This window comes from Streptomyces sp. x-80, assembly GCF_046549095.1.
Lineage (GTDB): Bacteria > Actinomycetota > Actinomycetes > Streptomycetales > Streptomycetaceae > Streptomyces > Streptomyces celluloflavus.
Genome location: NZ_JAJPWM010000003.1, coordinates 55309 through 112313 on the forward strand (window position 1 = coordinate 55309; position 57005 = coordinate 112313).

50 protein-coding genes, 1 other RNA gene, 1 pseudogene and 1 riboswitch (2 of these 53 only partly in view) are annotated in these 57005 nt (G+C 72.7%); of the genes and pseudogenes, 30 read left to right on the forward strand and 22 right to left on the reverse strand.

Annotation, left to right across the window (positions count from 1 at the left end; genetic code table 11):
• The 6 genes and pseudogenes from ACLJWH_RS05805 to ACLJWH_RS05830 all read right to left on the reverse strand — a co-directional run.
• Positions 1-1361, reverse strand: partial view of an ABC transporter ATP-binding protein gene (locus ACLJWH_RS05805; RefSeq protein ID WP_411140490.1) — the 5' portion only. The gene continues 394 nt to the left of window position 1, outside the view; the window shows 1361 of its 1755 coding nt (coding positions 1-1361); its start codon is at positions 1359-1361; its stop codon lies beyond the left edge, outside the window.
• A 485-nt stretch (positions 1362-1846) separates the two neighbouring features.
• Positions 1847-2932: pseudogene (locus tag ACLJWH_RS05810) on the reverse strand (energy-coupling factor transporter transmembrane component T); the annotation flags it as partial.
• Complete coding sequence (locus ACLJWH_RS05815) at positions 2929-3654, reverse strand: SCO2322 family protein (RefSeq protein WP_411140491.1); 726 nt, start codon at positions 3652-3654, stop codon at positions 2929-2931. The gene ACLJWH_RS05815 and the pseudogene ACLJWH_RS05810, both read right to left, overlap by 4 nt.
• The gene (locus ACLJWH_RS05820; protein ID WP_411140492.1) at positions 3654-4940 is read right to left on the reverse strand and encodes a prenyltransferase/squalene oxidase repeat-containing protein; all 1287 of its coding nucleotides are present in this window, start codon (positions 4938-4940) and stop codon (positions 3654-3656) included. The genes ACLJWH_RS05815 and ACLJWH_RS05820 overlap by 1 nt, the downstream gene beginning before the upstream one ends.
• A gap of 177 nt (positions 4941-5117) precedes the next feature.
• Positions 5118-5269, reverse strand: a riboswitch (cobalamin riboswitch).
• 189 nt (positions 5270-5458) lie between these two features.
• On the reverse strand, positions 5459-6379 hold the full coding sequence (locus ACLJWH_RS05825) for an SAM-dependent methyltransferase (RefSeq protein ID WP_411140493.1): 921 nt from the start codon (positions 6377-6379) through the stop codon (positions 5459-5461).
• Positions 6380-6561: 182 nt separating this feature from the next.
• On the reverse strand, positions 6562-7641 hold the full coding sequence (locus ACLJWH_RS05830) for an MBL fold metallo-hydrolase (RefSeq protein WP_411140494.1): 1080 nt from the start codon (positions 7639-7641) through the stop codon (positions 6562-6564).
• Between the two features lie 382 nt (positions 7642-8023).
• On the opposite strand from ACLJWH_RS05830, the gene ACLJWH_RS05835 reads away from it, so the two are divergent.
• On the forward strand, positions 8024-9475 hold the full coding sequence (locus ACLJWH_RS05835; protein ID WP_411140495.1) for an aldehyde dehydrogenase: 1452 nt from the start codon (positions 8024-8026) through the stop codon (positions 9473-9475).
• Entirely contained in the window at positions 9475-9708 is a 234-nt protein-coding gene (locus ACLJWH_RS05840; RefSeq protein ID WP_411140496.1) for a ferredoxin, read from the forward strand. Before ACLJWH_RS05835 ends, ACLJWH_RS05840 begins: the two co-directional genes overlap by 1 nt.
• Positions 9709-9851: 143 nt before the next feature.
• Here the strand turns inward: ACLJWH_RS05840 and ACLJWH_RS05845 are convergent, their stop codons facing one another.
• The gene (locus ACLJWH_RS05845) at positions 9852-10577 is read right to left on the reverse strand and encodes a TetR family transcriptional regulator (RefSeq protein WP_411140497.1); all 726 of its coding nucleotides are present in this window, start codon (positions 10575-10577) and stop codon (positions 9852-9854) included.
• A 240-nt stretch (positions 10578-10817) separates the two neighbouring features.
• Here ACLJWH_RS05845 and ACLJWH_RS05850 point away from each other — a divergent pair, with 240 nt between their 5' ends.
• From ACLJWH_RS05850 to ACLJWH_RS05870, 5 genes are all read left to right on the forward strand, one after another.
• Entirely contained in the window at positions 10818-12230 is a 1413-nt protein-coding gene (locus ACLJWH_RS05850; RefSeq protein WP_411140498.1) for a glycosyltransferase family 4 protein, read from the forward strand.
• 136 nt (positions 12231-12366) lie between these two features.
• Entirely contained in the window at positions 12367-13206 is an 840-nt protein-coding gene (locus ACLJWH_RS05855) for a class I SAM-dependent methyltransferase (RefSeq protein ID WP_411140499.1), read from the forward strand.
• Positions 13203-14273, forward strand: coding sequence for a prenyltransferase (locus ACLJWH_RS05860; protein ID WP_411140500.1), 1071 nt, complete (start codon positions 13203-13205; stop codon positions 14271-14273). The genes ACLJWH_RS05855 and ACLJWH_RS05860 overlap by 4 nt, the downstream gene beginning before the upstream one ends.
• 273 nt (positions 14274-14546) lie before the next feature.
• Positions 14547-15062, forward strand: coding sequence for a hypothetical protein (locus tag ACLJWH_RS05865; RefSeq protein ID WP_411140877.1), 516 nt, complete (start codon positions 14547-14549; stop codon positions 15060-15062).
• A gap of 30 nt (positions 15063-15092) precedes the next feature.
• A complete protein-coding gene (locus ACLJWH_RS05870) occupies positions 15093-15884 on the forward strand; it encodes a maleylpyruvate isomerase family mycothiol-dependent enzyme (protein ID WP_411140501.1) in 792 nt (263 codons plus the stop codon).
• A 62-nt stretch (positions 15885-15946) separates the two neighbouring features.
• Here ACLJWH_RS05870 and ACLJWH_RS05875 read toward each other — a convergent pair whose 3' ends face one another.
• From ACLJWH_RS05875 to ACLJWH_RS05890, 4 genes are all read right to left on the reverse strand, one after another.
• Positions 15947-16957 carry an LLM class F420-dependent oxidoreductase gene (locus ACLJWH_RS05875; protein ID WP_411140502.1) on the reverse strand — a complete coding sequence of 337 codons (1011 nt, stop codon included), beginning with the start codon at positions 16955-16957 and terminating at the stop codon, positions 15947-15949.
• A 157-nt stretch (positions 16958-17114) separates the two neighbouring features.
• Positions 17115-17933, reverse strand: a complete 819-nt coding sequence (locus ACLJWH_RS05880) for a hypothetical protein (protein ID WP_411140503.1) — start codon at positions 17931-17933, stop codon at positions 17115-17117.
• A gap of 179 nt (positions 17934-18112) precedes the next feature.
• The gene (locus ACLJWH_RS05885; protein ID WP_411140504.1) at positions 18113-19030 is read right to left on the reverse strand and encodes an N-acetylmuramoyl-L-alanine amidase; all 918 of its coding nucleotides are present in this window, start codon (positions 19028-19030) and stop codon (positions 18113-18115) included.
• A 20-nt stretch (positions 19031-19050) separates the two neighbouring features.
• Positions 19051-19710 (reverse strand): class I SAM-dependent methyltransferase, encoded by a 660-nt coding sequence (locus tag ACLJWH_RS05890; RefSeq protein WP_411140505.1) that lies wholly within the window; start codon positions 19708-19710, stop codon positions 19051-19053.
• Positions 19711-20154: 444 nt separating this feature from the next.
• Here ACLJWH_RS05890 and ACLJWH_RS05895 point away from each other — a divergent pair, with 444 nt between their 5' ends.
• The 3 genes from ACLJWH_RS05895 to ACLJWH_RS05905 all read left to right on the forward strand — a co-directional run bounded on the left by ACLJWH_RS05895 (position 20155) and on the right by ACLJWH_RS05905 (position 25210).
• The gene (locus tag ACLJWH_RS05895; protein ID WP_411140506.1) at positions 20155-22335 is read left to right on the forward strand and encodes an acyl-CoA dehydrogenase; all 2181 of its coding nucleotides are present in this window, start codon (positions 20155-20157) and stop codon (positions 22333-22335) included.
• 45 nt (positions 22336-22380) lie between these two features.
• Positions 22381-23574, forward strand: coding sequence for a lipid-transfer protein (locus ACLJWH_RS05900; RefSeq protein ID WP_411140507.1), 1194 nt, complete (start codon positions 22381-22383; stop codon positions 23572-23574).
• A 190-nt stretch (positions 23575-23764) separates the two neighbouring features.
• The gene (locus ACLJWH_RS05905; RefSeq protein ID WP_411140508.1) at positions 23765-25210 is read left to right on the forward strand and encodes an MFS transporter; all 1446 of its coding nucleotides are present in this window, start codon (positions 23765-23767) and stop codon (positions 25208-25210) included.
• 197 nt (positions 25211-25407) lie between these two features.
• On the opposite strand, the gene ACLJWH_RS05910 is transcribed toward ACLJWH_RS05905, so the two are convergent.
• Genes ACLJWH_RS05910 through ACLJWH_RS05925 form a run of 4 tightly spaced genes read right to left on the reverse strand, consistent with a single transcriptional unit; the run spans position 25408 to position 29121 of the window.
• Positions 25408-26013: a response regulator gene (locus ACLJWH_RS05910; RefSeq protein ID WP_411140509.1), complete on the reverse strand. Its 606-nt coding sequence runs from the start codon at positions 26011-26013 to the stop codon at positions 25408-25410.
• Positions 26010-27377, reverse strand: a complete 1368-nt coding sequence (locus ACLJWH_RS05915; RefSeq protein ID WP_411140510.1) for a histidine kinase — start codon at positions 27375-27377, stop codon at positions 26010-26012. Before ACLJWH_RS05915 ends, ACLJWH_RS05910 begins: the two co-directional genes overlap by 4 nt.
• 29 nt (positions 27378-27406) lie before the next feature.
• On the reverse strand, positions 27407-28135 hold the full coding sequence (locus ACLJWH_RS05920) for an ABC transporter permease (protein WP_411140511.1): 729 nt from the start codon (positions 28133-28135) through the stop codon (positions 27407-27409).
• Entirely contained in the window at positions 28135-29121 is a 987-nt protein-coding gene (locus ACLJWH_RS05925; RefSeq protein ID WP_411140512.1) for an ATP-binding cassette domain-containing protein, read from the reverse strand. The genes ACLJWH_RS05920 and ACLJWH_RS05925 overlap by 1 nt, the downstream gene beginning before the upstream one ends.
• A 279-nt stretch (positions 29122-29400) precedes the next feature.
• Here ACLJWH_RS05925 and ACLJWH_RS05930 point away from each other — a divergent pair, with 279 nt between their 5' ends.
• The 3 genes from ACLJWH_RS05930 to ACLJWH_RS05940 all read left to right on the forward strand — a co-directional run bounded on the left by ACLJWH_RS05930 (position 29401) and on the right by ACLJWH_RS05940 (position 32485).
• Positions 29401-30297, forward strand: a complete 897-nt coding sequence (locus ACLJWH_RS05930; protein WP_411140513.1) for a MaoC/PaaZ C-terminal domain-containing protein — start codon at positions 29401-29403, stop codon at positions 30295-30297.
• 96 nt (positions 30298-30393) lie between these two features.
• Positions 30394-31470: a Zn-dependent alcohol dehydrogenase gene (locus ACLJWH_RS05935; RefSeq protein WP_411140514.1), complete on the forward strand. Its 1077-nt coding sequence runs from the start codon at positions 30394-30396 to the stop codon at positions 31468-31470.
• A 55-nt stretch (positions 31471-31525) separates the two neighbouring features.
• Positions 31526-32485, forward strand: coding sequence for a 3-oxoacyl-ACP reductase (locus tag ACLJWH_RS05940; protein ID WP_411140515.1), 960 nt, complete (start codon positions 31526-31528; stop codon positions 32483-32485).
• A gap of 160 nt (positions 32486-32645) precedes the next feature.
• Here the strand turns inward: ACLJWH_RS05940 and ACLJWH_RS05945 are convergent, their stop codons facing one another.
• Complete coding sequence (locus ACLJWH_RS05945) at positions 32646-32813, reverse strand: hypothetical protein (RefSeq protein WP_411140516.1); 168 nt, start codon at positions 32811-32813, stop codon at positions 32646-32648.
• Between the two features lie 129 nt (positions 32814-32942).
• Positions 32943-34343, reverse strand: a complete 1401-nt coding sequence (locus ACLJWH_RS05950) for a hypothetical protein (RefSeq protein WP_411140517.1) — start codon at positions 34341-34343, stop codon at positions 32943-32945.
• A 266-nt stretch (positions 34344-34609) separates the two neighbouring features.
• On the opposite strand from ACLJWH_RS05950, the gene ACLJWH_RS05955 reads away from it, so the two are divergent.
• From ACLJWH_RS05955 to ACLJWH_RS05970, 4 genes are all read left to right on the forward strand, one after another.
• Positions 34610-35641 (forward strand): ABC transporter substrate-binding protein, encoded by a 1032-nt coding sequence (locus tag ACLJWH_RS05955; RefSeq protein ID WP_411140518.1) that lies wholly within the window; start codon positions 34610-34612, stop codon positions 35639-35641.
• A 111-nt stretch (positions 35642-35752) separates the two neighbouring features.
• Positions 35753-36637 carry a Nif3-like dinuclear metal center hexameric protein gene (locus tag ACLJWH_RS05960; protein ID WP_411140519.1) on the forward strand — a complete coding sequence of 295 codons (885 nt, stop codon included), beginning with the start codon at positions 35753-35755 and terminating at the stop codon, positions 36635-36637.
• On the forward strand, positions 36634-37377 hold the full coding sequence (locus ACLJWH_RS05965) for a zinc ribbon domain-containing protein (RefSeq protein WP_411140878.1): 744 nt from the start codon (positions 36634-36636) through the stop codon (positions 37375-37377). Before ACLJWH_RS05960 ends, ACLJWH_RS05965 begins: the two co-directional genes overlap by 4 nt.
• A 3-nt stretch (positions 37378-37380) precedes the next feature.
• Positions 37381-38574, forward strand: a complete 1194-nt coding sequence (locus tag ACLJWH_RS05970; RefSeq protein WP_411140520.1) for a bifunctional RNase H/acid phosphatase — start codon at positions 37381-37383, stop codon at positions 38572-38574.
• A 168-nt stretch (positions 38575-38742) separates the two neighbouring features.
• On the opposite strand, the gene ACLJWH_RS05975 is transcribed toward ACLJWH_RS05970, so the two are convergent.
• Together ACLJWH_RS05975 and yaaA are read right to left on the reverse strand one after the other, a co-directional pair.
• Entirely contained in the window at positions 38743-39423 is a 681-nt protein-coding gene (locus ACLJWH_RS05975; protein ID WP_411140521.1) for a bifunctional 4-hydroxy-2-oxoglutarate aldolase/2-dehydro-3-deoxy-phosphogluconate aldolase, read from the reverse strand.
• Between the two features lie 158 nt (positions 39424-39581).
• On the reverse strand, positions 39582-40379 hold the full coding sequence (gene yaaA / locus ACLJWH_RS05980) for a peroxide stress protein YaaA (protein WP_411140522.1): 798 nt from the start codon (positions 40377-40379) through the stop codon (positions 39582-39584).
• 255 nt (positions 40380-40634) lie between these two features.
• On the opposite strand from yaaA, the gene ACLJWH_RS05985 reads away from it, so the two are divergent.
• Positions 40635-42119 carry an RNB domain-containing ribonuclease gene (locus ACLJWH_RS05985; protein WP_411140523.1) on the forward strand — a complete coding sequence of 495 codons (1485 nt, stop codon included), beginning with the start codon at positions 40635-40637 and terminating at the stop codon, positions 42117-42119.
• 296 nt (positions 42120-42415) lie between these two features.
• Here ACLJWH_RS05985 and ACLJWH_RS05990 read toward each other — a convergent pair whose 3' ends face one another.
• Positions 42416-43114: a hypothetical protein gene (locus ACLJWH_RS05990; protein WP_411140524.1), complete on the reverse strand. Its 699-nt coding sequence runs from the start codon at positions 43112-43114 to the stop codon at positions 42416-42418.
• A 20-nt stretch (positions 43115-43134) separates the two neighbouring features.
• Complete coding sequence (locus ACLJWH_RS05995; protein WP_411140525.1) at positions 43135-44046, reverse strand: MerR family transcriptional regulator; 912 nt, start codon at positions 44044-44046, stop codon at positions 43135-43137.
• A gap of 165 nt (positions 44047-44211) precedes the next feature.
• On the opposite strand from ACLJWH_RS05995, the gene rnpB reads away from it, so the two are divergent.
• The 8 genes from rnpB to ACLJWH_RS06035 all read left to right on the forward strand — a co-directional run bounded on the left by rnpB (position 44212) and on the right by ACLJWH_RS06035 (position 51827).
• An RNA gene (gene rnpB, locus ACLJWH_RS06000) (RNase P RNA component class A) lies at positions 44212-44624 on the forward strand.
• A 305-nt stretch (positions 44625-44929) separates the two neighbouring features.
• The gene (locus ACLJWH_RS06005) at positions 44930-46306 is read left to right on the forward strand and encodes an AMP-binding protein (RefSeq protein ID WP_411140526.1); all 1377 of its coding nucleotides are present in this window, start codon (positions 44930-44932) and stop codon (positions 46304-46306) included.
• Position 46307: 1 nt separating this feature from the next.
• On the forward strand, positions 46308-46940 hold the full coding sequence (locus ACLJWH_RS06010; protein ID WP_411140527.1) for a TetR/AcrR family transcriptional regulator: 633 nt from the start codon (positions 46308-46310) through the stop codon (positions 46938-46940).
• 257 nt (positions 46941-47197) lie between these two features.
• Positions 47198-47590 carry a hypothetical protein gene (locus ACLJWH_RS06015; RefSeq protein WP_411140528.1) on the forward strand — a complete coding sequence of 131 codons (393 nt, stop codon included), beginning with the start codon at positions 47198-47200 and terminating at the stop codon, positions 47588-47590.
• Positions 47591-47699: 109 nt separating this feature from the next.
• Positions 47700-48896 (forward strand): acyl-CoA dehydrogenase family protein, encoded by a 1197-nt coding sequence (locus tag ACLJWH_RS06020; protein ID WP_411140879.1) that lies wholly within the window; start codon positions 47700-47702, stop codon positions 48894-48896.
• Positions 48896-49819 (forward strand): hypothetical protein, encoded by a 924-nt coding sequence (locus ACLJWH_RS06025; protein WP_411140529.1) that lies wholly within the window; start codon positions 48896-48898, stop codon positions 49817-49819. The genes ACLJWH_RS06020 and ACLJWH_RS06025 overlap by 1 nt, the downstream gene beginning before the upstream one ends.
• Entirely contained in the window at positions 49820-50752 is a 933-nt protein-coding gene (locus ACLJWH_RS06030; RefSeq protein ID WP_411140530.1) for a HesA/MoeB/ThiF family protein, read from the forward strand.
• 43 nt (positions 50753-50795) lie between these two features.
• Entirely contained in the window at positions 50796-51827 is a 1032-nt protein-coding gene (locus ACLJWH_RS06035) for a TauD/TfdA family dioxygenase (protein WP_411140531.1), read from the forward strand.
• A gap of 48 nt (positions 51828-51875) precedes the next feature.
• Here the strand turns inward: ACLJWH_RS06035 and ACLJWH_RS06040 are convergent, their stop codons facing one another.
• Complete coding sequence (locus tag ACLJWH_RS06040; RefSeq protein WP_411140532.1) at positions 51876-52340, reverse strand: MarR family winged helix-turn-helix transcriptional regulator; 465 nt, start codon at positions 52338-52340, stop codon at positions 51876-51878.
• 101 nt (positions 52341-52441) lie between these two features.
• Between ACLJWH_RS06040 and ACLJWH_RS06045 the strand changes: the two genes are divergently transcribed.
• The 4 genes from ACLJWH_RS06045 to ACLJWH_RS06060 all read left to right on the forward strand — a co-directional run.
• Positions 52442-53932 (forward strand): MFS transporter, encoded by a 1491-nt coding sequence (locus ACLJWH_RS06045; RefSeq protein ID WP_411140533.1) that lies wholly within the window; start codon positions 52442-52444, stop codon positions 53930-53932.
• Positions 53933-54351: 419 nt separating this feature from the next.
• Positions 54352-55443, forward strand: coding sequence for a thiamine pyrophosphate-dependent dehydrogenase E1 component subunit alpha (locus tag ACLJWH_RS06050; RefSeq protein ID WP_411140534.1), 1092 nt, complete (start codon positions 54352-54354; stop codon positions 55441-55443).
• The gene (locus ACLJWH_RS06055; RefSeq protein ID WP_411140535.1) at positions 55440-56471 is read left to right on the forward strand and encodes an alpha-ketoacid dehydrogenase subunit beta; all 1032 of its coding nucleotides are present in this window, start codon (positions 55440-55442) and stop codon (positions 56469-56471) included. Before ACLJWH_RS06050 ends, ACLJWH_RS06055 begins: the two co-directional genes overlap by 4 nt.
• Positions 56455-57005, forward strand: the beginning of a protein-coding gene (locus ACLJWH_RS06060) for a dihydrolipoamide acetyltransferase family protein (protein ID WP_411140536.1). The gene runs 718 nt beyond the window's last position; 551 of the gene's 1269 nt are visible here — the first part of the coding sequence; it begins with the start codon at positions 56455-56457; its stop codon lies off the right edge, out of view. Before ACLJWH_RS06055 ends, ACLJWH_RS06060 begins: the two co-directional genes overlap by 17 nt.

The window sequence follows — 57005 nt, forward strand, 5'->3', positions numbered from 1 at the left end:
TCGGGCAGCAGCCGGGTGACCAGGGCACGGCAACTGCCGGCCGGTGCGCTCGCGTCGTGGTCGGCGGCGGTGCATTCGGCGGCGACGGTGTCCGCGTAGAGGAGGTCACGGGGCTCCTGGGGGACCAGGCCGACATGCCGCAGCAGGGTGCGGGGAGTGGTGCGGTGCGGGGTGGCGTCACCGACGCGGACCGTCCCTGACGACGGCTCGTGCATGCCGACGAGGGTGGTGAGGAGGGTGGACTTGCCCGCACCGTTGCGGCCCATCAGGGCGATGGTCTCGCCGGGACGGACGGTGAGGTTCACACGGTGCAGGGCGTCGATACGGCCCCGGTGGACGGTGAGCCCCGAGACGACAGCGGCAGGAGAAGTGGGGGAGACGGGGGAAGCGGCAGGAACGGCGAGGGAGGAAGCGGGGGAGGTGGGCGGGGTGGGGACGAGCGGAGAGGGAGCCGTGGCGGTGCTTGTGGCGTTGCTCGTGGTGGTGATCGTGGCGGTGGCCGCGACAGCCGGGATCGTCTGCGCCCCTGGCGCCGGTGGGGTGAGCGCGCTCAGGCGGTCGCGGAGGCGGCCGGCCTTGCGGCGGGCGTCGCGTACCGAGAGAGGGAGAGGGGACCAGCCGGCGAGGCGGCCGAGAGCGACGACCGGGGGGTGGACGGGGGAGACGGCCATGATTTCGGCGGGGTCGCCCAGGAGCGGGGCAGCGCCGGGTGCGGGCAGCAGGATCACCTGGTCCGCGTACTGGACGACGCGCTCCAGACGGTGTTCGGCCAGCAGGACCGTCGTCCCCAGGTCGTGCACGAGGCGCTGGAGCACGGCCAGCACCTCCTCGGCGGCGGCCGGGTCCAGCGCCGAGGTGGGCTCGTCCAGGACCAGGACCTTGGGGTGGGTGGTCAGGACCGAGCCGATGGCCACCCGCTGCTGCTGGCCGCCGGAGAGCGTGGTGATGGCGCGGTCCCGCAGGTCGGCCAGGCCCAGGAGGTCCAGGGTTTCCTCGACGCGGCGGCGCATCACGTCCGGGGCGAGGCCGAGCGACTCCATGCCGTAGGCGAGCTCGTCCTCGACGGTGTCGGTGACGAAATGCGACAGCGGGTCCTGCCCCACGGTGCCTACGACATCGGCCAGTTCGCGCGGTTTGTGGGTACGGGTGTCGCGGCCGTCGACGGTGACCCGGCCGTGCAGGGTGCCCCCGGTGAAGTGCGGTACGAGCCCGCAGACGGCGTTCAGCACGGTGGACTTGCCGACGCCGGACGGGCCGACGAGGAGACACAGCTCCCCCTCGGGAACGGTCAGGTCGATGCCCTGGACGGCGGGTGCCGAGGCGTCCCCGTAGGTGACCGAGACCTGCTCGAACCGGATCACTGAGTGCGCTCCTTCGTGAGCGGGTCGGGGGGAGGGGGAACGGAGGCAGGAGCGGGCGCCGCGGCGGGAGCGGGCACTGCGGCGGCAGGAGGCGGCGGGGCGGGCGGGAGGGGAGGGGGAGGGAAGGGAGACGGGGACGACGGAGATACCGAGCCATCAGCGGCGCCGGAACCACCACCACCGACAACCGATGAGACCCCCCGCCCACCGGCATTCCCGGTGCCCGCGCCTTGCCCACCGGCGTTCCCGGTGTCCGCGCCTTGCCCACCGACATCCGACGAGGTCCCTTGCTCACCGGCGTTCCCCGTGTCCGCGCCTTGCCCACCGGCGTTCCCAGTGCCCGCGTCCGGCCCACCGGCCTGATCGGCCCCCGCGCAGGCCCTGGCGCTCCGACCACCTGTCCTACCGACACCTCCCCCCGGTCGTTCACCAGCCCTGTCGGCGCCCGCGCCTCGTTCACCGGCCTTGTCGGCTCCAGCCCCCCGCCCCGGCGTCGGCGGGACGGGTGCGACGAAGGCCGGGAGCAGGCCGAGGAGCAGGGATGCGGCCGGCCAGAGGGGGAGGTCCGGCGTGGTGAGGGGGATCGCGTGCGGGTGGAGGGCGGCGGGGGCGTAGCTGTTCGCCCAGATCATCAGGGCGGCGACGGCGATGCCGGAACCCGCGACGAGCCATGCGCGGGCGCCCCACCGTTCGGGCCGGTAACGGGTGCGTACGGAGCGACGGCCACCGAGCCACAGCCCGGCGAGCGCGGCGGCGAGTCCGGCGAGCAGCAGCGGCAGCCCGTAGCCGGCGCCGGCCTCGGCCAGCAGTCCGTAGGTGCCGGCGCAGACGCCCAGCAGGCCGCCGAGGGTGAGTACCGAGGTGGTGTGCCGTACGGCGTGCGGGACACGGGCGGTGCGGCCGTAGCCACGTGCGTCCATCGCCGCGGCCAGGGCGACCGAGCGTTCCAGCGCGCCCTCCAGGACCGGCACACCGACCTGGAGGAGGGCCTTGAACCCGCGGTCGGGGCGGCCGCGCAGCCGGCGGGCGGCGCGCAGCCGCTGCACATCGGCGACCAGGTTCGGCGCGAAGGTCATCGCCACGACGACCGCGACGCCCGCCTCGTAGAGCGCGCCGGGCAGGGACTTGAGGAGCCGGGCGGGGTTGGCGAGTGCGTTGGCGGCGCCCACGCAGATCAGCAGGGTGGCCAGTTTCAGGCCGTCGTAGAGCGCGAAGACCATGCCCTCCGCGGTGACCCGGCCGCCGATCCGCACCCCCTTCGCCCAGTCGGGGAGCGGTACTTCGGGGAGCGTGACGAGGGTGTGCGTACCGGGGACCGGCGAGCCGAGGACGAAGGCGAAGACGAGCCGGATGCCGATCACCAGCAGGCCGAGCTTGACGAAGGCGCCGTAGGAGCGGGCCCACGGCGCGTCGGTACGGCGGGCCGCGACGACGTAGCCCGCGACACCGATCAGCAGTCCGAGCAGCAGCGGATTGGTGGTGCGCGAGGCCGCGGTCGCCAGGCCGAGAGCCCACAGCCACCACGCGCCCGCGTGCAGCGCGGTGGTACGGGTGGCCGGCGGGGCGCTCATCCGCGCCGGCGGCGGGCCTGCCACACGGCGGCCGCACCCAGTACGACGACGGCCGCGATACCGCCGAGCAGCCCGGCGGACGGACCGCCGTCGGCCCCGCCACCACCGTCGGCCGCCGTCCCGGAACCGGACGACGCCGCCGGGGCGGAGGACGCCGAGGACGACGAGGCCGAGGCCCCCGACCCGCCGGACCCGGACCCGCTCACCTGGTCCGCGCACCCCGACTTCGGATAGCCGGCGATGGCGCACAGCAGCGCGTTGGAGTCGTAGCGCAGCGGCCGGGCGACCGCGGCCAGCGCATCGCCCGCCGAGGCGTCCTTCGGTATCCGGGCGCACTCCGTTCTGGCCTGGGGCGGTGTCTCGCCGCCGGACGCGTCCGCCGCGGTGCCGAAGTCGATGACGACGCCGATCCGCTTGTCGCCGTCCTTGGCGGGGGTCCGGGCGCAGATCGCGTCGAAGTCGGCGGCCGCGCGCGGTGTACCGGCCGCGGCGGAGTCGGCGCTGACGGTGAACCGGAAGCCCGCGACGGCGCCGTCGGCCGGCCGCAGGGTGGCCGGCCCTTCCGTCGCGTACGCCCACGAGCCGCCCTTGCCGTCCCAGAACGACCAGTAGCGGTACTCCTGCGCCTGCGCGGGCGCGGCGCCCAGGCCGGTGACCGCACCGGCCAGCAGCAGGGTGCCGAGGATCCGGGCGCGCCGCGAGAGGGTCCGGGTGCGCCGCATCAGAGCTGGTTCTTCTTCCGGCGGCCGCTCAGCAGGAAGCCGATACCGGCACCGATGGCGAGCCCGACGAGGACGAACCACCACATGCCGGAGCCTTCGTCGTTGTCGGTCGCGTCCTTCTCGGGGGCGGTGGACGGCGCCGCGCTGCCGGCCGGCTTGGGGCCGGTGTCGTTGAGCGCGGTCACCAGGTCCTTGCCGCCGAAGGCGCGGGGGTCGGCGCCGGTGGCGTGGGCGGCCAGCACCAACTGGGCGTACGCGGCCGGGCCCTGCTGCGCGGCCCAGTCCGCCGAGTTCTTCTCCAGCCACTTCAGCGGCTGCTGCGCGGCCGCGCCGTGCGATCCGGCGGCCAGGGCGACGACCGCGGTGGCGGTGTTGGCGACGTCCGGTTGGCTCTCGGCGCCCGGCATCGCGGACAGCAGGTGCTGGCCGTTCTTGTCCAGCTGCGCGACCAGATAGGCGTCCGCGCCCGAAGCGGCCTGCTCCGGATCGGCCGTGGCCTGCTTGGTGCCCCCGCCCTCGCAGGTCAGCGGCTTGACCGGCTCGGTCACGTCCTTGCCCGCGGGGTCGACGACGAAGCCCTTGCCCAGGGCGCCCAGCGCGGCGGCCGAGGTGGCGTAGGCGTTCGGGGCCAGCGCGCCGTCCTTGGGCTGGAAGGCGAACGCGCCGCGCTCCCCCTCCTTCGCGTCGCAGCCCAGCTGGAGGGCCAGCAGCGCGTCGTAGGGGGTCTTGTTCCCCTTCTTCGACGTCACCGACGCCGGCTTCTCACCCGCCGCGGCGAGCGCGCCGATGACCACCGACGTGGAGTTGGCGTCGCTGGGCGCACCGGCCATCGAGCTCCAGCCGCCGTCGTCGTTCTGCACGGACTTCAGCCAGGTCATGGCCTTCTGCACCACGTCGCTGCGGCCGCCGAGCGCGGCCAGCGCCTGCACCGCGGCACCCGTCTGGTTGGTGTCCCGCATCGTCTTGGCGTCGCACGCCTTGGCCGGGTCGGCACGGAAGGCGGTGAACGAGCCGTCGGCGCACTGCTGCCCGGCGAGCCAGTCGACGGCCGATGTCGCGGGCCGCACGCCCACCGTGTGCTGGGCGAGCAGCGCCAGCGACTGCCGCCAGACGCCGTCGTACTGCGGGTCCTTGGTGCCGTACAGCCCGGCGGGCAGCTCGGGGGACTCGGCGGCGGGCGCGGCGGAGTCGGCGAACGCGGCGGGGGCAGCGGTGGCGCCCAGTACGGCGGCGGTGGCCAGTGCCGTGGCGGCACGGCGTGCCTGGACGGCGAAGGGAAGGGCCATGGGGGCCATCGGGTCGGTGCCTCTCGGGTCGGTTCGCAGCGGTGGGTACGCAGCCGCGCTCGGCCCCCACCCGCGCGCCGATCTCCCGATCGGGCGCGGTGGCACCGGGCTCAGCTCCGTATACCTCGACGGTGCCGCGCACCGGCCGTCCGCATGAGCGGGCGGTTCCGGCGGCGGGAGCCTTGACCGTGCCCCACCGGGTGCTCCGGCTCGTACGGCCCCGGTGCCGCGGTGTGCGGCCGGGCCGTCCTCACGGTTGCGGGTCAGCGCCGGATTTCCACCGGCTTCCCCCGATCGGGCACGGATGAAGTTGTCCGGCCCACTTTAACCGCCGCCCGGCCCGGGACCGCTCGCCCGTACGACCGCGGACCCGAGGGCTCGGCCCGCCACGCGCGGCGCCCTCCCCGGTCACCGCCGCACGGCAGGCGCCCGCCGCGCGGTACGAGGCGCCGGCCGCAACAGGACACGAGGCGCCTGCCGTACGGACGGCGCACGCCACACCGGAGGGGGCCCGGACCTCACCGAGGGTCGGCCGGCTCCCCGTCCGCCTCCCGGTCCGCCTCCCCGTCTCCGCGTACGGCCACGACGAATGCCCCGCTGCTGGCGGTGTGGCTGTGCGGGGGGACCCAGTCGGCGCGGCCGTAGGAGGCGGCGACGGTGGCGCGGGGGTGGGTGCGCGCATGCCAGCCGTGGCGGGCGAGCCAGGCGGGGGCGGCCTCGGACAGGCCGCCCTTCCAGAGAGCACTGATCTCGCGCATCGAGGGGATCGCGCGGCCGGCGGCCATCATCGGGCTGCCGCGGAAGTCACCGGCACCGGGGAAGGCGAGCCGGCTGCCGGGAGCGGACTGCTCGCCGACGGCGGTCAGCAGCCGCGCGGCCTCATCCGCCGAGAGATAGACCAGCAGGCCCTCGATGAGCCACGCGGTCGGCTCGTCCGGTACGAAGCCCGCGGCCCGGAGCGGGGCCGGCCAGTCCTTGCGCAGATCGGCGGCGAGGGCGGTGCGCGCACAGCGCGGCCGGGCCCGCTGCTCGGCGAGGACGCGGTGCTTGAAGGCGAGCACGTCCGGCAGGTCGATCTCGAAGAGGCGTACGCCACCGGGCCAGGCCAGCCGGAACGCACGGGTGTCCAGCCCCGTGGCGAGGATCACCACCTGGCGGATGCCGTGTTCCTCGGTCGCGGCCATGAGGTAGTCGTCGAAGAAACGGGTGCGCAGCACGACGTGCCGCGAGAGCCCGCGGTAGAACGCGTCGTACCGGGCCGCGGGCACCTCGGAGCCGTCGGAACGGGGCGGGGCGGCGGGTGGCTCCGGGGCCGCGGCCGCGGACACGAACGCGGCGGCGTAGGGATCGTCGAACAGCCGGTCATCGCGGGCGCTTTCGGCCGCCCGGATACGGGCCACGCCGAGGGCCGTCGCGGCCACACCCCGCAATGCGCCCATGAGGACCTCCGAGGGGAGAACGATCACTGATTGCCCAGGGCGCCCATTTTAGCCCCGGTGGGCCGGGGACGGCGGGCCCTCCGGCCGCACGATCCGGCCGATACGGCGTGCGGCGCGCCGACCGGGTACGGCCTGCTGGGCGCGGTCTTCCGGTGGCTCGGCACGGGCCGTCCGATACGGCGCTACACGGCCTGGTACGTCGTGGGGTCGGAGCCCGGCACCGGTTCCGCGTGGCCGAGTTTCACCAGGTGGCGCAGATGGGCCTCGGCCTCGGAGACGGCGATGTTCCGGGAGCCGTAGGGGATCTGCGCCCAGGGACGGTTCCACTCCATGGCCACGGCGAGCTGCCACGGGGTGAGCGGGTCGCGGAGCAGCGTCCGCAGCCCGGCCAGCCGCTCTTCGTGGTGGGCGAGGAGATCGCGTACGCGTCCGCCCGCGTCGGTGAAGGCGTGCTGATGGGCGGGCAGCACCTCGGCGGGGGCGAGCCGGCCGATCCGTTCCAGGGAGCCGAGGTAGTCGCCCAGCGGGTCGGTGACCGTCGCGTCGTCCGGGTCCTCGTACAGCCCGACGTGCGGGGTGATGCCGGGCAGCAGGTGGTCACCGGAGAAGAGCCGGCCGAAGCGGGCGCCCGGACCGCTCGCCGCCGCTGGACCACCACCCGCCGCCGTGCCCCGCCCCGGATGCTCCTCCTCCAGATGCAGGCAGACGTGCCCCGGCGTATGTCCGGGCGTCCAGATGGCGCGCAGCCGGCGGCCCGGCAGGTCGAGCAGGGCGCCGGGGCTGATCTCACGGTCCGGCAGCGCGGGCGGGCGGCCGGACCGCGCTGCCCCGTGCCTCTTGGCGCGCGCCTCCCGCAGGGGTGCCAGATGGTCCTCCGGTGCGCCGACCGTCGTGAGCTTGGCGGTCAGGAAGTCGAGCCAGCTGCCCGGTTCGGCCTCGCGGGTGCGGCGGACCATGGCGGTGTCCGCGGCGTGCATGGCGATCCAGGCGCCGGATGCCTCCCGCACCGCGGCCGACAGGCCGTGATGGTCGGGGTGGTGGTGGGTGATCAGTACGCCGTGCAGGTCGGTGACGGCGAATCCGCAGGCCGCGACGCCGGCGACGAGGGTGTCCCAGGAGTCCGGGTCGTCCCAGCCGGTGTCGATGAGCACCGGTCCGCGGTCGGTCTCCAGGAGGTGGACGAGGGTGTGGCCGAGCGGATTGTCGGGGATGGGGACGGCGATGCTCCACACCCCGCCCCGGTGGTCGATCACCTGTGTCATCCCGGCCCCCTCTCGGCGTGACCTGCTCGCCGGCCACTATAGCTAGAACGGGTTCCAGCGAGGTGTCCGGTGCTGTCTGAAGTGGCCCTTCGGAAGCGTGAGTTGGGGGTGAGGAGGGGAGGCGGAAGGGTGGACGCCTCGAACGGGAACTGGTATCAGTTCCTGAGGAGGAGATTCCTGATGGGCAGTCAGAAATCTTCGGGAACCGCCACGGAGGACACGCCGCGGGGAGCACCCCGTAGGGGGACCACCGCTGAGGCCCCCCTCAGCCACCCCGAGCGCCCTCAGCCCCAGGAGTCCCCCTCCGGAGTTCACCCCGGACCATCGAGAGACGGAAACCCCTTACCGGACACCGGCGGCCAACCCGCAGGAGGCGGCAGCGATGAGCGACCTCGTCGAGCACGGAAAGCTCTATATAGGCGGTGAGTTGGTCGATCCGGCCGGCAGCGACACGATCGAGGTCGTCTCGCCGCACACCGAACAGGTCATCGGCCGCGTCCCGCACGCCTCGCGGGCCGATGTGGACCGGGCGGTGGCCGCGGCCCGTACGTCCTTCGCGTCCGGGGTCTGGGCCAACGCCCCGCTGGCGGACCGGATCGCGGTGGTGACCCGGATCAAGGACGCGTTCGCGGCGCGCAGCGAGGAGTTCGCCAAGGTCATCAGCGCCGAGAACGGCACCCCGGTCACCTCCGGTGTCATGGTGCAGTCGCTGGCCGCGATGCTGGTGTGGGACGCGGCACTCACCGTCGCCCGGGACTTCCCCTTCGAGGAACGGCGGGCCGGGATCCTGGGGCCGCTGCTGGTGCGGCGCGAGCCGGTCGGGGTGGTGGCGGCCGTGGTGCCGTGGAACGTCCCGCAGTTCACCGCCGCCGCCAAGCTCGCGCCGGCGCTGCTGGCCGGCTGCTCGGTGGTCCTGAAGGTGTCGCCGGAGACCCCGCTGGACGCGTACCTCCTCGCCGAGATCGCGACCGAGGCCGGACTGCCGGCCGGGGTGCTGTCGATTCTGCCCGCGGACCGGGCGGTGAGTGAGTACCTGGTCGGGCATCCGGACGTCGACAAGGTGTCGTTCACCGGCTCGGTGGCGGCGGGCAAGCGGGTCATGGAGGTCGCCGCCCGCAACCTCAGCCGCGTCACGCTGGAACTCGGCGGCAAGTCCGCGGCGGTGATCCTGCCGGACGCGGATCTCGACGCGGCGGTGGCCGGCATCGTCCCGTTCGCCTGGATGATCAACGGCCAGGCGTGCGTGGCCCAGACGCGCATCCTCGTCCCGCGCGCCCGCTACGGCGAGATCGCCGAACGGTTCGCCGCGGCGGCCGCCGCACTGACCGTGGGCGACCCGCTGGACCCGGCCACCGAGGTGGGCCCGCTGGTCGCACGGCGCCAGCAGCAGCGGTCGCTCGACTACATCGCGCTCGGCCGCCAGGAAGGCGCCGAGGTCCTGACCGGCGGCGGACAGCCGAAGGGGCAGCCGACGGGCTGGTACGTCGAGCCCACTCTCTTCGGCGAGGTCGACAACGCCATGCGGATCGCCCGCGAGGAGATCTTCGGCCCGGTCATCTGCCTGCTGCCGTACGAGGACGAGGCGGCGGCGGTACGGATCGCCAACGACTCGGAGTACGGGCTGTCGGGCTCGGTGTGGACGGCGGATACCGAGCACGGCATCGACATCGCGCGGCGGGTACGCACCGGCACGTACTCGGTGAACACCTTCAGCATCGACATGCTCGGCCCGTTCGGCGGCTACAAGAACTCCGGGATCGGGCGGGAGTTCGGGCCCGAGGGGTTCGGCGAGTACCTGGAGCACAAGATGATCCATCTGCCGGCCGGTGCGTGATGGGCGAGCGCTGGCGGGTGGCGGTGGACCGGAGCGTGTGCATCGGGTCCGGGATGTGCGTCGGCGCGGCACCGGACGGCTTCCGCCTCGGCCCGGCCCGGCGGTCGCACCCCGTGGCACCGGAGACGGACGCCGCCGAGAGCGTGCTGGCGGCGGCCGAGGGGTGCCCGGTCGAGGCGATCACCCTCACGGTCGCGGGCAGCGGTGCGGCGGTCTTCCCGCCGGAGGAGTGAGCGCGGTCCGGCCGCGCGGCCCGCCCGCCCGGTTCCGGGTACGTGCCCCTACGGGTGTCGTACGCCCGCGCGGGCCCGTCCCCGGAGCGTCCCCGTCGCCGTACGCATCCCGTACGTCCCCGTCCCGCCGCGCGGCAGCCGTCTCAGCGGTCGCGCGGCGTCGCCCCCGTACGCGCTCCCGGCTCCGCTGCCGACTCCGGTCCCGGCTCCGGTGTCGTGATGTCGATCAGTCGGCAGACCGTCTCGATGTCTATCTTCACCTGGGCGATCGAGGCACGTCCCGACAGCCAGGTGATCAGCGCCGAATGCCAGGTGTGCTCGATGACCCGGACCGCGGAGAGCTGCTCGGGGGTGGCGGACCGGGCGGGGTGCGGCAGCTCCTGCGCGGGGTGCTGGCGGCTGGGGGGCGGGGCCATCGCGTCCAGGATGATCGCGGTGGTCAGCCGGGAGACGGTGTCCACCTCCGGGCTGACCGAGCGGTCCGCGAAGGTCAGCGCGCGCACCATCGCGTCCGCGAGGTGCGGTTCGCGCTGGAGCGCGCGGAACGCCCGCATCAGGGTCTGCGCGACCCGCGCGCCCGGGTCCTGCTCCGACGGCGGCCGCTTGCGCAGCGTCTCGTGCATGTGCTGGAGCTGGTCCTGCATGGTCGCGACCAGCAGATGCACCTTGGAGGGGAAGTAGCGGTAGAGGGTGCCGAGTGCGACGCCCGAGGACTCGGCGACCTCGCGCATCTGCACGGCGTCGAAGCCGCCACGGCTGGCCAGCCGGGCGCTGGTGTGCAGGATGCGGCGGCGCCTGGCCTCCTGACGCTCGGTCAGGGGAGGACTCGGGGGAAGCGACGGTTTGGCCGCCTTGGATTCCGTAGTCATATTTCCCATTCCGTGGCATTCCGTCCGCGAGAGGGCGAGTGCCGGTGGTGTGATCGCCACAGCATGGCAGGGGGGCGGGTGGTGGCGCGAATCACCTGGTGTGGCTCTTTTCGCCTCCCTCTCGGCCGGTAGATTCGAAGCTCCGTTAACTGATCAGTAGCCAATCAGTTCTGAAACTTGTTCTAGATTACCGCCAGCGGTTACGCTCCGGCGGAAGTCCAGTGATGAAGGGGGCCGCGCGTGACCGCAGAGGCCGTCCAGGCAGCCACGCCCCGCCCCGCAACAGGCCCCGCGGGCGTCGCCCCGGCGCACGGCGACCGCCCTCTGCGTATCGCGATGCTCACGTATAAGGGGAACCCGTTCTGTGGCGGGCAGGGCGTCTACGTACGCCATCTCTCCCGCGAACTGGCCCGCCTCGGCCACACCGTCGAGGTGATCGGCGCGCAGCCCTACCCCGTCCTCGACGAGGGCGTGCCGCTGACCGAGCTGCCGAGCCTGGACCTCTACCGCCAGCCCGACCCGTTCCGCACGCCCCGGCGCGGTGAGTACCGCGACTGGATCGACGCCCTCGAAGTCGCCACGATGTGGACCGGCGGCTTCCCCGAACCGCTGACCTTCTCGCTGCGGGCCCGGCGCCATCTCGCCGCCCGGCGCGGTGAGTTCGACGTCGTGCACGACAACCAGACGCTCGGCTACGGCCTGCTCGGCGGCCCCCGCGCCCTGGGCGCCCCGCTGGTCACCACCGTCCACCACCCCATCACCGTCGACCGGCGGCTCGACCTGGCCGCCGCCGGCGACTGGCGCCGCCGCGCCTCCGTCCGCCGCTGGTACGGCTTCACCCGGATGCAGAAGCGGGTCGCCCGCCGGCTGCCCTCGGTGCTCACCGTCTCCGGCTCGTCCCGCCAGGAGATCGTGGACGACCTGGGTGTACGGGACGGCCGGATCCATGTCGTGCCCATCGGCGCCGACACCGACCTCTTCTCGCCTGATCCGTCCGTGGCCGAGGTGCCGGGCCGGATCGTGACGACCTCCAGCGCGGACGTACCGCTCAAGGGGCTGATCCACCTCGTGGAGGCGCTCGCCAAGGTCCGCACCGAACGCCCCGACGCGCATCTGGTGGTCGTCGGCAAGCGCGCCGACGACGGCCCGGTCGCCGCCGCCATCGAGCGGTACGGCCTGTCCGGCGCCATCGAGTTCGTTAAGGGCATCAGCGACGCCGAACTCGTCGACCTGGTGCGCGGCGCCCAGCTCGCCTGCGTCCCCTCCCTCTACGAGGGCTTCTCGCTGCCCGCCGCCGAGGCGATGGCCACCGGCACCCCGCTGCTGGCCACCACGGGCGGCGCCATCCCGGAGGTCGCCGGGCCCGACGGCGAGACCTGTCTGGCGGTGCCCCCGGGCGACGCCGGCGCGCTGGCCGCCGGGCTGCTGCGGCTGCTGGGCGATGACGCGCTGCGCCGCCGCCTCGGCGCGGCCGGCCGGGAGCGGGTGCTGGCCCGCTTCACCTGGCGGCAGGCGGCCATCGGCACCGCCGAGCGCTACCGCGAAGCCATCGCCCGCCAGGCCGGCCCGCCCGCCGCCCGCACCGTCCCCCGGACGCCGTCCGGGAGAACCTCCGATGCCGCGCCCGCACCGAGCGCCGCCGGACGCGGCTGATGTCCCTGGCGCCCCGCCCGGCACCCGCCCCGCCGGCGGCCGCGCACCCGGCCACCGTGCGCCCCCGCGCCTCCTCCGCCAGCCCTCCCCGCAGCAGCCACCACCGCCATGAACCGCCGGACGAAAGCAGAACGCCGTGCTGACCGTCGACTTTTCCCGCTTCCCGCTCGCCCCGGGCGACCGCGTACTCGACCTGGGCTGCGGCGCGGGCCGGCACGCCTTCGAGTGTTACCGGCGCGGCGCGCAGGTCGTCGCGCTCGACCGCAATGGCGAGGAGATCCGCGAGGTCGCCAAGTGGTTCGCCGCGATGAAGGAGGCGGGCGAGGCCCCGGCGGGCGCCACCGCCACCGCGATGGAGGGGGACGCGCTGGCCCTGCCGTTCCCCGACGACAGCTTCGATGTCGTGATCATCTCCGAGGTGATGGAGCACATCCCGGACGACAAGGGGGTGCTCGCCGAGATGGTGCGGGTGCTGCGCCCCGGCGGCCGGATCGCCGTCACCGTCCCCCGCTACGGCCCCGAGAAGGTCTGCTGGGCGCTCAGCGACGCCTACCACGAGGTCGAGGGCGGCCATATCCGTATCTACCGGGGCGACGAACTGCTCGGCAAGATGCGCGAGGCCGGACTGAAGCCGTACGGCACCCACCACGCGCACGGACTGCACAGCCCGTACTGGTGGCTCAAATGCGCGTTCGGCGTGGACAACGACACGGCGCTGCCGGTGCGGGCGTACCACAAGCTGCTGGTCTGGGACATCATGAAGAAGCCCCTGGCCACCCGGCTCGCCGAGCAGGCGCTCAACCCCGTCATCGGCAAGAGCTTCGTCGCCTACGCCACCAAGCCGCAGACCCCCGCACGGCACGACGCGGACCCGTGGGCGGAGGCCCCGGCCGCCGCCGGGACCGCCGCCGGGACGGGCGAGCCGGCCACGTCCGCCCCCCAGGCCGCCAAGTCCTCCGCCGGGGCCGCCAAGTGACCAGTCCCGGGCGTACCGAGCGGCTGGTCCTGCCGGGGGTGCTCACCGCCGAGCAGGCGGCCCGTACGGTCGCGGGCATCGTGGCGGCCCAGCGCACGGACGGCGCGATCCCGTGGTTCCGCGGCCACCACCTCGACCCGTGGGACCACACCGAGGCCGCCATGGCGCTGGACGCCGCCGGCGCACACGAGCGCGCCGAGGCCGCGTACGACTGGCTGCGCCGGCATCAGAACCCGGACGGCTCCTGGTACGCGGCGTACGCCGACGGGGACGCCGCGGCGCCGACCGACCGGGGCCGGGAGACCAACTTCTGCGCGTATGTCGCCGTCGGCGTCTGGCACCACTTCCTGTCCACCGGCGACGAGACCTTCCTCGACCGCATGTGGCCCGCCGTCTTCGCGGCGATCGAATTCGTCCTGGAACTCCAGCAGCCCGGCGGCGAGATCGGCTGGAAGCGCGAGGACGACGGCAGCCCCGTCACCGACGCGCTGCTCACCGGCTCCTCTTCCGTCTATCAGGCGCTGCGCTGCGCGCTCGCGCTCGCCGACCAGCGCGAGGAACCGCAGCCCGACTGGGAACTGGCCCTGGGCCGCCTCGGCCACGCGATACGCCGGCACCCCGAACGGTTTCTGGACAAGGCCCGCTACTCCATGGACTGGTACTACCCGGTCCTGGGCGGCGCGGTGCGCGGTGCGGCCGCCACCGCCCGGATCGACGCGGACTGGGAGCGCTTCGTGGTGCCCGGCCTCGGTGTGCGCTGCGTCCTGCCCAACCCCTGGGTGACCGGCGGCGAGAGCGCGGAGCTGGCCCTCACGCTGTGGGCGATGGGGGAGTCCGACCGCGCGGTACAGATTCTCGCCTGGATGCAGCATCTGCGCGCCGAGGACGGCATGTACTGGACCGGTTACGTCTTCGACGACGACGCCATCTGGCCGCGCGAACGCACCTCCTGGACGGCCGGATCGCTGCTGCTCGCGGTGGCCGCGCTGGGCGGTGACGAGGCCACCACCTCGGTCTTCGGCGGTGAACGGCTGCCGACCGGGCTCGACCCGGACTGCTGCCGGTAGGCGGTGGCCCCGGCCGCCGGGCGCGGGCGGCGGCCGGTGGCCGGTGGCCGGAACTCGCGTAGGGATGCGCCGAACGGGCGTTTGCGGGTGACGGGGTGAGGGCGGCCGGGTAAGGCTGCGGGGGTGTGGTCCGCGTAAGACAACGCCCGCCGGAGGCGCGCCGTGTCCCTGCCCTCGTCCCTCACCGACGCCCGCCCCGTCCGCCCGTCCGCCCGGTCGGCTCCCGACGCACCGCCGCGCCCCGGGGGGTCGGTCCGGCGGGGCGCCGTCGCGCTGCTGCTGGCCGGCAGTCTGCTGACCGGCGCCGTCGCCTGCGGCAAGAACAAGAACACGGGCGGCGACAACAGCGCGGCGGCGCCCAGCCCGAGCAGCTCTGTGGAGAAGCAGAAGTTCGCCAAGACCCGTTTCGTGGCCAACGCGGGCCTGGCGGCGGGCGCCACCTACCAGTGGATCGTGAAGCCGTTCAAGGCGGGCACGTTCAAAAAGGGCGCGGACGGCCGGACCTTCGCCCTGGTCAAGGCCGGTCTGGCCGGTGCCTTCACCTACAACAGGCTCAAGGCCGCGGTGGTCAACGCCAAGGGCGATCCGCTGCTCTCCAAGGCCCTCACCCCGCTCTCCAGCGGTATCGAGTCGCTCAAGAACCTGGGCGGCAAGCTCCGCAAGGGTGATGCGGGGGACGCCGATGTCGGCTCGTTCGAGAAGGTCATCAACAACGTCAAGGGCGCGGGCCGGAGCGCGGGTGCCGAGGTGACCGACAAGGTGCCGACCGCCGCACAATTGGGAGGCTGAGCCGGGCGGCCGCACCTTAGGGTGCGGCTCATGACTCTCCAAGGTTCGCTCACCCATGAGCGCTACTGCGCCGAACTCCTCGCCGAGACCGAGCGGTTCCGGTCCGCGCTGCGCGGCGCCGATCTCGCCGCGACCGTACCGACCTGCCCGGACTGGTCGCTCGCCGCGCTCGCCCGGCATGTGGGCGCCGCACACCGCTGGGTCGGGACGCTGGTCGCCACCCGCGCCACCGAGGACGTCGACGAGGCGGACATACCCGGTGTCGCGGGGCCCGCGGGGGACGATCCGGCGGCCCTGGACGCCTGGCTGGCGGAGGGCGCCGAGGGGACCGTGCGGGCCCTGCGCGAGGCCGGTCCGGACGCGGCCGTGTGGAGCTGGTCGCCGGTGCGGACCGCGGCGTTCTGGGCGCGGCGGATGACCCATGAGACGGTGATCCACCGGGCCGACGCGGCGCTCACCGCGGGCACCGCCTTCGACGTGCCGTCCGAGGTGGCCGCCGACTGCCTGGAGGAGTGGCTCCAGCTGTGCGCCCTGCCCGCGGCCGGGGAACGCGGCGCGCGGCTGCTCGGCCCCGGCCGCAGCATCCATCTGCACGCCACCGACACCCCGCCCGAGCTGACCGCCGAATGGTTCATCGACCTGACGGGCGGGACGCTCACCCACCGCCGCGCCCACGAGAAGGCCGCGGTCGCGCTGCGCGGCCCGCTCACCGACCTGCTGGCCGTCTTCTACCGCAGGCTGCCGGCCGACAGCGACCGGGTCGAGGTGCTGGGGGACCGTGCGCTGCTGGACGAGTGGCTGGCGCAGATGTCCTTCGAATGAGCCGCCGCGGGGGCGCGGCCGTACGGTCCGTGACGGGGCCGGGCACGGTGGCCCGGCCGCCGTCAGGTGGTCAGTTCGGCCAGCACCCGCAGCGTGTCCGGGTCGGGGGCGGTGACCAGCAGGTCGGTGACCGGGCCCGCGCGCCACAACTCCAGCCGCTCCGCGATCCGTTCGCGCGGCCCGACCAGTGAGATCTCATCGGCGAAGGCGTCCGGCACGGCGAGCACCGCCTCCTCCTTGCGGCCCTGGAGAAACAGCTCCTGCACCCGCCGGGCCGCCGTCTCGAAGCCCATACGGGCCATCAGATCGGCATGGAAATTGTGGGCCGCGTGCCCCATCCCGCCGATGTAGAAGCCGAGCATCGCCTTGACCGGCAGCAGCCCCTCGGCGATGTCGTCGCAGACCACCGCGCGGACCAGCGGGGCGATCAGGAAACCGGCCGGGGCGTCGGACAGGGACGCCCGGTGGATGCCGGTACGCATCGGCGACCAGTACAGCGGCAGCCAGCCGTCCGCGATCCGGGTCGTCTGGGCGATGTTCTTGGGGCCCTCGGCGCCCAGCAGGATGGGCAGTGCGGCGCGCAGCGGGTGGGTGATGGACCGGAGCGGTTTGCCCAGCCCGGTCCCGTCCGCTCCGCGGTAGGGGTGCGAGTGGAAGCGGCCGTCCGCCACCACCGGCCCCTCCCTGCGCAGGACCTGGCGGATCACGTCCACGTACTCGCGGGTCGCGGTCAGCGGGCTCCGGGGGAACGGCCGGCCGTACCACCCCTCGACGACCTGCGGACCGGACAGCCCCAGGCCCAGCAGCAGCCGGCCGCCGGAGAGATGGTCGAGGGTGAGCGCGTGCATCGCGGTGGCGGTGGGGGTGCGGGCGGCCATCTGCGCGATACCGGTCCCCAGTCTGATCCGGGAGGTGTGGGCGGCGATCCAGGTGAGTGCGGTGAACGCGTCCGAGCCCCACGCCTCCGCGGTCCACACCGAGTCGTAGCCCAGCCGCTCGGCCTCGCGGGCGAGTGCGAGATGCCGGGGATCGGGGCCGCGGCCCCAGTAGCCCAGTGCCAGCCCGAGTCGCATGCCCGCCCCTCTCCGCCGGTGCGCCGCCGCCGGCGACACAGCTGACGGTGCGTCAGGCGGGCGCGGTGCGGGAACTGTACGGCCCGGCCGCGGACAGCGCAACGGCCCCTCGCCCGCGGGGGCGAGGGGCCGGGAAAGGACCGCCGGGTGTCCGGTGTCAGCCGCGCTGGATGCCGGTGGTGTCCTGGAGCACGCCGCGCCGGCCGTCCTGGGTCTGCGCGATCAGGGCCGGGCCGCGCTGCTCCACGGCGAGGTACCAGGTGCCGGGCGCCAGCTCGGCGATCGGCGTCGGCGAACCGTCCTCGGGGTACAGCGGGCGCGCGACGGGCACCGCGAACCAGAACGGCGCGAACTCCACGGGTGCGGCCTGCTGACCGCCGGCCGTGGCACCGGCGGGCGCCTGCTGGCCGCCGTAGGCCGGCTGGCCGGGCTGGACCTGCTGGCCGCCCGGGTAGCCGTACCCGCCCTGCTGCGCGCCGGGGTAGCCGTAGCCCGTGGCCGGACCCGCGCCGTACGGGGACGGGGCCTGCGGCTTGGGCGCGCCGAGCAGGGGGACGCCGAGCGCGGGCACCAGCGGGGTGGCCACCGCCGCGCCCGCCAGGACGAGGGCGCCGATCAGACCGAGGATCAGGCCCCCGGACGCACCGCTGCTGTTGACGATCCACCAGAACGCGTTCCAGGCGACGAAGACGGCCAGTGTGGCGCCGACCTGGCCCAGCTCGAAACCGGCGACCTTGCGGGGCTGCGGCAGCGCGCGGGCGACGACGATCAGCGCGGCCGCGATCACGCCCGCCAGGTACACGCTCATCAGCAGGGGCAGGGCGTCCCAGGCGTTCGGGGCGGTGATCGACGGGCAGAGCTTGCCGGCGCACTCGGTGGAGCCGGTCGAGTAGAGGCCGAGGAACGAGGCGATGAACAGCACCACCGCTGCTCCGATCACCACGCCGTCGCCTCTAGTGAGGGAGCGGATGTTCACGTAAGGGTCCTTTGCCGGTTCGGGATTCGGGTCGTTGCTGTGGCTGTTGTTGACGCTGTGACTGATGTGCGTGGTAGGGGCACGGCGGCCCCCCATCGTAAAGGGGAACCCTTCGCCGAATCCGGCGGGCCGTCTTCCGGGTATCGACGCGCTATCGGCAGCGGTAACACCGGCCGAGGTCAGCGCGTCAAGAAGTCCGTAATGCCCTCGGTGATCCCGCGCGCCGCCTTTTGCCGCCACTGCGCGTCGGTCAATTGCGCGGCATCCTTCGGATCGCGCATATTGCCGCACTCGATGAACACCTTCGGCACCTTCGAAAGGTTGAGGCCGCCGAGATCGGAGCGTGGGTCGAGTCCCGTACCGCCGCCGAGGTAATTGGACGGTGCGCTTCCGGTCACCGCCGCGAACCGGCTCACCAGCCGCTCACCCAGGGCGCGGGAGGGCGCCACGATGGCGGCGGTGTCGGCCGCGCCCGCCCTGACGCGCTCGGGGAGGATGACATGGAAGCCGCGGTTGCCGACGGCCGAGCCGTCGGCGTGCACGGAGACCGCGGCGTCGGCGTGCGCGGTGTTCCCGATGGCGGCGCGTTCGTCCACGCACGGGCCGTACGGGCGGTCGTCGTCCTGGGTGAACACCACCGTGGCGCCCCGCTCCTGGAGGAGGGCGCGGGCCCGGCGGGCGACGTCCAGGGTGAAGGACGCCTCGGCGTAACCGTCATTCGTGGCGGTGCCGGTGGTGTCGCACTCCTTGCGGTCGTTGCCGATCTCCACCTGCCGGGCGATCTCGTGGCCGTGCTCGCGGTTGCGCGGATTGTGGCCGGGATCGAGGACGACGACCTTGCCCCGGAGGCTGCCCGGCGGCTCCGTGCCGCTGCCGCCGTTGCCGCCCTTCTTCTCCGGGGGCGGGGTGCCGCCGGCCGGGTCCGCGCCGCCGGTCGGTGCGCCACCGGCCGTGGGCGCGCCCGCCCGCGGTGGCTCACCGCCCTGCGCCCGCCAGATCAGCCAGCCCGCGAGAGCGACGGCCACCAGGGCGGCCAGGGCGGCGAGCAGGGTGCCGCGCGGGCGGCGGTGCGGGGGGAATGTACTGCCGTTCGACACGTCGGCGATCGTAGCCCGGCTCAGCCGCCGGCACCGCTGCGCCGCAGTACGTGCAGCGAGCCATGGGCCGAGACCTCGGTGAAGGCGCCGGACGCCAGCGCCCTGCGGTAGATGCGGTACGGGGCCTGGCCGCCGTCGGCCGGATCGGCGAACACGTCGTGGATGACCAGCAGGCCGCCCGGCGCGAGATGCGGCGTCCAGCCCTCGTAGTCGGCGGTGGCGTGCTCGTCGGTGTGCCCGCCGTCGATGAACACCAGGCCCACCGGTGTCCCCCAGAGCGCCGCGGCCCGCGGTGACCGGCCCACCAGGGCGATCACCTGCTCCTCCAGGCCGGCCGCGTGCAGGGTGCGGCGGAAGGTGGGCAGCGTGTCCATCTTGCCGACCTCGGGGTCGACGACCGCCGCGTCGTGGTACTCCCAGCCGGGCTGCTGCTCCTCGCTGCCCCGGTGGTGGTCGACGGTCACAGCGGTCACTCCCGCACCGCGCGCGGCGTCCGCGAGCAGGATCGTGGAGCGGCCGCAGTAGGTGCCGACCTCCACCAGGGGCAGGCCGAGCGCCGCCGCCTCGGTGGCGGCCGCGTACAGGGCGAGGCCCTCGTCCACGGGCATGAAGCCCTTCGCCGCCTCGAACGCGGCGAGGATCTCCGGCCGCGGAACTGCGGGCGCCGTACGAGCGGTCATGGGCTTCCTCCTGTGTCGTGCGGTCCGGCCGGGCGCGGGGCCGGGCGCCGCTGCGGTGCGGCCGGCCGCGGTCCGGTGGCTCATGGTGCCGTACGCGGCCGGGCGGGCGGTGTGCGGGTGGTGTGCGGGTGGGTGCTGCCCCGGTGGACTCCCGCGCCGGTCCGGCCGGTCCGGGCGTATTCGGGTATCGGAACGGCGGTCCGCATTTCGTGCCGCGGCGCCGCCCGCGGCCGTGGATCCCTTACCGCTTCCGCGCTCCCCGAAAGCGGTGAATTCGCTTGCGGGGAGCGGTGGGAGAAGGAATCGGGGACGGTGGCGGAATTCGCCGGACCGTTTCCGGAACGCATCCGGATCTTTTCCCGGAGAACAGGAACAAAGGGGCCGATCGTCCCCGTCCGGCAGTCGGCCTTCCGCCGGATTGAAACGTGTTCTAGTCTGCCCGCCATGGGCATCGGAATCACGCAAGAGCAACGTGACCTGGCCGAGGCGACCCGCGGCTGGGCCGCGCGGACCGTGCCGCCCGAAGCGGTGCGCAAGCTGCTCGACACCGCGCCCGGCCGGCCCGGCCGGCCCGCGTACGGGGACCTCTTGGCAGCTCAGGGCCTGCTCGGGCTGCACCTGCCCGAGGCCGTGGGCGGGGGCGGCGGTGAACTGCTGGACCTGGCCGTCGTCCTGGAGGAGCTGGGCCGGGCCGCGTTCCCCGGCCCCTGCCTGCCCAGTGCCCTCGCGGCCGAACTGCTCCACCGCGGCGGCGCCCCGGCCCTGGCCCGCGCCCTGGCCACCGGGGAGCGCATCGGCGCCGTCGCGCTCGGCCCGGGATCGCTCACCGCCGTCGAGAGCGCCGACGGCTATGTGCTGGACGGCGCCGCGCCGCCCGTCCTGGCCGGCGGCGACGCGGACCTGCTCGTACTCGCCGCCAAGACGGCCGCCGGCACCGTCTGGCTCGCGGCCGACGCCGCCACCCTGGCCGTACGGGTCCAGGAGAGCGCCGACCCGACCCGGCCCACCGCCGAGGTGCGCGCCGACGGCGTCCCGGTACCCGCCGGGCGGCTGCTGACCGTGGACGGCGCCCTCGTCCGCGACCTGGCCGGGGTGCTGTTCGCTGCCGAGGGCTGCGGCACCGCCGCCTGGGCGCTGCACACCGCCGCCGAACACGCCGCGGTGCGCCGGCAGTTCGGCCGCCCGATCGGCCAGTTCCAGGCGGTCAAACACCTCTGCGCCGAGATGCTCGTCCGCTGCGAACAGGCCCGCGCCCTGGTCTGGGACGCGGCCCGCGCCGTCGACGAGCCCCCCGAGGTCCGCGGTCTGGTCGCGGCGCTGGCCACCGCGACCGCCCTGGACGCCGCCCTCGACTGTGCCAAGGACTGCATCCAGATCCTCGGCGGCATCGGGTTCACCTGGGAGCACGACGCCCATCTCCATCTGCGGCGGGCGACCGTGGCCCGTCAGCTGCTCGGCGGCGGTGACACCCACCGGCTGCGCGCCGCCCGGTACGCCGCCGGGGGCGCCCGCCGCGAGCTGCGGCTCGACCTGCCCGCCGCGGCGGCCGGGTACCGCGCACGGGCCCGCACGGTCATCGACGGCGTCCGCGGCCTGGACCCGGCGGCCGCCCGCCGCGCGCTGGCCCCCACCGGCTACGCCGCCCCGCACCTCCCCGAGCCCTACGGACTGGGCGCCGGCCCCGTACAGCAGCTCGCCGTCCAGCAGGAACTGGCGGCCGCCGGGGTCGAGGTCGCCGGACTGGGCATCGCCACCTGGGTCGTCCCCTCACTCCTCGCGCACGGCACGAAGGCGCAGCAGGAGCAGTATCTGCCGCCGACGCTCCGCGGCGATCTGCTGTGGTGCCAGCTGTTCTCCGAACCGGAGGCCGGCTCGGACCTGGCGTCGCTGCGCACCCGCGCCGAACGGACCGACGACGGCTGGCGGATCAACGGCCAGAAGGTGTGGACCTCGGCGGCCCAGTGGGCCGGCCACGGCATTCTGCTCGCCCGTACGGACCCGGACGTGCCCAGGCACCAGGGCCTGACCTTCTTCCTCGTCGACATGGCGAGCCCCGGGATCGACATCCGCCCGCTGAAGGAGATCACCGGCGACGCCCTCTTCAACGAGGTCTACTTCGACGATGTGCTGCTGCCCGCCGACGCGGTCGTCGGCGCGGTCGGCGACGGCTGGCGGGTCGCCCGCACCACGCTGGGCAACGAACGCGTCCACATGGCCGACCAGCTGACCTTCGACACCGGCCTGCGGACGCTCATCGAACGCTCCGCCGAGCTGGACGGCGCGGTGCGCGCGAGGGTGGGCGCACTGGCCGCCGAGGCGCACGCGCTGGGCTGTATCGGGCTGCGCGGCACCCTCCAGCAGGTCGCGGGCCGGGAACCGGGCGCCGGTGCCAGCATCCGCAAGCTCGTCCAGACCACGTATCAGCAGAAGGTCGCCGAGCTGGCCCTCGAACTGCTCGGCCCGAGCGGCGCGGTGCGCGAGGGCGCCGGCGAGCGGGCACTGCACGGCTTCTTGATGTCGCGCTGTCTGACCATCGCCGGCGGGACCACCCAGGTGCAGCTGAACGTCGTCGCGGAACGGCTGCTCGGCCTGCCGCGCGACCCGGAGCCCCGCCCCCTCGGCTGAGCTCCCCGGGCCGACCCACTCGACCGAGTCCACGGAAGGACACGTATGACTGGCAAGGCGTACCTCGTCGGCGTCGGGATGACGAAGTTCGAGAAGCCCGAGACCCGCGAGTGGCAGTACTGGGACATGGCGAAGGAGGCGGGTACCAAGGCGCTCGCCGACGCCGGGATCGGCTACGAGGCCGTCGAACAGGTGCCGGTCGGCTACTGCCACCAGGCATCGACGGCCGGCCAGCGCGCGGTGTACGAACTGGGGCTGACCGGCGTCCCCGTCTACAACGTCAACAACAACTGCGCGACCGGCGCGACCGCGCTGATGATGGCCCGCCAGTTCGTCGCGGCGGGCATCAACGACTGCGTGCTGGCGCTCGGCTTCGAGAAGATGAGACGGGGCGCGCTGGGCGCCGGCGCGGACTCCGGCGACTTCCACGCCTCCCCGGTCGCCCGGCACTACGGCGTGATGGCGGCCGGACACGGTTTCGGGCCGACCCCGCCCACCGCCCAGATCTTCGGCAACGCCGCCCGCGAGCACATGGCGCGGTACGGCACCACCGAGGAACAGCTCGCCGCGGTCGGCGCCAAGAACCACCGGCACTCCGCGAACAACCCCTACGCCCAGTTCCGGGACGTCTACTCGGTCGCGGAGATCCTTGAGTCCAGGACCGTCCACCGGCCGCTGACCAAGCTCCAGTCCTCCCCGACCTCGGACGGCGCGGCCGCGGCCGTCGTCGCCTCCGAACGGTTCGTGCGCGCCCACGGGCTGGCGGACCGGGCGGTGGAGATCGCCGCCCAGGCCATGGTGACCGACACCGAGGAGAGCTTCGCCGCCGGTTCCTGCATCGATGTGGTCGGCAAGCCGATGTCGCGGGCCGCGGCCCGGCAGGTCTACGCGGCGAGCGGGCTCGGCATCGAGGACGTGGACGTCATCGAGCTGCACGACTGCTTCTCGGTCAACGAACTGCTGACGTACGAGGCGCTGGGCATGTGCGCGGACGGGGAGTCCGGGAAGCTGGTCGCCGACGGCGCCACCACCTACGGCGGACGCTGGGTGGTCAACCCGTCCGGCGGGCTGATCTCCAAGGGGCATCCGCTGGGCGCGACCGGGCTCGCGCAGGCCGCCGAGCTGGTGTGGCAGCTGCGCGGTACGGCGGGGGAGCGGCAGGTGGCCGGGGCCCGGGTCGGACTGGCGCACAACATCGGCCTGGGCGGTGCCGCGGTGGTGACCCTGCTGCGCATCTGACGCCGGTGCCGGCCGACGTCAAGTGCGGTGTGCGGGCGGGGAGTCGGCGCACGCCGGCGGCGCCCCGCCCCCGGGCGCCGCAGACGGGGGCCGACCGGACCTCCGGCGCAGGTCCTGGGTCTCGCGCCGGAGGTCCGGTGCGCCGAGTACCCCGATATGCCGATGCGCCGTTCATCGGATAAATGCGAGCATGGGCAGCATGCCGCCGACTGTCCGCGCCACCACGCTGTCCGCACCCCCGAGCCGCTCGGCCGCCCCGGCGTGGCTGGTGATGCTGCTGGTCTGCGCCGGGCAGTTCCTGGTCGTCCTGGACGTCTCGGTCGTGAACGTGGCGCTGCCCGCCATGCGGTCCGGGCTCGGCCTGACCGAACTGGGCCTCCAGTGGATCGTCAACGCCTATGTCATCACCTTCGCCGGGTTCATGCTGCTCGGCGGCCGGGCCGCGGACCTCTTCGGCCGCAAGCGGATCTTCGTCGTCGGCCTGACGCTCTTCACCCTCGCGAGCCTCGGCGGCGGGCTGGCGCAGGAGCCCTGGCAGCTGATCGCGGCCCGCACCGTCCAGGGCGTCGGCGCGGCCGTGCTCTCCCCGGCCACCCTCACGATCCTGACCACGTCCTTCCCGGCGGGCGCGGCCAGGACCCGGGCGATAGCCACCTGGACGGCGGTCGGCGCGGGCGGCGGCGCGGTGGGCGGCCTGGTCGGCGGGGTGCTCACCGAGTTCCTGTCCTGGCGCTGGGTGCTGCTGATCAACGTGCCGGTCGGCGCGCTCGTCCTGGCCGGTGCGGTGCGGTGGTTCACCGAGAGCCGGCAGCGTACGGGGCGGCGGCTGGATGTACCCGGCGCACTGCTGGTGACCGCCGGGCTCGCGCTGGTGGCGTACGGCATCGTGCAGACCGAGACCCACGGCTGGGTGTCGGCGGCCGCGCTGGTGCCGCTGGCCGCCGGGCTAGTGGTCGTGGCGGTCTTCATCGCCGTCGAGGCGCGGACCAAGGCGCCGCTGATGCCGCTGGGGCTCTTCCGGCTGCGCTCGGTCTCCGCGGCGAACACGGCGATGGTGCTGGCCGGCGCCGCGATGTTCTCCATGTGGTACTTCCTCTCCCTGTACATGCAGAACGTGCTGTTCTATTCGCCGCTGGAGGCCGGGCTGTCCTTCGTCCCGCACTCGCTCTGCATCGTCCTGGGCTCGAAGGCCGCGCCACGGCTGATGCACCGCCTCGGCGCCAAGACCCTGGCCGTCACGGGCGCGGTGATCTCCGGGTGCGGCATGCTCTGGCAGGGCACCATGGGCGCCGACGGCAGCTACCTCGGCACACTCCTGGGCCCCGGCATCCTGATGGCGCTCGGTGCGGGCCTGACCGCGACACCGGTCGCCTCCATCGCCACCTCCGGCGCCGACCCCGCCGACCAGGGCCTGGTCTCGGGACTGATCAACACCTCGCGCCAGATGGGCGGCGCGCTGGGCCTGTCGGTCCTGTCCACGGTCGCCGCCTCCCGGATCGCCGGGGGCCACGACCCGGCGGCCCTGGCCGGCGGCTACGGCCTGGCGTTCCACGTCGGCGCGGCGGTGCTGCTGGGCAGCATCCTGCTGATGCTCATCGCGCTGCCCCGGCGGCAGCCGGATGCCGCCCACGGCTGAGCGGTGCGCGCGGCCGGGGCGGGGCCGGGGCGGGGGATCGGGGCCGACGGTGCGGCCTGTACGGGGCCGGGACCGGCGGCGCGGGGGCCGAGGCCGTGGGGCGCGACGGCGCGGGGGCCGAGGCCGTGGGCCCGCGGGCCACGGGGCCAGGGGCGCCGCACCGTCCGCTCACCTCCCCGGTCCGGCCGCCCCGCCCGCTACAGCCAGCCGTTGCGGCGGGCGGCCCGTACCGCCTCCATGCGGTTACGGGTGCCGGTCTTGCCGATGGCCGCCGAGAGGTAGTTACGGACGGTGGCCTGGGACAGATGCAGCTTGCCGGCGATATCGGAGACCGTCGCACCGTCCACCGCCGCGGTGAGCACATCGCGCTCGCGCTGGGTGAGCGGATTGGGCCCGGCGCTCAGCGCCGCCGCGGCCAGCCCCGGGTCGATGACCCGCTCACCGGCCAGCACCCGCCGGACCGCCGCCGCCAGATCCTCCACCGGGCCGTCCTTGACCAGGAACCCGGACGCCCCCGCCTCCATCGCGCGCCGCAGATAGCCGGGCCGGCCGAACGTCGTCACGATCAGCACCTTGCAGGACGGCAGCCGGTCGCGCAGATCGGCCGCGGCGTCCAGACCGCTGCGGCCGGGCAGCTCGATGTCCAGCAGTGCGACATCGGGCCGGGCCGCCAGGGCGGCGTCGACGATCTGATCGCCCGCCGGGACCTGGGCCACCACCTCCATGTCCTCCTCCAGGTCGAGCAGCAGCGCCAGCGCGCCCCGCATCATTCCCTGGTCCTCGGCCAACAGGAGCTTGATCACCTGGCCACCTCCGCCACATCCGTCATCTCGACCGTGCCCACCGGCAGCTCGGCCACGACCCGGAAGCCGCGCCGGCCGTCGGGGCCGCTGGTCAGCGTGCCACCCACCACGGCCAGCCGTTCGGCCAGCCCCTTCAGGCCCGTACCGCCCACCGGGCCCGCACCGTGCTCCCGCCGCGCACCGGACCCGTCGGCCGCCGCCCCCGCGCCGTCCCCGGTGTCCCCGCCGCCCTCGGCATCCCGGTGCGGACCGGGGCCGTGCCGCCGGTCCTGGCCGGGGAGCGGGGCCGGACCGGTGCCGACGGGGCCGCGGCCGTCGTCCGTGATCGTCAGCCGGGCCCGTTCGGCGTCGGCGCGCACCTCGATCTCGCAGCGGGTCGCCCCGCTGTGCCGGACGGCGTTGGTGACGCCCTCGCGGACCACCCAGCCCAGCAGCGCCCCGGCCTGCGGCGGCAGCGGCGGCCCCGACTGCCGCACGACCGGCTCGATCCCGGCCGCCTCCAGCGCCGAACGGGCCCGGTCCAGCTCGGTGGCGAGGCTGCCCTCGCGATAGCCGGTGACCGCCTCCCGGATCTCGGTCAGCGCCTGCCGGCCGACCGCCTCGATATCGGCGGCCTGCGCGAGCGCCTTGTCCAGATCGCGCGGTGCCAGCCGGCGGACCGCCTCGGCCTTGACCACCACCACGGACAGGGTGTGCCCCAGCAGATCGTGCAGATCGCGGGAGAAGCGCAGCCGCTCCTTCTCCACGGCGCTGCGGGCCAGCTCCTGACGGGTGGCCTTCAGCTCGTTGATGGTGTCGAACAGGCTCAGGACCGTCGCCGTCACCATGCCGGACAGGAAGGTGCCGTACCCGACGCCGAACGAGCCCCAGGGCTCGTCATCGCGCAGGCCCGCCAGGACTCCGGCCGAGCCGCTGAGCGCGATCAGCCACAGGCCGAGCTTCTTGCCGCGCAGCGCCCGCACCGTCCCGGAGGCCAGCGACAGCAGCGGGAAGAACAGGAACCAGGTGCCGCCGAAACCGAGCGCGACGGCGTAGGTGAGCACGGTCAGCGCGCCCAGGGCGTAGAGCGGATACCGGGTGTCGCGCCGCCGGGGGTTGAAGGAGGCGAAGACGACGCTGATGTAGAGGGAGTTGAAGGCGAGGAGGGCGGCGCCGGCCAGCCAGGGGTTGCCCGACCTGCCCTGGATGATGTGGGAGAACGCGCCCAGGCCCAGCAGCAGCCAGGGCAGGAAGGTGTACCGGCCCGGCCCCTTGCCGGGCGCCGGCTCCGGCCACTCCGCCTCGCCCGGCCCGTCGTCCGCGCCGCGCCGGGAGTCCTTGCCCCAGGGGCCCCTGCCGCAGCCCCGTTCTCGTGTGTTCCGCACTGTCGTTTCCCGGTCCTTGCCCTCATGCATCACACGGTGCGTGCGGCCCGACGGTACGCGTACACCGCATATCCGCCGAACAGCGCCAGCCACGCGGCCAGCACCGCCACGGTCGTGATGCCCGGCGCACCGCCGTGCGTGACGCTCTGCCCGAGGTCGGCGAAGCGGTTGGCGGGCGTCCAGACGGCGAGCGAACGCAGCCAGTCGGGGAACGCCGCCACCGGGAACCACAGACCGCCGACTATCGAGAGCAGCAGCAGACAGCCGGTGTTGACCAGGCCGGTGGCCTGCGAGGAGAGGCGGTAGCCGTTGCCGAGGCCGAGCAGGGTGAAGGGCGTGGTGCCGATCCACAGCAGCACGATCAGCGCGGCCCACTGCCACACCGGCATCCGGACGCCGTTGACCAGCCCGCCCGCCAGCAGCACCGACACGATGGCCGGCAGCACCGTGACCGAACCGGTCAGTCCGCGGCCGACCACCACCCGCGCCGGGCTCAGCGGTGTGCTCCGCAGCTGCCGCAGCCAGCCCAGGCTCTTGTCCTCGGCGACACCGGTGCCGGTGCCGATCGCGGCGCCCAGCGCGCCGTACGCGGCCATCCCCACCATCGCGGAGACCTTCCAGTCCGCATCGGCGCCACCGGGGCTGGCCCCGATGCGGGTGAACAGCAGATACATGAGCACCGGCATCCCGATACCGAAGAGGACGAAGGTCTTGTCGCGCAGCGTGCGGCGCACTTCGAGGCGGATGTAGTCGAGCATCAGACGGTCTCCTTCGGGGACGGGCCGCCGACGTCGGCCGGGGCGGCGGTGAGCAGCAGAAACGCGTCCTCCAGGCTGGCGGGCGCGACCTCCAGACCGCGGACGAGGCCGAGCCCGGCCAGCGCCAGGACCGTCGCGTCGGAGTCCGCGGAGCGCAGCAGCGCGCGGTCGCCGCGCACCTCGACCGCGGTCACCCCGGGCAGCTCCGGCAGCCGCCCGGCCGGCGCGCCCGCGAGCTCGAAGGAGACCAGCGTTCCGCCGGCCCGCCGCTTTATCTCCTCGCCGCTGCCGTCCGCGGTCACCCGGCCGCGGTCGATCACCACGATCCGGTCGGCGTTGTTGTCCGCCTCCTCCAGATAGTGGGTGGAGAACAGGATGGTGTTGCCGCGCCGCGCGTATGCCCGCATGGCGCGCCAGAACGTCCGCCGGGCCTCGACGTCCAGCGCCGCGGTCGGCTCGTCCAGCACCAGCAGTTCGGGGTTGCCGGCCAGCGCCACCGCGAAGCGGACCCGCTGGGCCTGCCCGCCGGACAGCCGGTCCACCCGGCGGTCGGCGAAGGCGCCCAGGCCCGCCAGCTCCAGGGCCTCCGTGACCTGCATGGGGCGGGGGTAGGTGGCGGCGACGAAGGAGACCAGTTCGCGGACGGTGACCCGCGGGATGGGCTTGCCGTCCTGGAGCATGGCCCCCACCCGCCCCGCCCGCACCGCCGCCCCGGGCTCCTCGCCGAACAGCCGCACCGTCCCCGAACCGGGCGGCAGCAGCCCCAGCAGCATGCTGATGGTGGTGGACTTCCCCGCGCCGTTGCGGCCGAGCAGCGCCACCGTCTCGCCGCTGCCGATCGTCAGATCCAGCCCGTCCACCGCGCGGACCGCGCCATAACTCCGGGTGACCCCGGAGAAGGCCACCGCCGCCACCGCCGCCGCGCCACCCGTGCTCCGTGGGCGGCTCACCGGTCCGGCCGTCTCTCGTACGCCTGTTGTCGTCATGTCTTCGACGCTACGCAGAGTTACGTTGCCGCGGCAGATGCGAATGTAAGCGATCACCCCTGACAAATGTCATGGTGCCTCCCGGGAGCCCGTATCTGACATGGCGTCAGGGGCTTCCGGGTGCCGGTCGGATCGGCTATACATGAGTGCCATCGGCTAGAACGCGTTCTAGAAGTTCCTGACGGGCGCGGCCGGGCCGACCAGAAACGACCCCGGCGCGGCCGACGGTGCGGACGGCCGGGCCGGGGTCTCACACCGTGGTGAAGGAGCGACCGCCCCATGCCCATCGACGCCGCCAAGGCCACCTCCGCCGAGCCGCGGACCACCGAACTCGCCTGGGACCACAAGGACGTCCAGCTCTACCACCTGGGCATCGGCGCCGGCGCGGCCACTCCGGAGAAACCGCACCCCGTCACCGACCCCGGCGAACTGCGCTACACCCTGGAGCGCGCGCTGCACGTACTGCCCAGCTTCGCCACCGTCGCGGGCGGCGGCATGGCGCTGGCGGGCGGGCTGTCCGCCCCCGGCATCGACGTCGATCTGGCCGCCGTCCTGCACGGCGGCCAGCGTGTCACCGTGCACCGCCCCCTCCCGGTGAGCGGCCGCGCCACCCAGACCTCCACCGTCCCCGCCGTCTACGACAAGGGGCACACCCGGAGCAACGCCGCCGTCATCGTGCTCCGTTCCGAAGTCGCCGACCAGGACGGTCCGTTGTGGACCTGCGACACCCAGATCTTCGTGCGCGGCGAGGGCGGTTTCGGCGGCGCGCGCGGCCCCGCCACGCGCCTCGAACTCCCCTCGCGCGCCCCGGACCTGACCGCCGAGCGGTACCTCCGCGAGGACCAGGCGCTGCTCTACCGCCTCTCCGGCGACTGGAACCCGTTGCACGCCGACCCGGACTTCGCCCGGCTCGCCGGCTTCGACCGGCCGATCCTGCACGGTCTGTGCTCGTACGGCGTCACCCTCAAGGCCGTCGTCGACCTGGCGCTGGGCGGCGACGTCTCCCGCGTCCGCGCGTACACCACCCGCTTCGCGGGCGTCGTCTTCCCCGGCGAGACGCTGCGCCTGCGGATCTGGCGCGAGGCACCGGAACCCGGCCGCATCCAGGTGTCGGTCACCGCGGCCGACCGCGACGACGCCCCGGTCCTCGCCGACACCGTCATCGACCACACCTGACGCACCCGGCACACCCCACCGCGTCCGCCCCGTCCCACTGTGTCCGCTCACCCCTCCCACCCCGCACACATCCGTACGTACAAGAGGAGCCGCACCGTGCGCGCAGCCGTACTGCACGAGACAGGACAGGACACCCTCGAAGTCCTCGACGACGTCGAGGCGGTGGGCTTCGGGCCCGGCAAGGTCAGGATGCGGATACGGGCGACCGGACTGTGCCACTCCGACCTCTCCGCGATGAGCGGGGTGCTGCCGCAGCCCGCCCCCTTCGTCCCCGGGCACGAGGGTGCCGGCGAGATCCTCGACGTCGGCGACGGCGTGACCGGCCTCCACCAGGGCGACCGGGCGCTGATGTGCTGGCTGCCCGCCTGCGGCAGCTGCGCGTCCTGCAAGCGCGGCCAGACCCACCTGTGCCTGGCGGGCTTCCTGAACGCCGGTACGCCCAACTTCCGGCGCCCCGGCGGGGAGGTCTTCGGCTTCGCCGGTACCGGCACCTTCGCCGAGGAGGTCGTCGTCGCCGCCAACTGCGCGGTCCCGATCCCGGACGATGTCCCGTACGAGATCGCCGCACTGATCGGCTGCGGCGTCACCACCGGGCTCGGCGCGGCCCTCAACACCGCCCGGGTGGAAGCCGGGTCCTCGGTCGCGGTGATCGGCTGCGGCGGCGTCGGTATCGCCACCATCCAGGGCGCGCGGGCCGGCGGTGCGGCCCAGATCATCGCCGTCGACCCGGTGGCCGCCCGCCGCGAGGCCGCGCTGCGCTTCGGTGCCACCGAGGCCGTCGCCCCCGAGGAGTTCGCCGACGCCAAGGCCCGGATCACCGCGGGGGAGGGCTTCGACTACGTCTTCGAGGTGGTCGGCAAGTCCGCCACCACCCGCACCGCCTACGAGATGACCCGGCGCGGCGGCACCCTGTGCATCGTCGGCGCGGGCGCCCTGGACGACACCTTCCAGGTCAATATGTTCGAGCTGTTCTTCGACGAGAAGCGGATTCTGCCGTCGCTGTACGGCGGCGCGGACGTGCTGCGCTCCTACGAACGGGCCATCGCCCTGTGGCGGGCCGGCCGGATCGACCTCGAAGGCATGATCACCCACCGGGTGCGGCTCGACGAGGTCAACGACGCCGTCGACCAGATGCGCACCGGCACCGCGCTGCGCACCTGCATCGAGATCTGAGCGACCTGACCGATCTGAGGGACCTGAGGGACCTGAGCGACCTGGGAGGACGGCAATGGGAGAACCGGCAGCACAGTCACCACCACTCGCGGGCCTGACCGCGATCGTCACCGGCGCCGGGCGCGGGCTGGGCCGGGCCGAGGCGCGGGAACTGGCCCGCCTGGGCGCCAATGTGGTCGTCAACGACTTCGGGCAGCCGGGACGGGACGGCTCGGGCGAGGCGTCCGCCGCGCCCGCCGAGGAGACCGCCGCCGAGATCCGTGCGGCGGGCGGCCGGGCCACCGCCCACCTCGGCGACGTCGCCGACTTCGAGCAGGCCCGCGCCCTGGTCCAACTGGCCGTCGGCACTTACGGACAGCTCGACATCCTGGTCAACAACGCGGGCATCCTGCGCGACCGGATGGTCTTCTCCATGAGCGAGGACGAGTGGGACACGGTGATCCGCGTCCACCTCAAGGGTCACTTCAACACCACGCACTTCGCCGCGATCCACTGGCGCGAACGCGCCAAGGCGGCCGGCGGCCCGGTCCACGGCCGGATCGTCAACACCTCCTCCGAAGCGTTCCTCGCCGGTTCTGCGGGGCAGCCCAACTACGCGGCGGCCAAGGGCGGCATCGTCGGCCTCACCACCTCCACGGCGCTGGCGCTGGCCAAATACGGGGTGACCGCCAACGCCATCTGCCCGCGCGCCCGCACCCGGATGACCGAGGACGTCTTCGCGGGCTTCCAGGAACCCGCGGACGGCACCCTCGACGTGCTCGCCCCCGAACATGTCTCACCGCTCGTCGGCTATCTGGCCTCACCGGCCGCGGCCGGGGTCAGCGGTCAGCTGCTGGTCGTGCACGGCGGCATGGTCGCCATCGCCGAACGGCCGCGGATCGCCGCCAAGTTCGACACCGCGCACGAGGCGTTCAGCTTCGACGAGCTGGACGCGGTGCTGACGCCGTATTACGCGGCACGCCCGCCGAACGAGACCTTCGCGGCGGCCGAGGTGCTGGGCCTCAAACACGGCTGACGCCCGCCGGACCGCCGTGCCCGACGACGGCCGTGGTCACCGCGCACGGGAACGGCCGTGGCCGCCGCCCGCGGGAGTGCGGTGCGGCGGCCACGGCCGTCGTCCTGAGTGCGGGCGGGCGGCATCGGCGGAGACCTGCCCCGGTCCGCCCGCCGGCCGGCTACACGCGCTGGGACTGCTCGTTCCTGCGGTGCCGCCCGTTGGCGTCGGCCATGGCCTCTTCCGCGGCGGCCGGGCCACGGTGTCTGCCGGCGTGTGCCGCCGCTGCGGCCTGGGCGGATGCCTCCGTTGGGAGCGCCTCGGTCGATTCGGTTCGGGCTTCGGACATGGGAAAGTCACTCCGTCAGATCGCTTACAGCTGTACGCGTCGGGACCTCCGCGGCAACACCGTCGGCGGCCGGGTCAACCGGCTGCGTAGCCCCCGCCCCGATTTTAGAACGGGGCGGCAATTCGCGCGCTACCGGGCCTCCCTGGTCGCCAGCGGTGCCTGTTGCAGTGGTACCGGCCTGCACATCTGGGGATGCGTGGGGGCGTGCCGAGGTTGCCTCGCCGGTCCTTCCGCCGGTTCGGACGGCGCATATGCCGCGCCGGCGTACGCCGTGGTCGGAGCGGTTTCGCCGTACGGGCCGCGAGAGAGGAGTGGCATGTCGTCGATGCGTCTGATGTCACCGAGGCGGCGGGCGTCGTCGGCGACGGGGATGTCGCCCCCGCCGGGCGAGCGGACGAGGATCCGCCGACCGGTCCGCGGCGCCCCGTCCGGAACGCCGCCGAGGACGCAGTCGGGAATGCCGCCCGCGATGCCGCCCGGAACGCACCCCGGGGCGCCGCCCGGAACGCCGTCCGCGTCCGGTGACGGAACGGCCGGTACCGCGACCCCGCACGGCACCGCATGCGTCGAGTACGGCAGCAGCAGCGCGCCGTCCGCCGTCCACAGCCCGGCACCGGCCAGCCAGCCGTCCGGCGCCGGAAGCTGCCGCAACTGCCGTTCCACGGGCCGCCATACGCCCAGCCAGGTACCGCCCGGTGCGTCGATCCGGAACGCCACCGCGCAGCTCTCCGGCGTCAGCGCCTGCCCCGGCTGGACGGCGAACGGCGTGAGCACGGCCCCGCCCGGCCGCAGGCACTCGGGGAAGCGCACCGGCCGGCAACTGCCGAGCACGCCCCACCCCAGCCGGTCGTACCCCGGGGCGTTGGACCGCACGATCAGCAGGCCGCTGTCCGGATCGGCGAGCAGCAGCCGGTCGTCGCTCTCCTCGGTGATCTGGAGCAGCTCGCTGGCCTCGCCGCCCCGCTCCAGGTCGACGACCACGGTCTTCGTCCGGCCGGCCAACTCCCGGTCCAGCGCCAGCAGCCGGCCGTGCCGGTCCAGCCAGGCGCCGCCGGTACACCGCCCCGGTACCTCGGCGACCGGCTCGGGCCCCCGCGCCCCGCCGGCCACCAGCCACACCGTGGTGGAGTACGGGCCGGGCGCCAGCGCGTGGCCGAGCAGCCCGCCCGGGGCGGGCGGCAGCAGGGTCAGTTCGGGCGCCGCCACGGCACCGAGCGGGAGTTCGCCGGTCCCCGGGCCCGCCGGGTAGAGCAGCGAAAAGGCGAAGCGGCCCGCGATCCGGCGCCGGATCAGCACCCGGCCGTCCGCGAGCGGCAGCAGTTCGCTGTCCGGCTCCTCCGGCTGGTGGCCGGGCAGCGGTACGGCGTACGGCTCCGGGCCGCTCAGCGTCCAGCGCTCCGGGAACCGGCTCCCGGCGGCGTCGGCGTGCCGGGCGAGCCGGGCGGCGTACGAGCCGTCGGCGGCGATCGTCAGCGCCGCGCGGTGCGGGCTGCCGAGGGCCGGAATGTCCTCACTGGCGCAGATCGTCATCGAATGGGCACCTCCAGTCGGGAACCGAAGCTAGTTTTTGCGGTTCCGGACGATCGGCGATGGTTGCCCTGCTTCACGCATAAGGATGGTGGTTGTCCGATTCACCTGCGCCGGGCGGAGCGGCTGTGCTTCTCGCTCGTGCCGGACGGGGCGGCTGTGCTCCGGATTTCAACAGTGCGTAAGGTTAGGCGGGCCTAAGTTCGTTCTGTGCTGTCCGGGCCGTCCCCTGCGGTCCTCTCGGCAGCCGATCTCCCCTGGAGTGCGTGATGTCCCTTCGCCGCCGCGGTGCCGCCGCCATCGCCCTCGCCGCCGCCGGCGCCCTGTCGCTCGCGGCCTGTGGCTCGTCCGACTCGGGCGGCGGCAAGAGCGACAACGGCGCCGGCTCGAAGTCCGTCGCCCAGGGCGGCAAGGACTTCGGCTCGGCGGCCGAGCAGACCGCGAAGATGGGCACCGACGCCAAGCCCGGCGAGTTCCCGCGCACCATCAAGCAGGCGATGGGCACCACCACGCTCAAGACCGCGCCCAAGCGCGTCATCGTCCTGGACGTCGGCGAACTCGACAACGTCGTCTCGCTCGGCATCAAGCCGGTCGGCTACGCCCCCACGGAGGGCGACGCGGCCCTCCCGTCCTACCTCAAGAAGGACGCCGGCGACCCCCAGAGCGTCGGCACCATCAACGGCCTCAACCTGGAGGCCATCAACAAGCTCAAGCCCGACCTGATCCTGGGCAGCAAGCTGCGCGCCGAGAAGCAGTACGCACAGCTCAGCAAGATCGCCCCGACCGTCTTCTCCATCCGCCCCGGCTTCACCTGGAAGCAGAACTACCTGCTCAACGCCGCCGCCCTGGACAAGACCGCCGAGGCGAAGGCGAACCTGGCCGCCTACGAGGCCAAGGCCAGGAAGCTCGGCGAGGACATCGGCACCGAGAAGCCGACCATCACGATGCTGCGCTACATGCCGCAGTTCACCCGGCTCTACGCCCAGCAGTCGTTCATCGGCACCATCCTCAAGGACACCGGCCTGCCGCGGCCCAAGAACCAGCAGGTCGACGACCTCGCCACCGAGGTCAGCCCGGAGAACATCAACCAGGCCGACGCGGACTGGATCTTCACCGGCGTCTACGGCGACCCCAAGTCCACCAAGCGTGACACCGCCGAGAACAACCCGCTGTGGAAGAACCTCAAGGCGGTCAAGGAAGGCCACGCCAAGAACGTCAAGGACGAGACCTGGTACCTGGGCCTGGGCGTCACCGCCGCCAACAGCGTCCTGGACGACCTGCGCGGCTTCCTCGTCAAGTAGCGCCTGCCGGGCCGCGGCCCCCGGTCCGGCCCCGCGGTACGGCCACCGCGGCCGTCGCCCCGCGGACCGCGGCTCGTCGTACGGGCACGGGCGGGAGGTAACCTTCCACCCGTGCCCGCACTGTCTGAAGTCCTCGCCGCGCTCGACGCCCTCTGGCCCCCCGAGCGGGCCGAACAGTGGGACGCCGTCGGCCCGGTCTGCGGAGACCCCGACGCCGAGGTCGGCCGCGTGCTGTTCGCCGTCGACCCGGTCCAGGAGATCGCCGACGAGGCCGTCACACTCGGCGCCGACCTCCTCGTCACCCACCACCCGCTCTATCTGCGCGGGACGACGACGGTCGCGGCCAGCACCTTCAAGGGCCGGGTCGTGCACACCCTCATCAAGCACGACATCGCGCTGCACGTCGCGCACACCAACGCCGACACCGCCGACCCCGGTGTCTCGGACGCCCTGGCCGGCGCCCTGGACCTGCGCATCGTCGGCCCGCTGGTGCCCGACCCGAGCGACCCGGCGGGCCGCCGGGGCCTCGGCCGGATCTGCGAGCTCGCCCACCCGATGACCCTGGCCGACTTCACGGCGTACGCCGCCGCGCGGCTGCCCGCCACCGCCCAGGGCGTCCGGGCGGCCGGCGACCCGGACCGTGAGATCCGTACCGTCGCCGTCTCCGGCGGCTCGGGCGACAGCCTCTTCGCCGACGTACGGGCGGCCGGTGTGGACGCCTTCCTCACCGCCGACCTGCGCCACCACCCGGCCTCCGAGGCCACCCAGCACACCCAGGACCCCCGGCACGGCCCGCCGGCGCTGCTCGACGCGGCGCACTGGGCCACCGAATGGCCGTGGTGCGAACAAGCCGCGGCCCAGCTCGACGCGGTCTCCGACCGGCACGGCTGGGGACTGCGCACGCATGTCTCCCGTACGGTCACCGACCCCTGGACCGCCCACGCGGCGTCCGCCCCCCGCACCACCCCGACGAATACAACAGGAGCCCCAAGCTGAACGCCGCGCCCGCCGACCAGATCCGTCTCCTTGAGGTCCAGGCCCTGGACGTCCGCCTCACGCAGCTCGCGCACAAGCGCAAGAACCTCCCCGAGCACGCCGAGATCAGCGCCCTGGAGGCCGACCTCACCCAGCAGCGCGACCTCCTGGTCGCCGCGCAGACCGAGGAGAGCGACACCGCCCGCGAGCAGACCAAGGCGGAGCAGGACGTGGACCAGGTGCGCCAGCGCGCCGCCCGCGACCAGAAGCGCCTGGACTCCGGCGCCGTCACCTCGCCCAAGGACCTGGAGAGCCTCCAGCGCGAACTGGCCTCGCTGGCCAAGCGCCAGGGCGACCTGGAGGACGTCGTCCTGGAGGTCATGGAGCGCCGCGAGTCCGCCCAGGAGCGGGTCGCCGAGCTGACCGGCCGGGCCGACTCCCTCCAGGCCAAGGTCGACGACGCGGTCGCGCGCCGGGACGCCGCCTGCGCCGGGCTCGACGCGGAGGCCGCCACGGCCGCCAAGGAGCGCGAGCTGACCGCCGCCGACATCCCGGCCGACCTCCTGGCGCTCTACGACAAGATCCGGAACAAGGAGGGCGGCGTCGGCGCGGCCCGCCTCTACCAGCGCCGCTGCGAGGGCTGCCGGCTGGAGCTGGACATCACCGGGATCAACGAAGTGCGGACGGCCGCCGCCGACACCGTCGTACGGTGCGAGAACTGCCACCGCATCCTGGTCCGTACGCCGGACTCGGGTCTGTAGGCAATGGCACGGACGTTCATCGTCGAAGCGGACGGCGGCTCCCGGGGCAACCCGGGGCCGGCCGGCTACGGCGCGGTCGTCCTCGACCCGGCGACCGGTGAGGCGCTGGCCGAGGCCGCCGAGTTCATCGGCACCGCGACCAACAACGTCGCCGAGTACAAGGGACTGCTGGCCGGACTGCGGGCCGCGCACGCCCTGGACCCGCAGGCGCGCATCCACGTGCGGATGGACTCCAAGCTCGTCGTCGAGCAGATGTCGGGCCGCTGGAAGATCAAGCACCCGGACATGCGGCCGCTGGCCGCCGAGGCCAAGACGGTCTTCCCGGCCGCTCAGGTCACCTACGAGTGGATCCCCCGGGAGCAGAACAAGCACGCCGACCGGCTCGCCAACGAGGCGATGGACGCCGGACGGATCGGCAAGCAGTGGGAGCCGCGCGACTCCCGGGCCGCGCTCGCCACCGGTTCCGCGCGCAGCACCGCGGCGCGCGCCGCCGACGAGGCGGCCGAGGCGGCCCCGTCGGCGGCCGCGGCACCGCGCACCCCGGTGGCCGGCTGGGGCGCCCCCGCGGACCTGGGCACGCCTGCGACCTTCGTCCTGCTGCGGCACGGCGAGACCGCGCTGACCCCGGAGAAGCGCTTCTCCGGCAGCGGCGGCGGCGACCCCGAACTCTCCGCCGCGGGCCGCCGGCAGGCCACGGCGGCCGCCGCCGCACTGGCCGCCCGCGGCACCGTCCAGGCCGTCGTCAGCTCACCGTTGCGGCGCTGCCGGGAGACCGCCGACACGGTGGCGGCCCGGCTCGGCCTGGAGGTCCGTATCGAGGACGGGCTGCGCGAGACGGACTTCGGGGCCTGGGAGGGACTGACCTTCGCGGAGGTCCGCGAGCGCCACCCCGACGACCTGACCGCCTGGCTCGGCTCCACCAAGGCGGCGCCCACCGGGGGCGGCGAGTCCTTCGCGACGGTCGCCCGCCGGGTCGCGGTCGCCCGCGACAAGCTCATCGCGCGCTATACGGGCAAGACCGTGCTGCTGGTCACCCATGTGACGCCGATCAAGACGCTGGTCCGGCTGGCGCTCGGTGCGCCGCCCGAGTCGCTGTTCCGGATGGAGCTCTCGGCGGCGTCCCTGTCGGCGGTCGCCTATTACGCCGACGGCAACGCGTCACTGCGGCTGCTGAACGACACCTCGCACCTGCGCTGACGCGGTGCCCGGCGCGGACGGTTCGCGCGGGCGGCCGGACGGCTGACGCGAACGCCGACGGGCCCGGCACCTCGACCGAGGTACCGGGCCCGTCGGCATACGCGGGCGGTGCGGCGCGGGCCGCCACCGGGGCGACGGCCGCGCGAGGGCACTCCGGGGTGTGCCGTCTCAGCGCCCCAACGCGGCGGCCTCACGGGCGAGTTCGCGCACCCGGCCCCAGTCCTTCGCGGCCAGCGCGTCGGCCGGCAGCATCCAGGTGCCGCCGACGCAGCCGACGTTGGGCAGCGCGAGGTACGCGGGCGCGGAGGCCAGGCCGATACCGCCGGTCGGGCAGAACCGGACCTGCGGCAGCGGCGCGGCCAGCGACTTCAGATACGCCGTCCCGCCGGCCGCCTCGGCCGGGAAGAACTTCATCTCGGTGATGCCCTCGTCGAGCAGCGTCACCACCTCCGACGCCGTCGAGACGCCGGGCAGGAACGGCACACCGGAGTCCCGCATCGCGCCGAGCAGCCGCGGCGACCACCCCGGGCTCACCAGGAACCGGGAACCGGCCGTGCGGGCCGCGTCGACCTGTTCGGGGGTGAGCAGGGTGCCCGCGCCGATCACCGCGTCCGGGACCTCGTCGGCGATGGCCCGGATCGCGTCCAGCGCGGCGGGCGTACGCAGGGTCACCTCGATGGCGGGCAGCCCGCCCGCGACGAGCGCGCGGGCGAGCGGGACGGCGTCGGCGGCGTCGTGCAGGACGACGACCGGGATGACGGGGGCGAGCCCGAGGACCGAAGGGGCGGCGGCGGGCGCTGAGGCGGCGGTGGGCACGGGGGAGGATGCGGCGCTAGTCACGCCGCCCATAGTGCTCCCACCGCCCCATTCTCCGCAACGAGCGTTGCGCATGTTGCAATCTCGACGGAGGTGTCACCCGCGATGTCACGTGGCGGCCGCGTCACTTGCGCCGTCACGTGGCGGCCGCGTCACCTGCGCCGTCACATGGCGGCCGCGCCGTACCTGCCCTACAGCTCCGTCACGATCACATCGAGCGCCCACGCCTTGCCGCCCTTCGCCGGGGCCTGCGCCTCCACCGCGTACCCCAGCCCGCGCAGCGCGTCCACCAGCTCCGCGGGACCGGCCGGTGCGAGCCCCGCCGTCAGCAGGTCCCGGACCAGCCGGCCCTTGGTCGCCTTGTTGAAGTGACTGACCACCGACCGCTTCTCGACCCCGGCCACGGTCTTCGACTGGAGCACCCGCACCGTCGCGGTCCGATCGGCGACCTCGCCCTTGGGCTTCCACGCCGTCGCGTACGCCGCCGAGCGCAGGTCGAGCACCAGCGAGTCGCCCGCCGCCGCGGGCAGCACCTCGGCCATCGGCGCCCGCCAGTACGCGCCCAGCGCTCCGAGCCCCGGCAGCTTCACGCCCATCGAACAGCGATAGGACGGAATCCGGTCGCCGATCCGTACGGCGCCCCACAGCCCCGAGAACACCAGCAGCGACCGCTCCGCCAGCTTGCGCGCCGGCGCGTCCAGCGTCGCGAGCCCGAGGGCGTCGTAGAGCACCCCCGTGTAGATCTCGCCGGCCGGACGCGCCCCGGCGGTGCGCAGCCCCGCGTTCTTGGCGATCTCCCCCTTCAGGCCCTCGCTGAGCCCCAGCACGTCCTGGGCCTTGGTCTCGTCCGCCGCGCACAGGCCGACCAGCTCCGCCAGCACCTCCGCCCGCGCCGGAGCCAGCCCCGGCAGCGACAGCGCCTCCACCGACAGCGGCGCACCGGCCCCTCCCGCGGCCTTCCCTTCGGACGGCGGCAACAGCACGAGCACGGTGATCTCCTTCGCGGCGGTACGGGCGGCGGGACGCGGCCCCGGAAAAGCCTAGGGCCTGCGGGGGGCGGCCCGAGCACCCACCGGGCGGCCACGGCACCGTGACGGGCACGGCACCGTGACGGGCACGGCACCGTGACGGGGGCACGGGCGGACACGGGCGGTACGGGCACGAACGGTACGGAGACGGGCACGGCGCACCGCCCCGGACCGTACGCCGCGCCGGGAGCGCCCGGCCGCCATACGCTCGGTTTCATGCCCCGTCGCCATATGCATGTGACCGATGCAGCCGAGGCCCCGCTGCGTGCCGCGCTGCGTGAGCTGCGCGGACAGCTGGAGATCCCGGAGCACTTCCCGCTGACGGCGCAGGCCGAGGCGGAGAGCGCCGCACGCGCCCCGCGCATCCCCGCCCCCGGCGGCAACGTGGTGACCGAGCACAGCCTGGAGGACGCCACCGACCTCCCCCTCTTCACCATCGACCCGCCCGGCTCCCTCGACCTCGACCAGGCGATGTTCCTGTCCCGGCGCCGTGGCGGCGGCTTCCGCGTCCACTACGCCATCGCCGATATCGCCTCCTTCGTGACACCGGGCGGCGCCCTGGACGCCGAGGCGCACCACCGTGTGACCACCCTCTACTTCCCCGACGAGCGGGTTCCGCTGCATCCGCACGCCCTGGGCGAGGGCGCCGCCAGCCTGCTGCCCGACCAGGACCGCCCGGCCGTCCTGTGGGAACTCGACCTGGACGCGCACGGCGCGCTGACCGCCGCCTCCGTCCGCCGCGCACTGGTCCGCTCCCGCGCCCGGCTCCACTACGCCGGCGTCCAGCACGTCATCGACGACCGGACGGCCGAGGAACCGCTCGCCCTGCTCCGCGACATCGGGCTGCTCCGCGAGGAACGCGAGATCGCCCGGGGCGCGATCTCCCTCCACGTCCCCGAGCAGGAAATCGTCGAGCACGACGGCCGCTACACCCTCGAATACCGCGCCCCGCTCCCCGCCGACGGCTGGAACGCCCAGATCTCCCTGCTCACCGGCATGGCCGCCGCCGACCTGATGCTCACCTCCGGCACCGGCATCCTGCGTACGCTGCCCACCGCCCCGGACGGCTCGGTCGCCCGGCTGCGGCTGACCGCCCGCGCCCTCGGCGTCGACTGGCCCCACCACACCTCGTACGCCGCCCTCATCCGCACCCTCGACCCGCGCCGCGCCACCCACGCCGCCTTCCTCCAGGAATGCACCACCCTGCTGCGCGGCGCCGGCTACACCGTCTTCGACGGCACCGCCCCGGCCGCCGCCCACGCCCTGCACGCCGCCGTCGCCGCCCCGTACGCGCACACCACCGCGCCGCTGCGGCGGCTCGTCGACCGCTACACGTCCGAACTGTGCCTGGCCGCCTCCGCCGGTACGGACCCGCCCGACTGGGTCCGAGGTGCGCTGCCCACCCTCCCCCAGGAGATGCAGACCGGCACCCACCGCGCCAACCAGGTCGAGCGGGCCTGCGTCGATCTCGTCGAGGCGGCCCTGCTGCGCGACCGGGTCGGCGAGATCTTCGAGGCACTGGTCGTGGAGATCCAGGAACAGAACCCCACCCAGGGCACCGTCCACCTGTACGAACCGGCTGTCATCGGCCATATCGAGACCACCCCCGACGGCCCCGGGCTCCCCCTCGGCCACCGCATCCGGGTCCGCCTCACCACCGCCGAACCGGGCCACGAACCGGTCCGGTTCACACCTGTGTAGGGGGTGTGGGGGCTACGGGGCCGGTGTGGAGCAGGTACGGGGCTGACGGGCCGGGACCGGACCTGGCCGGTTAAACCGGGACGGGACCTGGCCGGTTAAAGGGGAGGGGGAGGAGAACGACGTGGGAGCTGGGACGGGCCGGGCTCCGCTCGCGGGTCCGCTCATGCACCGTCCGCATACGTCCCGTCCACTCGCGTCCCGACCGCATGCGCCCTGTCCGCTCATGCCGCGTCCTATGCCCCGTCCGCTGGCGCCCGGCCGGGCTTCCGCAACCGGCCGGCTCACGTCCGGCCGGCTCACGTCCGGTCGGCCCGCGTCCTGCCCTCGTCCAGCGCCGCCACCGCCGTGCGCACGGCCGCGACCATGCCCCGCGCGTCATCGGCATGGAACCGCACCGTATGCACCGCCGGCCGCTGCCCCGACAGCCGTACGGCCGCGACCGGTTCGCGCAGCTCAACGGTCACCGACGTCTGCCCGCCCACCGCGAACGCCAGCACCTCCGACGACCCGCGCCTTTCCCGTACCTCCCCCGTCACCTCGCTCCCGCTCCTCCCCCCGCTCTTGCTCTCGCTCCCCGCCGGTGCGGACCGCAGGTCGTAGCGGACGGAGACGATCCGCTCCAGCGGTATCCGTATCTCCATCCGGGCGGCATCGCGCAGCCACAGCACCTCGCTCCCCAGGACATGCGGCCGGGTGACGGCCGCGGCCTGCATCCCCAGCATCATCAGCAGCACATAGACATCGAGGACCAGCATCACCCCGTGTGCCACCGGATGGCCCCTGAGCAGCACGGCGAGCCCGACCGTCTCGACCGCGCACACGAACGTCAGCCCGTACACCAGCGCCGCCTGGGCCGCCGCGTACCCGAAGGCCCGGTCACCCGCCGCCACCCCGATCCGCCGCCGTGCCACCCACCATCCCAGGCTCACCAGCCACCGCGCCTCATGCCCGCCCAGCCGCCGTACCCGCTCCACGACACCCGGTGGTGTCCCCACGCCCACTCCCACCCCGCCACTCACAGCTCCCTCGCCCCCTTCTCCGTGCTCCCCTGACTCCCCCCGCTCTCCTCCCTCTCCTCCCCTTCCTCCTTCTCCCGCTCCCTCTCCACGATCAGTCGGATCGCCCGCCGTACCGCCGCCGTCTGTGCCGGTGCGAGATCCGCGAAGACCGCCTCCGCGACCCCCGCCGCGCCGCCCCCGTCGTCGCACGCCGTCCCGCCCGGCCACTCCCGCTCCATGGCGCTCTCCATTTCCCCCGCGCCCTCGGCCACCAGGCGCTGCGGCAGGCAGTCCGCCAGTGCCCGCGCCACCTCGGCCACCCGTGGATCCCCCGGCGCCACGTCCGCCAGCCCGTCGAACAGCGCGTACACCTCGTACGCGCGCTCCATGGCGCCCGGCCCCGCAATCGCCTCCCGCACCGTCGCCAGCAGCCGCTCCCACTCCCCGGGGCCCGTGGTGGTCTCCAGCAGCGCCAGTGCCTCGCGCTCCTTCGCGGCCATCGCGGGTTCCGGCCCCGGCAGCGTGGCCGAGGCGCGCGCCATCTCCGCGAACAGCTCGGCCAGCTGCTCCGACACGGGCCCCTCGTCCGGCAGCCCGCCGTGCTCGTCCGCCTGCCGCAACAGCGCCCCCAGCCGCACCCGGCGGGCCCGGATCGCCTCCTCCTGCCGCGCCAGGTCCGCGTCCAGCTCGACGAGCACGTCCCGCAGCTCCCGCCCGGCGTCGTGGGCCAGGACGTCCCGGACCTCCTCCAGGCAGAGCCCCAGCTCCGTCAGCCGCCGCACCCGCGCGAGCGCCGCCGCGTCCCGTATGCCGTACTCCCGGTAGCCATTGGCCCGCCGCGCCGGCTCCGGCAGCAGCCCCAGGTGGTGGTAGTGGCGCACGGTACGGGTGCTGACCCCGACCAGCGCCGCGAGTTCTCCGATCCTCATGGGGCCAGTAGAAACGTTGACGCAACGACAAGGTCAAGGCTCGGGGCGCGGCCCGGGACCCGGGCCGGGGCCGCGTTCCGGGCCGCGCCCCCGGCCTGCGCGGATGCCTGTCCGCCCGTCGGTCCCCGCCCCCGTCCGTACAGGTAGCATGGTCGGCACGGCGGACGAGCCGGCCGGGCGGCCGCGTGGGGATCTTGCGATCCTCCCGAGGAACGTCCGGGCTCCACAGGGCAGGGTGGTGGGTAACGCCCACCCGGGGTGACCCGCGGGACAGTGCCACAGAAAACAGACCGCCGGGACCGCAAGGTCTCGGTAAGGGTGAAACGGTGGTGTAAGAGACCACCAGCCTCCGAGGTGACTCGGAGGGCTAGGTAAACCCCACCCGGAGCAAGGTCAAGAGGGGCCGCCATCCCGAAAGGGACGACGGCCCTGCGCGGACGATCGAGGGCTGCCCGCCCGAGTCCGCGGGTAGACCGCACGAGGCTGCCGGCAACGACAGCCCTAGATGGATGGCCGCCTCCCCTCGGCCCGCGAGGACCGGGGGAGACAGAACCCGGCGTACAGGCCGGTCTCGTCCGCCACCACCGCTCTGGCTCTGTTCAGAGCGGTGATCCAGCCCGCCGTGCACCCACGAGGACGGATCCGGGTCGCATCGGTGCGCGGCTGTGCCACGGGTTGGCTCGCCGTCGCGTCGCGATGGTTTTCCGCGAAGACGGTCGTGCTGTCCGGGGCGAGCGGGGGCAGTCGGGGCAAGCCGGCGCGAGGCGCTGAATTGAGCAGCCGGTGCGGCAACCGCTGCGTACGCTCGGCCCTCCCGTACCGATAGCGGCCGACCTGTGAGCCGGCCCCCTGGAACCGCCGTGCGGGGTCGAGGAGGGGCTGGATGACGAGCGGAGCACTGCCCGGGAGCGGCCCGGCGGGGACGCCGGACGCCGAGGACCGTATCGAGCATGCGTCCCGGGACGAGATCGAGGCACTGCAACTGGACCGACTGCGCGGCACACTGAACCACGCTTACACCCGTGTTCCGCACTACCGCTCCGTATTCGATGCGGCGGGTGTTCACCCTTCGATGGTGCGTGAGCTCGCGGACCTGGCCAGGATCCCGTTCACGAGCAAGGAGGACCTCCGGTCGAACTACCCCTTCGGCATGCTGGCCGTGCCACGGCGGGAGGTCGTGCGATTACATGCCTCCTCCGGTACGTCGGGGCGTCCCACCGTCGTCGGCTACAACCGTGCGGACATCTCCAACTGGTCCGCCGTCATGGCACGTTCACTGCGGGCGGGTGGTGTGCGACCTGGCCACACAGTGCATATCGCCTGTGCGTACGGGTTGTTCACCGGCGGGCTGGGGGCGCACTACGGTGCGGAACAGCTCGGATGCACGGTGGTTCCGGCCTCGGGGGGAATGACCGAGCGACAGGTGCAGCTGATCGAGGACTTTCGCCCGGACGCTGTCGTGGTGACGCCCTCCTATCTGCTGGTGCTTGCCGACGCGATGAAGGCCAGGGGGACGGACCCCGCGGCTTCCTCTCTCCGGTACGGGCTCCTGGGTGCGGAACCGTGGACCGAGAGCATGCGTACCGAGATCGAGAGCACCTTCGGCATGGACGCCACCGACCTCTACGGCCTCTCGGAGGTGATGGGGCCCGGCGTCGCCTGTGAATGTGTGGAGGCCAAGGACGGTCTGGTGCTCTGGGAGGACCACTTCCTGCCGGAGATAGTCGACCCGGTCGACGGGACTCCGCTGCCGGACGGACAGTTCGGTGAGTTGGTCCTGACGACACTGACCAGACAGGCGATGCCGGTGGTCCGGTACCGCACCCGGGATCTCACCCGGCTGCTGCCCGGCACCTCGCGGTCCATGCGACGCATCGAGAAGATCGCCGGGCGCAGCGACGACATGATCACAGTGCGGGGCGTCAACACCTTCCCGTCCCAGTTCGAGGAGCAGATTCTGCGGGTCCGCGGACTCGCTCCGCACTATCAGTGTGAGGTGAACAGGACCGACAGACTGGACGAGGTGGTCCTGAGGGTCGAGGCCGTGGACGGGGCGGCCGGAGCGGGGGAGCCGGCGGGGGAGCTGCGGCGACGGGTCAAGGAGTCGATCGGCATCTCGGTGGAGGTCGAGATCCTTCCGCCGGGCAGCCTGGGGCGTTCCTCGGGGAAGGCCGCCCGCGTAGTGGATCGTCGACCTGCCGTTGCCGCGTCCGGCGGCGCCTCGGCGCTGGTGGCAGGTCGCCCGACGGCTGAGCGCTGACGTGCGGCCGGCCCCCGGAACGGGAATCCGGACCACGGGGAACCGACCCGCCGCCTATACCGTCGAGACGCTTCTCGCCGTCTCGGTCGAGGTGTTCAATGAGCGCGGTTACGACGGGACGACGATGGATGATGTCGCCCGCGCGGCGGGTATCTCCAAGTCGTCCCTCTACCACCATGTGCGCGGCAAGGAAGAACTGCTGGAACGCGCGGTCGGGCGGGCCCTCGAAGAGCTTTTCCGGGTCTTCGACGACCCGCGGGCCCAGCACGGCAGGGCGGTGCACAGGCTGGAGTATGTGGCGCACCGCGTGGTCCGGATGCTGATCAGCGAACTCCCCTATGTGACCCTGCTGTTGAGGGTGCGAGGAAACACCCGTACCGAACGGAGGGCACTCGCCCGCCGACGGGAGTTCGATCGTCGAGTCTCGGATCTCCTGGAAGAAGCCGTGGCGGACGGTGACCTGAGCGAGGCCGTCGATTCGCGACTCGCCACCCGGCTCCTCTTCGGGATGATCAACTCAGTGGTGGACTGGTATCGCCCGCACACCGCCTCGGCCGGTCCGGCAGCCGTCTCCGGCGCAGACCTCGCTGACGCGGTCGTTCAGCTCGCTTTCCAAGGTCTGCGCAACACCTGACACGTCACCTGACACGTCTCTCGCCGGCGCACCATCGCGCGGCCTCAAAAGGCCGCGGGACGGTGCGCTCCGTTGTGTGCGCGAAATTCCGGGACTAGCCAAAAATGAGCATGTGGTGCGTGGCATGAGCCGCATGGCGTGTTCTCTTCTGTGCTCAGATTTGAGCGCTTCAGGGATGCCGTCGCATGGCACAGTGCATACCGACCGACTATTTGGTCGGCGCTCGATCGAGTTTCATCTCAGACACCAGGAGAGAGATGTCGGTATTCGAGTCGGAGCAGGCAGCGGCCGCAGCGCTGGGAAGGCTGGCCGCCGACCTCTGGGAACTGGAGAGTGTCCGGGCCGGCCTGCGGGACAGTGGCCTTGTCGTGTTGTTCCGGTACGCAAAGCCCGACTGCCTCGTATCCCTGGCGGCCGACGGAGTGGTGATCGGAAAAGAGCCCGAACGCCCCGCCACCCACACGTTGAGGCTGACCAGCAGCACAGCGCATGCGCTATGGCTGGGGAGGATCCCGGTGGCGAGTGCGCTCACCGGAGGCAAGGTGACCATCTTCGGAAAGATGGCCGCGGTGCCCGATCTGATGAACATTCTCGGCCCGTCATTCGAGCTGTACCCGAAGATTGCGGCTGAACTGAAAATCGACGAGTGACAGCCGCTGAAGAATCACGGACGAGCGGTCCCGGCCGCTTCGGAAATGCCCGCACTCCTGTCCATCACAACCCGGAACGAGGAAAACTGTGACGACGTTCGCACCTTCGGTGGAACCGGCCTTCGGCACACTCCCGTCGGAAGTCGAAGAATATCGGAAGAAGGTCCGTGACTTCGCTCAGCACGTCATTCTTCCCCGCGCTGTGAAGAATGACCAGGCGGCGCACGACGAGATGGACTGGGACCTGGTGCAGCAGGGCCATGACCTGGGCCTGATGCGTATGGGCATACCGGTCCAGTTCGGTGGCCTCGGGCTGGGAACGCTCGGGGCGGCTGTGGTCATGGAGGAGCTGGCAGCCGCGGACCCGGGCGCCGCGCTCATCTTCGGCGGCAGCGGCCTCGCGCAGGCCCCGATCCTGTACTCCGGTGACCCGCACCTTCAGGCGCGATACCTCCCGTTGTTCACCGGTGACAAGCCGGTCCTCGCCTGCAACGCGGTCACCGAGGAACTGGTCGGCACGGACCTGATCGTTCCGGACAACGCCATTCACGCACAGGCGATGACCACGGCCCGCCGGGAAGGCGACCATTACCTCCTGAACGGCCGGAAGCGGTTCATCACCAACGCTCCGGTGGCCACCTTCGCCTCGGTGCCGGCCAACATGGCGGGCCACCCTGGCGCCACCGGCCTCACCTACTTCATCGTCGACCTGGACCAGCCCGGGGTCACCAGGGGACCGGTCGCGGACAAGATGGGATACCGGACAGCCCTGGGCGGCGAGTTGGTCTTCGAGGACGCCGTCGTGCCCGCGGAGAACGTCATCGGCGGCGAGCTCGGCGGCTGGAACCTCAATCTCGCCCAGAGCAACATGTGCCGGGTCACCTGCGCCGCCATCGCCACCGGCATCGCCCGCCACGCGTTGCAGAAGGCGATCACATGGAGCGGTGAGCGCGTCCAAGGCGGAAAGCTGCTCTACAAGCACCAGTTCACTGCGGGCAAGCTCGCGAAGATGACCGCGAGCGTCGACGCCGCGCGGCTGCTGTACCTCCACGCCGCGAACAAGGCCGACAACCAAATGCCCGCTCCTGAGTACGAGCCCGCCGTGGCGAAGCTGGTTGCGGACCGCACCGCGATCGACGTCGCGGACGCCGCGGCCTCGCTGATCGGGGCCCGCGGATTCGTCCGGGACTACGGCATGGAGAAGGTGCTGCGGGACGCGTACGGGCCCCGCATCTACGAAGGCACGCCGGAAGCCCTGTCGATCCTGATCACCGAGGGTCTGTACCGGGTCGAGGACGTGGACTGATGCCCACCGCCGCGGAGGCCGGGCCACGGGCGGACCCCACGGAACTCCGGTTCGCCGAGGAGATCGTCAGGCTGAACGGCCGGCAGAGTTTCGCGGGGCTGCCGGGCGCTGTCGACGGACGGCCTCTCTACGTGAGCGAGTCACGGGACCGCGACCTGCTCACCCTCGCGGTGCGGGAGTCCCAACTGCCACGGCGGTACGTCCTGGGCATCCATGGCTTCCGCCTCGCACAGTTCCTGAGCCGCGGCTGGGTGTGCCCGACCCTCCTGTACCGGGCGGCAGCCTTCCATGAGCCACTGCGCCCGCCGCACCCTGTCGACGACGTGCACATCCTCGGGCTGAGCACGACGACGGGGAAAATTCTGGGCTACACCTTTCTGGCCGGGTCGCTGGACGCGGAGCCGCTGCCCCTGGACAGCCCGGCGCGCTCCCGGCTGACGGTGGAGCAGGACCACGGCCTGGACCTCTTGGGCCGCTGGGCGGCCCCGTCGTGGACCACGCACCACGTCTACGAGGCGAAGCGCCAGTTGCGCGCTGCGGACATGCCACGTGGGGTGCTCGCTACCCGGGTCCCCTGGCACATCATGGCGGGCATGGGCCGCTCGCTGCTCGCTCTTGGCGGCGCCGACGGCAAGGTGCTGGTGGCAGGTGATGCGAAGGAAGGAGGTTCCTTTCAGCACCTGATGCTGATGGGCCTCGCTGTCGACATCGTGCACGGTCCGCCGCCGCGGGTGCCCAGGACGGACCTGCTGTGGCCGCTGTTCGACACCGACGTACACGCCAAGCCGTTCCTGGCACGGCTGCCCACGACGTTCGCCGACGACATGACAGCCATCGAGGGATTCCTCGCCGATGCGGACGACAACCAGTCCATCCGCGCGCTCATGCAGGAGCGCGCGGCCAGCAGGGAGGCGCAACGCTAGATGACGGAGCTGAGAACAGGGCCGGAGCCCATCGCACCGCCGACTCCGACGGACTTCTATACCGAGCTGACCTGTCGCAACGCCGGCGTGGTCAGTGAGGCCCAGCAGGAAGTGCTGCGCACGGCGGTCGTGCTGATCGCCGGGTGCGGCTCGATCGGCGGCGCCGCGGTGGTGCCGCTGGTGCGGATGGGCGTACAGCATTTCCTGCTCGCGGACTCGGGCGAGTACGAGCTGAACAACCTGAACCGGCAGCACGCCACCGTCCGGGACATCGGGCGCAACAAGGCGGACGTCGCCGCGGAACGCATCCTGGAGATCAATCCGCAGGCCGAGGTACGCGTCTTCACCGAGGGCGTGACAGCCGCCAATGCGGCTGAGCTCGCCAGGAGCTGCCAGATCATCGTCGACGGCGTGGATGTCACGACGATGTCCGGTGTGCAGGCGAAGTTCCAGTTGCACAAGAGAGCGGCCGCGCTGCAACTGCCGCTGGTGACCGGTTGGGACATGGCCGGCGCACTGTACGCCCAGCATTTCGACTACCGGAAGATCGACAAGCCGTTCAAGGGTGTCATCACCGAAGGAGACCTGGACCGGCTGAGTACCTGGGAACTCATCTTCCGCATGGTCCCCATGCGGAGGATACCGACCGAGATGCTCGCCGAACTCAGCCCGAATCTGGAGAGCCGCACCTACAGCGTGCCTCAAGTCGCCTACGCGGCACTCCTGTTCGGGGCCATCTCCTCGCACATGGTGGCGAAGCTGCTGGCCGGAGAAGAAGTGCGGAGCGAAGTGGTACTTGACGTACACAGGGCGGTGCGCCCCGCGGCGACTCACTCGTCCCTGCTGCTGCACCGCCCCAGGGAGGTGCGCCGCATGGTGCAGGCACTCGCACTGCACCGGCTGAGGCGATTGCTGGGAAAGAAACCGACCTGAACCGAGGAAGGGAGAGACTGTTATGGGGTCTCTTCAGGCAAAAGTGAATGAAAGGGACGCAGGAAAGGGGGCGTCACGACTGGAGTACCGCTCGATCCCTCCGGAGGTCACCGTCGAGCTGGCGCCGCACGAGCGGGAAGCCTTCGTGCGGGAGGCCGGCCGGATCGGTGCCGCACACCGGCGGAGCTCCTTGGACGATCCCCGGCTCCTGGCCTCGGTCGAGATAGCGGCGCGAAGCCTGCCCGCCCCGTTGCTGACGCGCCTCGTCACGTTCCGTACGCACAGCGGATCAGGGGCGATCCTGATCAGGGGCCTGCCGGTGGACACGCCCCTGCCGGACACACCCGTGGGCTCGCCCTCGGCCCCCTCCTGGCCCGCACTGGCGATCAGCACCCTCACGCAGCTGAGCGTGATGAGCTTCCTGGGTGACGCCATCTCCTATGCGGATGAGAAGGGCGGGGGGCTGGTCCAGGACGTCTGCCCTGCCCCGGGCGCGGAGGCTCGTCAGGAGAACACCGGCAGCCAACTGCTCGAACTGCACACGGAGGACGGCTTTCATCCGTTCAAGCCGGACTTCCTCAGCCTGTACTGCCTGCGCGGCGACCACGAGCAGGTGGCCGGCACGGTCGCCGCCTCGATCCGCAGTGTTCTCGGCCATCTGCCGGACCGGTGCCGCCGGCTGCTGAGCCAGCCGCTGTTCCGCATCCGGTACAGCAGCTCTTTCGTCGGTGACGGCCCGGCACGCTATACACCCGCCATCGCCGCGCTGACCGGGCCACCGGACGATCCCGATCTGTGTGTCGACTTCCATGCGATGGAAGGCATCACAGCGGAGAGCGGGCAGGCGCTGGAGCTTCTCCACACGGCCATGAAGGCCGAGCTCACAGGAGTGGTACTGGCGCCGGGGGACATGATCATCGTCGACAACCGGATCGCGGTGCACGGGCGAACCGGTTTCCGGCCCAGGTACGACGGCCGGGACCGCTGGCTGCGGAGATGCTTCGCAGTGACCGACCTGCGTCCGTCCCGGGTCCTGCGCAGTCACGGAACCCGGGTCTGCGCCTCGATCCTGTGACTCCGCCGCGGTGTCCGTCCGGCTCGCGGCCGTCCCCCTGAGGGGCGTTCAGTCGGCGGAGACCGCAGTGGTACCGGCTGTCGGTTCGAGTGTGCGCAGGACCGTTCCGATGACGCGCAGCGCATCGCGCTGTTCGGCGGCCAGCCGGTCGAGCAGGGCTCGGCGCAGAATCTCTTCGCTCGTCCGGCGGGCCCGCTCGTACGCCTCACGGCCGACCGGAGTGATCTGGACCTGCGTACCCCGGGCATCGGTGGGCGCCGAGGCGCGCGTGGCCAGACCACGGTTCTCCAGGGAATGCACGATCCGGGAGACCCGTGGCTGGCTGAGGGTGACCTTCGCCGTCAGCTCCGAGACGCGGATGCCATGTGGCTGGGCGGCGAGTTGCGTGAGCACTTCGAACCAGCTGATGCACAGCTCATGGCGCTGCCTGAGCGTGCTGTCGAGCTGCTCTGACACATGGTGGTAGGCCAGCGACAGTCCGGCCCAGGCGTCCAGATCGGAGGAGTTCGGCATCGGGCCATCCTAACTCAGCTTGACCATGCGTGCGCATGAATCTACCGTGCTGTTCACCATAGTGACCTGCGCACCAACTGGCTTGGAAGGGACGGCACTTGATGGCTGAACCAACGGACGGATTACCGGAGACGGCAGCCGCTGAGAGCTATCCGCGGCGCTGGCTGATCCTCGCCGTGGTGGGAGCGGCACAGTTCATCGTGCTCTTGGATTCGACCATCGTGAACGTCGCGTTACCCTCCATCCAGCGTGACCTCGATGCCTCCACGAGCAGTCTCCAGTGGGTGATGAACGCCTACATCCTGCTGTTCGGCAGCCTGCTTCTGCTGGGTGGCCGAGCCGCGGACATCCTGGGCCGACGGCGGGCCTTCATGGTGGGGCTGATCGTCTTCACACTTGCCTCGGCCGCCTGCGGTCTGGCCAACTCGGCCGGTGTCCTCGTGGGCGAGCGGGCACTGCAAGGCATCGGCGCCGCGCCGCTGTCGGCCGCCGCCCTGTCGATCGTGGTGTCGGTGTTCCGGGAGCCGAAAGAGCGGGGGGTCGCCCTGACGGTCTGGAGTGGCCTCGGGGTGATCGGCGGCACCATCGGCGTCGTCGCCGGCGGCGCCATGGTGGGCTGGGCGGACTGGCGATGGGCGTTCTGGCTGAACGTTCCCATCGGGATCCTCACCCTTGTCGCCGCGCTGAAGTTCGTGCCGCCGCTGCGGCCCGGAACCGGTGGCACCCGCCCCCGCTTCGACCTGCCGGGGGCCGTACTCGCCGTCGCTGCACTGCTGTTGCTGACCTACGGGCTGATCGGGGCGGCCGACCGTGGCTGGACCTCGATGGTCACCCTGGGCTCGATCACCGGGGCGATCGTGATCTTCGCGATTTTCGCGGTGGTGCAGCTGCGCACCACCGATGCGCTGATGCCGCTGCGCCTGCTGGCAATCGGCAGGTTCACCGTCAGCGGCGTCGGGCTGCTGCTTGCCTCGGGACTCATGATCACTGTTTTCTACATGATCAGCGTCTACGAGCAGGAGGTACTCGGCTACAGCCCGATGGCAGCCGGTCTCGGGATGCTCGGCATGGGCGTGACGTCGACGCTGATGGCCTTCGCCATTCCGGCGGTCCTCAAGGTACTCGGGCTGGAGCGCACCTATCTGCTGGGCACCGTGCTGCTCTTGGCCGGATCGCTGCTTCTCGTGGACCTGCCCACCAGCGGTTCGTACTTCACCGTCCTGCTGCCGGGGACGGCAGTCATCGGATTCGGTCTGCCCGCCTGCTTCGTCTCACTCACCACCATGGGTGTGACGCAGGTCCAGGAGTCCGAGTCGGGACTGGCTTCGGGCTTCCTCAACACCCTCCTCCAGGTGGGAGCCGCACTGGGCATGGCCACGGTCGTGACCTTGGCCGCCGCGCATACCAAGTCGCAGGTGGCCGACGGCCAAGGTCTACGCGAGGCGATGGCCGCCGGATACGGCCGGGGCTTCATGGCGCTGGCCGGGGTGGCGGCCGTGAGTCTCCTGATCGCCCTGGGCTTTGTCGTCAGGGCGAGGAAGGGGGCCGGCGCCAAGTCGGCCGCGGGCGAGGGGGTGCCGGTGGACGCCTGAGCGCCACGGCGATCAGGCGGGAAACGCCGTGCAAGGGGCCTTGGTGGGTTTCGCCACCAAGGCCCCTTGTGTGTGGTCACGACGCGGACCGGTTCGCCGACGGGTCAGTAGATTTCGCGAAAGTAGCCAGAATTGACAACTTCTGTGGTGGTGCAGGACTCGTTTGAGCCATGCGGAAATGCTCAACTTTGAGCGTGTTGCCCACGCGGCGGCTGGCAGTCTGCTGATACGTCAGTGCCGGCCCGGGGGAACGCTTCTTCAAGATCGGATCAGACGGCTCCCCTTCCCCTGGCGCGAAGTTGTTCCGGAAACAGCGCACGGCTGCGGCAGGTGATGCCTCGGCCGACTGCGCCGAGCCCTTCGGAGAGCCCGTAATGATGCAACTCCAGACCGCCTCTCACCCACGAGAGACCGATGGCGTGACGACAGACGTGCGAGACGCGCTACTGCCCCCGGTCGAACCGCTGCGCATTCTGGGCACCGAGCAGGCCGCCGAGGCAGATCCTGCCCTCCTGGTGTCCCTGCACCGCCAGTTGGTGGTCGGCCGGCGTTTCAACGAGCAGGTGACCACGCTGACACGGCAGGGCCGAATGGCCGGATACCCGTCCAGTACGGGGCAGGAAGCCTGCCAGGTCGCCGCGGCCCGGGTGCTGCAACCGCGGGACTGGCTCTTCCCCACCTACCGCGACGCGCTCGCCGTCATGGCGCGAGGCATCGACCCGATACAGGTTCTCGGGCTCATGCGCGGCGATTGGCACAACGGCTACGACCCACGCGAGGTGCGAGTGGCTCCCCTGTGCACACCGCTGGCGACGCATCTGCCACACGCGGTGGGACTCGCCCACGCCGCCCGCCTCAGCGGAGACGAGGTGGTCGCCCTGGCGCTCACCGGCGACGGGGGGACCAGCGAGGGAGACTTCCATGAAGGGATGAACTTCGCCGCGGTCTGGCAGGCACCTGTGGTCTTCCTCGTGCAGAACAACGGTTACGCCATCTCCGTACCACTCCCCAAGCAGTCCGCCGCACCTTCGTTGGCCCACAAGGGAGTCGGCTACGGGGTGCCGTCCACACTGGTCGACGGAAATGACGTCCTCGCCGTGCACACCGCGCTCACCGCGGCGGTGGAGCGAGCCCGGCGCGGGGGAGGGCCCACGCTCGTCGAAGCGCTGACCTACCGCATCGATGCGCATACCAATGCGGACGACGCCACGCGCTACCGCCCGGATTCCGAGGTCGAGCAGTGGCGTCGACACGACCCGATCCTCCTGATGGAGCGTGAACTCCAACGGCTGGGACTGCTCGACGAGGCCGTGCGCGAAGCCGCTCGCGCCGAGGCGGACGGACTGGCAGCCCTGCTGCGGGACCAACTGGGCACCGAGCCCGACCTCGACCCGATGGACCTCTTCCGGCACGTCTTCGCCGAGCCGACCCCGCAACTCCTGGAACAGCGCGAGGTATTGGCCGCGGAGTTGTCGAGCGAGGCAAGCGCCGGCGAAGGAACACACCGATGACGAAGAGCAGTATGGGGCAGGCCCTCAACGCGGCTCTCAGAGACGCTCTCAGGGAGGACCCGAAGGTCCGCATACTGGGCGAGGACGTGGGCGCCCTCGGCGGTGTCTTCCGGGTGACCGACGGCCTGGCCGCGGAATTCGGGGGCGCGCGTTGCGCCGACACGCCGCTCGCGGAGTCGGGAATCCTGGGATCCGCTGTCGGCATGGCCATGTACGGGATGCGGCCTGTGGTGGAGATGCAGTTCGACGCATTCGCCTACCCGGCGTTCGAGCAAGTGGTCAGCCATGTGGCCCGTATGCGCAACCGCACGCGCGGGCGGCTGCCACTGCCGATCACCATTCGCATTCCCTACGGCGGAGGCATCGGCGGAGTCGAGCACCACAGCGATTCCTCCGAGGCGTACTACATGCACACGCCGGGGCTTCAGGTCGTCACTCCCGCCACGGTCGCGGACTCCTACGGTCTGCTGCGCGCGGCGATCGCCGCCGACGACCCGGTCGTCTTCCTGGAGCCCAAGCGGCTCTACTGGTCCAAGGCGGAGTGGTCGGCGGACCGGCCCGAGCAGGTGCCGCCGCACGGCAAGGCCATGGTGCGCCGCAAGGGCCGCTCCGCCACGCTGATCACCTACGGGCCTGCCCTCCCGGTGTGCCTGGAAGCCGCCGACGCGGCCCTTGCCGAGGGATGGGAACTGGAAGTCGTCGATATGCGCTCCCTGGTGCCGTTCGACGACGCCACTGCTTGCGCGTCGGCGAGGAAGACCGGACGGGTGGTCGTCGTCCATGAAGCGGCTGGATTCGCCGGAGCGGGAGCGGAGATCGCCGCTCGTGTCACCGAGCGGTGCTTCCACCAGTTGGAGGCTCCCGTACTGCGGGTGACGGGGCTGGACATCCCCTATCCGCCACCGATGCTGGAGAGCTACCACCTCCCGAGCGTGGACCGGATTCTCGATGCCGTCGAGAGATTGCAGTGGGGCGACGGCCCAGCCGCCGGCACGCGCGGAATGGGGCGTCATGCCGTCGATGCGTGAGTTCCGGCTGCCCGACCTCGGCGAGGGCCTGGTCGCGGCGGACGTGGTGAAGTGGCTGGTGAGGACCGGCGACCTGGTCGCCGTGGACCAGCCGGTCATCGAGGTGGAAACGGCCAAGGCCACGGTGGAGGTGCCGTGCCCGTACGGGGGCGTGGTGTCCGAACTGTGCGTTCCCGAAGGCGGGTCCGTCGCGGTCGGGGCGGCCCTGATCCGCGTGGCCGTCGAGGAACCCGCCGCTCCCGGACCGGCCTCCGAGACCGACGCCGAGGAAGCTTCCGGCCAGGTCCTGGTCGGCTACGGGACCTCGGGCAGGGTACGCCGCCGCCGTACCTCCAGAGCCCTTGGACCGTCGGCATCCGTGGCTGCCGCGCCGGGGGCTGCCGGGCCCGGGACGTCGCCCCCGGTGCTGTCACCCGTCGTGCGGCGGCTGGCCCGAACGCAGGACATCGACCTGACGACGCTGCGCGGCAGCGGGCCCGAGGGCCTGATCCTGCGCTCCGACGTCGAGTCGGCGATCCAGGCACGGGAGGACGA

Excerpts from the sequence above, each read along its gene's own strand:
- ACLJWH_RS05835 (WP_411140495.1), top strand. The coding sequence starts at position 8,024 with ATGAGCGACCTCGTCGAGCACGGAAAGCTCTATATAGGCGGTGAGTTG.
- ACLJWH_RS06055 (WP_411140535.1), top strand. The coding sequence starts at position 55,440 with ATGACGAAGAGCAGTATGGGGCAGGCCCTCAACGCGGCTCTCAGAGAC.
- ACLJWH_RS05875 (WP_411140502.1), bottom strand. The coding sequence starts at position 16,957 with ATGCGACTCGGGCTGGCACTGGGCTACTGGGGCCGCGGCCCCGATCCC.
- ACLJWH_RS06005 (WP_411140526.1), top strand. The coding sequence starts at position 44,930 with ATGACGAGCGGAGCACTGCCCGGGAGCGGCCCGGCGGGGACGCCGGAC.
- ACLJWH_RS05920 (WP_411140511.1), bottom strand. The coding sequence starts at position 28,135 with ATGCTCGACTACATCCGCCTCGAAGTGCGCCGCACGCTGCGCGACAAG.
- ACLJWH_RS05815 (WP_411140491.1), bottom strand. The coding sequence starts at position 3,654 with ATGCGGCGCACCCGGACCCTCTCGCGGCGCGCCCGGATCCTCGGCACC.
- ACLJWH_RS05870 (WP_411140501.1), top strand. The coding sequence starts at position 15,093 with ATGACTCTCCAAGGTTCGCTCACCCATGAGCGCTACTGCGCCGAACTC.
- ACLJWH_RS06015 (WP_411140528.1), top strand. The coding sequence starts at position 47,198 with ATGTCGGTATTCGAGTCGGAGCAGGCAGCGGCCGCAGCGCTGGGAAGG.
- ACLJWH_RS06045 (WP_411140533.1), top strand. The coding sequence starts at position 52,442 with ATGGCTGAACCAACGGACGGATTACCGGAGACGGCAGCCGCTGAGAGC.
- ACLJWH_RS05820 (WP_411140492.1), bottom strand. The coding sequence starts at position 4,940 with ATGGCCCTTCCCTTCGCCGTCCAGGCACGCCGTGCCGCCACGGCACTG.
- ACLJWH_RS05950 (WP_411140517.1), bottom strand. The coding sequence starts at position 34,343 with ATGACGATCTGCGCCAGTGAGGACATTCCGGCCCTCGGCAGCCCGCAC.
- ACLJWH_RS05930 (WP_411140513.1), top strand. The coding sequence starts at position 29,401 with ATGCCCATCGACGCCGCCAAGGCCACCTCCGCCGAGCCGCGGACCACC.
- ACLJWH_RS06030 (WP_411140530.1), top strand. The coding sequence starts at position 49,820 with ATGACGGAGCTGAGAACAGGGCCGGAGCCCATCGCACCGCCGACTCCG.
- ACLJWH_RS05975 (WP_411140521.1), bottom strand. The coding sequence starts at position 39,423 with ATGGGCGGCGTGACTAGCGCCGCATCCTCCCCCGTGCCCACCGCCGCC.
- ACLJWH_RS05905 (WP_411140508.1), top strand. The coding sequence starts at position 23,765 with ATGGGCAGCATGCCGCCGACTGTCCGCGCCACCACGCTGTCCGCACCC.
- ACLJWH_RS05925 (WP_411140512.1), bottom strand. The coding sequence starts at position 29,121 with ATGACGACAACAGGCGTACGAGAGACGGCCGGACCGGTGAGCCGCCCA.
- ACLJWH_RS05845 (WP_411140497.1), bottom strand. The coding sequence starts at position 10,577 with ATGACTACGGAATCCAAGGCGGCCAAACCGTCGCTTCCCCCGAGTCCT.
- ACLJWH_RS05840 (WP_411140496.1), top strand. The coding sequence starts at position 9,475 with ATGGGCGAGCGCTGGCGGGTGGCGGTGGACCGGAGCGTGTGCATCGGG.
- ACLJWH_RS05955 (WP_411140518.1), top strand. The coding sequence starts at position 34,610 with ATGTCCCTTCGCCGCCGCGGTGCCGCCGCCATCGCCCTCGCCGCCGCC.
- ACLJWH_RS05940 (WP_411140515.1), top strand. The coding sequence starts at position 31,526 with ATGGGAGAACCGGCAGCACAGTCACCACCACTCGCGGGCCTGACCGCG.
- ACLJWH_RS05995 (WP_411140525.1), bottom strand. The coding sequence starts at position 44,046 with ATGAGGATCGGAGAACTCGCGGCGCTGGTCGGGGTCAGCACCCGTACC.
- ACLJWH_RS06040 (WP_411140532.1), bottom strand. The coding sequence starts at position 52,340 with ATGCCGAACTCCTCCGATCTGGACGCCTGGGCCGGACTGTCGCTGGCC.
- ACLJWH_RS06025 (WP_411140529.1), top strand. The coding sequence starts at position 48,896 with ATGCCCACCGCCGCGGAGGCCGGGCCACGGGCGGACCCCACGGAACTC.
- ACLJWH_RS05900 (WP_411140507.1), top strand. The coding sequence starts at position 22,381 with ATGACTGGCAAGGCGTACCTCGTCGGCGTCGGGATGACGAAGTTCGAG.
- ACLJWH_RS05890 (WP_411140505.1), bottom strand. The coding sequence starts at position 19,710 with ATGACCGCTCGTACGGCGCCCGCAGTTCCGCGGCCGGAGATCCTCGCC.
- ACLJWH_RS05895 (WP_411140506.1), top strand. The coding sequence starts at position 20,155 with ATGGGCATCGGAATCACGCAAGAGCAACGTGACCTGGCCGAGGCGACC.
- ACLJWH_RS05830 (WP_411140494.1), bottom strand. The coding sequence starts at position 7,641 with ATGACACAGGTGATCGACCACCGGGGCGGGGTGTGGAGCATCGCCGTC.
- ACLJWH_RS05825 (WP_411140493.1), bottom strand. The coding sequence starts at position 6,379 with ATGGGCGCATTGCGGGGTGTGGCCGCGACGGCCCTCGGCGTGGCCCGT.
- ACLJWH_RS05985 (WP_411140523.1), top strand. The coding sequence starts at position 40,635 with ATGCCCCGTCGCCATATGCATGTGACCGATGCAGCCGAGGCCCCGCTG.
- ACLJWH_RS05945 (WP_411140516.1), bottom strand. The coding sequence starts at position 32,813 with ATGTCCGAAGCCCGAACCGAATCGACCGAGGCGCTCCCAACGGAGGCA.
- ACLJWH_RS05970 (WP_411140520.1), top strand. The coding sequence starts at position 37,381 with ATGGCACGGACGTTCATCGTCGAAGCGGACGGCGGCTCCCGGGGCAAC.